Raw genomic sequence first — 57,671 nt, 5'->3', positions numbered from 1 at the left:
AACGAGGGGTTAGAACTAGAACTGACCGCAGATATTCTCCGGGAAACAGCTGTAAAATGGCGGATGAAATTGAATGTAAGCAAAAACTGGAACCGTTTCGAGAAAAGCAATAACGGACGCGACTTTCTGGGAAACATCATCGGGAAATCTTTGTACAATATCCGCACCTATAAGACAGACGGTTTTTACAATTCGATGGACGAACTCCAATATTATCCACAACCTCATGGTTTCCCCACACCACTTCGGACAACGATAGGCAGTATATTTTATCCCGGAACAAGGAAACTGGTTGACATGAATAATGACGGGGTGATCATGAAGAGCCTTGCAGACCAATATTACGCAGCCAGTCCTCTCCCTTTGGCACATGGCGGTTTTATCAACGAGATCAGGTGGAAACAGTTCGATTTGAACATTTTTTTCACGTATTCACTGGGAAGACATATACTCAAAGTGTACGATGACCTGTCTCTTCAACCAAACTCGGCAGGGGATGTAATCACCGCCGATGTCCGGAACGTTAACACGTGGATCGGTCCCGACAGTAAAAACGTGGATTATCCGCGTCCCATGATGTATCGTGTGGGAGAACAATACAGCGGCTACTATGATTGCGACATCGAGAAGGTAAACATGATTCGCCTGAAACAACTCACGCTGGGCTACAACCTGCACGAGAGAATTGTCAAGAAACTGGGGCTGACATCCGCACGCCTCTTCCTCACGGGAGAAAACTTGTTGCTGCTCACGAACTACTCCGGACTAGATCCGGAAATAGTAGACATCACCTCGGGAATAGACCAGTTACAATCTTACCCGTTACCGCGCAAATTCACCGTTGGACTGACCATTAATTTCTAAAGTCTATGATCATGAAAAAAATAATATTTATCATCCTATTCTTTCCCCTGTTTTCTTGCAACGATTGGCTGGAGGTTGAATCGGAGGTGTCCGTTACCTATCGCAACTATTTTCAAAACGAACAGGACATCGAGCAAATTTTTGCCACAATGTGCGGTGCAGAAAAGAAAATCTACTCTAACTGGGATACAGAACCCATGGCTTGGACTTCTTTATATTGTGATAATATTCCGGCTTCCATCGAAGGGTATCAAACCTTGAATCCCTCTCTATACGAAACGACTAAAATTAGTTGGAGTTCATATTATAATATCATTTATCTTGCCAATATGCTGGAGGAAAATCGGTACCGGTTTGAAAATGTGACCAAGGAACGGGCTGATTTCTGGATCGCACAAGCAAATTTCCTGAAAGGATTGATGTACTTCGAAATCGCCCGCCGCTGGGGAGAAGCACCGATAGCACCCGGCTCGGAGGATGCTAAAGAACTGGCCAAAAGCCCAGTAGACTCGGTACTGGCACAGGCCATCCGGGCAGCAGAGGCTGCCTTAATTCTGCCGACACATGACAAGCTAAAGGATGCAAAGGGAAACACAGTCAATAGCAGGCAATACGCCAGCCTCGGATCGGTACACACGTTACTCGCCAATATCTACGCATGGATGGGCGGTTTGTACGGAGACAACAAATACTGGGAAAAGGCAGAGCAGGAAGCGTCGTTCGTACTCGACGGCAAAGCGGGATCCTACGATCTGGTCAGTCTGAGCGATCTCGTGACGAAAACATTCGGCTCCCCACGCAACACTACCGAGGTAATTCATGCCATAGAGATAAACTCTCAGGATGAAGACAGATTTATGCAAGGTAAATTCACACATAACTACCCGGGGATGGCATTTATCACTTATCCGTATGCCTCAACAGATTACAAACTTGTCACATCACCAGATGGGACAGAAATGACACGTATCAAAGTTGAAACGATAATGGAATTGTATTCAGAACCGGAAGATCTACGCCTCAAAGAATTTTGGTATCGTCTCGGACAAAAAATCATCGTAAAAGAAGACGATCCGAGTACCCCCGAAGACGAATCTATATATGATGAACCTTCGGAATACGGTTTTATAAACAAATGGCGTGAAACGATCTTCTCCGTGAACCCGGACGTGAACGAAGGAGGCAGAAAACTTCTGGCCATGGACGGTAACATCATATATTGGCGATTGGCAGATTTGATCTTGTTACGGGCAGAATGTCGTGCCCATCTGGATATGGCAAATGCCGTGCAAGACCTTAACCGGGTACGTCAACGTGCCGGACTCGGAGGATACAAAGGAGCATTGGATAAAAAAACGCTATTGAGAGAGATTTTCAATGAACGTGACCGGGAATTATTCGGGGAAATCTGCCGCTATTTCGACGTGGTGAGAAACGGATATTTCCAAGAAATATTCAAGGGAAATTTCAAAACCTTAACCGACGAAGACATCAAGGACGGAGCCCTCTACCTTCCGGTCGGTGGTAATGCATATAGAAATAACACATTAATGAAACAAAATACCTATTGGTCATGGCATCTAGTACAATAATAAACACGCTCAAGGGAGTTGCCCTGTTACTCCTGATAAACTTGTGCTCTTGCACAGATTACAATTACATTGACGGGGGATTGGCAAAAGGGATTCACGATTGCACCATGTGGGAATATTTTGAACGTCAGACTGTAGATTGGGATTCCACCAGACTCATGATCGAACAAGCCGGAATGAAATCTTACTTCGACGGCAGTAGGCAGAATGAACAAATCACCTTTTTCGGGATCACCGACCTCGTGATCGTGCGATACATGCTAGGACATAACCGTCAGCTAGACGAAAACAAGGAGAAAGGATTACCGGTAGAAGAAAGTGATTACTGGCATAAAGTCAAGGATATTCCGGCAAGCACGTGCAAATCTATTCTGGAAAAAATGATTATTCCCCAACGTTTCATGTTGAAGGACGTACCCGCAGGTACCCGCCTGAAAACAAGTGACGGTTCTTTATATATCGAAGATAGAGGCACGGTACACCCGGCTTTGGAAGGGGAATTATTCGTGTGGATGGAGGCAGGAGACTACGGTGGAGTTCAGGATGCGGGAGAAAAAGGATTATATATCGCCCGTCGCCTGAATACATCCGGCAATTGGAGAATTGCTTCCACCGATATTCAAACAAATACAGGAGTGGTACACTCGATGGGTTATGATTTCAGCATTGAAAATTTTTAAAACAGAGAAACAATGAAAAATTTAATCTATATAATAGCCTTAGGCATTACATGGCTGTTCTCTGCCTGCCAGGATGTCACGGTTGGCTACTTGATCATGGACGAAAGTGCCGGGTACGCCAAAGACACGATGTATATCGTGACAAAAGCAGAGAACGAGTTGCAAAGATTGAAGAACATTAAAATCGTGGTCGGTCAAGAAGTCGAGAATGAACAAGACGAGCTACGGGCACAAATAGATGATATATACAATAGTGACGAATTTTGGGATGCAAGTGATGAGGCATACGCCGAAGCCGAAGCGAATAATCCTAATTTTTGGGATGATACAAAATATGCGGAACAAGTAGAGAAAGAATTAGCCGATCGTTTCGGGATCACTCCTCTCCAAGAAGCACTAGATAATGCAGAGGCTTTATTGAATAAAAATGCCATCGAAATGGGATACACCTCTTGGGCCATACTAGAAAAACAAGTCGAAGAGTATCAAAACAGAGTAGATTTCCAGTTGGTGTGGGCAACTTCCAACATCGAAGGAATTCAAGGAACAGAACCTCTAGTATACACGGTTATCAGCGTGAAAAGCGAAAAACCGGAGAACGCCGCCAAATTCATGAAATGTGTTCAAGCCGTGGGTAAAGGAATCATGTACGTTGACTATAACCCGGATGTCCCGGTTGGAACCTACACGGTAACCCTGCAAGTCGAAAACGAGGGTAGAACCAGAATTTTGAAAGACGTGTTCACGTTTGTACTAAAGGATGTTCCCACCGAAGACCCTCTACCGGAAATCCCGGAAGAACCGGAATGGCCGGATGAATATTAACCAGAAAAAACATTAGTCAAAGGATATAAAGTCAAAAGGATATCAGACAAAAGCACGAAGAGGCGTTGACTTTATATCCTTTGACTTCAAGGGAAGAATTTACGGACAAGTTTCAATTCCCCCTTCAATACATTAATTTTTATAACATGAGAAAAACATTTTACTTGATGGTATTCCTGACTTTAGGAATACTGGGAAACCTTTCGGCTCAAATGCAACTATTTAAGGGTACGTTTGACGAGGCAATGAATAAAGCAAGACAAGAGAAAAAAGATTTATTCGTGGACTTTTATGCGAACTGGTGCGGACCTTGCAAGGCAATGGCCAGCGAGGTATTCCCGAATGCGAAAGTCGGGGAGTATTTTAACGCTCATTTCGTGTGCGTGCAAGTGGACGTAGAAGCCAAAGAGAACAAGGAACTGGCAAAAAAATACAACGTGACGGCATTACCGACGATGGCTTTCATTGGCCGTGACGGGAAAGAACTGCGCCGGGTGCAAGGAGCCGTTCCTCCCGATGCGTTAATCAAAGAGGCTCGAATCGCCACGGGCGAAGAGTTGAGTTTCGAACAACTGTACGAGCAATACAAAAAGAAAAAGAACAATTTTGATATTCAACAACAATTATTGTTGGAAGGACCGATGTTTATCGCCACGCAAGAAGGGTACGACCGTCAGAAATGGGGAACCCGCATGGACGGACTTTTCCCGGATTACGTGAAAAACAAGAAAATAGAGAATATGGCAAATGGAGGGGATTTCATGATCCTGACCATGTACCACCGCTCGACTTCCAAAGAGGACCCCATCTTTGATTATATCGCCAACAATTTCGATAAATTCGCGAAAGGTGTCGGGAAAGACGTGAATAGCGACGGGAAGGCCGAGGTGGCACACTACTTAATCTCCATGAACAACAGTTATATCATCCAGCTCTGCAAAAAAGGAGACATCAACTATAAAAAACGGTTAGCCCGGGTAAACGGAGACTTGAAAGACGCCTATGCGGGAATTTCCTTCGGATCGCTACCCGTGCTGGATGCTATCACGTTATTGGCCGATGCCACATATAGCCTATATCGACACGACGAGAATACATTCTTTGATAAAATGAATGCTTACTTTATTGGCAAAGGGGATTCCACCACGTTCAGTGATTACGCTCAACCGCTGGAAGACATCGCCGTTGTATCGGAAGGTAAAATGTCGGAAAACGCTTACAGTAAATGTATCCCGTGGATCACAAAAGCATTAACGTTCAAAATGCCGGTAGAAACCCGTGCCCGGTTGTTGATGATGATGGGCGATTGTTTGAAGAACACGGGCAACACCGCAAAAGCAAAACAATCCTATAACCAAGCCTTCATCGTGAGTGCTGAGATCGAGAACAAAATGATGATGAAACAATTACAACAAGTTATACAACAATCGTTACAAGGTTTATGAAAAACATACTACTCCTTATTATTATAAGTATCCAAATACCGAGGCTCCTGCACGCACAGGACTCCCCTTCAATTTTCCGACACGGAAAACTGGAAAATGGGTTAACCTATTACGTTCGCCATACAAACCTTCAACCGGGAAAAGCTGATTTCTACCTTGTACAGAACGTGGGAGCCCTCATGGAGGACGATAACCAAAACGGACTGGCTCATTTCTTGGAACACATGGCCTTCAACGGTAGCGAGAGCTTCAAAGAAGGGATTCCTAATTTCCTGAAACGTCACGGTGTCACCCAGTTTAACGCCCACACGGGACAAGACGAAACAGTGTATTACATGACAAACGTGCCGACAAACAACAAGGAACTCGTGGATTCCTGCATTATCGTGATGAAAGATTGGTCGGGTTTCCTATTACTCAAACCGGACGAAATCGACAAGGAACGGGGTGTCATTCAGGAAGAACGTCGGATGCGTAGAAACTTGGGAACCCGCCTGAAAGAACAGACGGACGCCCACGTGTACAATCACAGCAAGTACGCCACGCACGATATTATCGGTAGCGAAGAAATCCTGAAGAACTTCACGCCCGAAGAGTTACGGGCCTATTACAACGATTTCTATCGCCCGGATTTACAAGCCGTAATCGTGGTCGGAGACGTGGATGCCGCCAAGATAGAAGCGGAAATTCAGCGTCTTTTCAACCCGATCCCGAAGCGAGTAAACCCGAAGCCCCGGTTAGTGTACGAAATTCAAGACAACGCATTCCCCCTCTACGCAAAAGCCTTCGACAAGGAGATGACCGAAGCGTCAATGACTTTACTCAAGCGAGTGAAACAAAATCCCCCGGCATCCCTGAAAGAGATGATGAAACAAAACCTGATCAACCGGTTCTATAACCAGATCATGGAGAAATACCTGAGGAAGTATGTTGAAACTCAAAATCCATCATTTCTAGAGACGATGGTCGGCTTCGGCGGATTAGTGCGGAATTACGACCGATGGAACATTTACATACAAGCCTATCCTCACAAGGAACGACAGGCTTTAAAAGAACTGATGGAAGAGATTGAACGCATCCACCAATACGCCATCAACGACAAAGAGGTCAAAGAGCAGGTGAATGCTTATCTTTCCGGGCTGGACGAAACGGAAAAAAACAAAGACAAGTTCCCTAACGAGGTCTACGTGCAAATGTACCAGAACAATTTTCTGGAAGGGAAACCCCTCACGAGTATAGAAGAAGATATTGCCCTCTCTCGAGAAATATTATCCGGGCTCACGACAAAAGATGTTCAGGATTGGATCGCGTCATGGAATAGCGATTCCAAAAACTGGGTGTTCATCATGCAAGGGAATGACCCGGACTACGATTTCCCGACACAAGAGGAAATCTTAAATATCATACAAGAAGCCCGGCATAAAAAACTTTCCAGTCATGCAGAGGAAGTCAAAGCAGTACCTCTAATCGATTTCGAGATTAAAAGCGGTAGCATTGTGAAAACCAAGAAAATCAAGATGCTGGATGCAGAGGAGTGGACACTCTCTAACGGCTGTAAAGTGTACTACAAATTCAGTGACCAAGACGGGATGAAAGTAAGCTTACTGGGAGAAAGTGCCGGAGGCCAGTCACTACTCCCCGTCGAAGACCTGCCTTCAGCCACGGCATTATCAACACTGATAATGTATTCCGGACTATACAAGCATAACACGGAAATGATGCAGGCCATCCTGAAAGGTCACCATATTATGCCCAATATCACGTTAGGAGAAACCTTTGAAGGCGTAAGCGGGGTATGTGATAATAACGAGACAGAAATGCTATTCCAAATCATTTACCTGTTCTTCGAGCATCCCCGATTCGACCGGAATGATTTCGACAAATACGTGTACATGAATAAGCTACAAGTTGAAAACACGCCCCGCACGGTAAACGACACCATCAGCGAACAGATGCAGCAACTCCGCGTGAAAGAGTCTCCCCGGTTATGGAAAGCGGACAGCAAATTCTACGATGCCATGAATTACGACAAGATGGTCGCTATTTACAAGGATCGTTTTCAAGATGCTTCCGATTTCACATTCTACCTAACCGGAAATATCCAACGGGAAGAAGCTCAAGCTCTCGTGGCAAAATATCTGGGTGCCATCCCCTCTACTTACCGGAAAGAGAAAGCCGTACATTATGACCTGCAAAAAAAGGGTTCCATAACAGAAACCATTGTAGCAAATATTCCGGACAACAAATACATGACGAATATAGAATACAGAAATTCGCTGAAGCTAAAGCCTGTCGAGAATCTGGCCATTGACGTGATTCGTTTCGCACTTTCCAACCGTTACCACGAAATTATCCGGGAAGATGAAGGCGGAGCCTACGGTGTAAACGTCGGGGCAGCCTACGAGAATGCCCCGAAACCGGCACAAATGATTTCCGTTAACTTTCAGAGCAACACGGAGAAAGGTGACCAGATGCGAGCCATCGTGCATGAACAGATCGACAAGCTCATTGCCGAAGGTGTGAGCGAGGACGACGTGAACGACATGATACTGATGATGAAAAAAGGACGTGCCGGGGTACTGGAAAACCGGGGCAACGCCCATTGGCAGGAAGCATTACGGTATTACGTGCAAACAGGAAAGGACCTTGACTCTCCCGACTTGTTCGAAAAACCACTGGAAAAACTAAACCCGAAAATAGTACAAGAAGTCGCCCGGAAATTCTTCGCAACAGCTGAATGTATCGACATCGTAGTGAGATCCAAATAAGGTGCAATTTTAATTTTCTCAACAGAGGGGCCTACAAAAGCTCCTCTGTTTTCTTTTTCCCTCGGGCATTAAGCCGAAAACTCATCACGGTCAAATCATCCGATTGTTCCGCATTCCCGACAAAACGTTTCACATCCCCGACCACTTTATCCACCATTTGCCGTGGCGCAAGTCTGGGATGACCTGCCACCAAGTTAAATAACCGATCTATCTTATAAAATTTAGATCGTTCATTTTGAGCTTCCGATACCCCATCTGTGTACAAAAGCAACTGAGAACCCGGAGCAAAATAGCACTCCTGTTCCTCGTAATCATAATCAGAAGTAACACCCAAAGGTAAATTATCCGCAGTCTTGAAGAAAGACACGGTTCCATCCGGGGCAATCAATAACGGGTAAGGATGTCCCGCATTACAAAATCTCAGACGATTCGTGTTCAGATTCAACACCCCGGCAAAAAAAGTAATAAACATACTCGTGTTCCCGGTCCGAATCAAGCTTTGGTTCATCAAATTCATGATATAATTCAAAGAAGTATCCCGCAGGGCCAAAGATCGCATCTGGCTGATCGTGGTTGCCATAAACAAGGAGGCAGGAACTCCTTTCCCCGAAACGTCCCCAATAGCGAAACCAAACTCATCCTCGTTCAGCATCAAATAATCATATAAATCCCCTCCTACCTGACGAGCCGGATGCAACACGGCATGAATATCAATACATTCGGCTCCAAAGGTGGGGACAAATTGTTTCGGAACCATTCCCAATTGAATATCATGGGCAATACGCAACTCACTCTCGATCTTTTCATTCGCTGTCGTCGTCTGGCGCAACTGGTCCACGTACTCCGTCAATTGTTGTTGCATGAAAAGAAACGATTCGTACAACTCACCTAATTCATCCTTAGACCGAATACGTGGCAACGGAGTGTTAAAGTTTCCTCGGGCCACATCTCGGGCTGAAGCAGCAAATATCGTCAGTGGTTTTGTGATTCGTCGTACAGCCACAAAACAAATAAAATAAACAAATAACAACAACAGGACAAAGCCAATCAGCAGATACATATTAAATTTGCTCAACTTACCAAACACCTGATCGTATGGACAAATTACCGCCATGTACCAATCAGTTGCCACTACCGGCGTGTAATACACATAGGACAGAACTCCCCCATCGTCCACGATGATACTACCACTTTTCCCGGCTGCCATCTCGTTTACCAGAATAGTAACATTCGTATCCCGTGCCTCTTTTGCCGTTTCGAACATATTTTGACCAATCATCACCTCCCCTTCCCTACGCAAGATATAACGTCCCTGTTTGTCAATAACCACGGTATAACTACCCTTGTAAGGCTTGATCGAATCGACCAGATCGCGCAACCATCGATTGGTTAAATCCACGGATAAAATACCAATTAGTTCATTCTTTTCCCCATGAACCGGGACCGCGTAAGACGTCGTGATCACATCCGGATCTCCCGCATCCCGATAGGGCTTACTCCAGTATCGGTGTTCCCTCGCACCTTTGTACCAGCCTTTCTCAAAATAATTGTAATCTTCACTCCCTACTTGAATGGTCTTCACGGAATCTCCGACCATATAAGAATAAGGTGCAAAATAATGTCCCTTTTCCGGAAAATAGTAAGGTTCAAAAGCGATCGCGCAACCAAAAATCTCCGGGTTATCTTTTACAATCCGCCGAGTGATACCAAACAAAGAATCCGGCTCCTTTACATATTCAACGATCATCCATCCCAGATTTTCAGGAATCTTTTCCACCTTACTCAACAACGCACTCACGCGCAAATTCGCCTGATCAGCCATACTTTCAATCTTATCCTCGGCCTCCTGCGACAACGTTTCCGTTGAGTAATGATAAAATACGCCCACTAAAACAAAAGAAAGAATTGTAATGAACGAAATCACATACAAACTCAATTTAGCAGGAAAAGATTTTTTATATCGATCAAACATAACAATTAACAATTGATGAGAAGTTCCTTTTTATACCCGTCATAATAAACCACGAATATACAAAAAAACTATAAAACAAGTACAAAAAGTAATTATTCGAATCTCTTTTTTCCAAGTGATTCCAGCTAACAAGCTCCATTAGTAGAGAATAGGAAAAATAAACCCGAAAAAGAATTTATAAACACGCAGACTTCTCATTCGAAATATTTGCTCTTATTAAATATTAATATTAATTTAGTCGCGAATTACAAACGAAAACGTTTTAAATATTTAGTAGATGTACAAGCCATCAGAATATTATTTCGTTTTAGCCTACATCGTGGGCGTACTTAAATTGTTCGGGGGACTATGAAAATTCCGCCGGAATAATTTCAGGCATCTTTTGGCAACACATCACGTTGCTCTCTTTTAAGCAAAACAAACAACTTAAATCAATAATCTTTTAATTATGCAAAAACAACTATTATTAGGTGTTGAAGCTATTGCACAAGGTGCTATAGACGGAGGTATATCCGGCGTGTTCGCGTACCCGGGAACCCCTTCAACAGAGATCACGGAATACATTCAGGAATCGAAACAGGCTATCGCCCGTAACGTTCACCGGATGTGGTCTGCAAACGAAAAAACTGCCATGGAAACCGCATTGGGAATGTCCTATGCGGGAAAAAGAGCCTTGGTATGTATGAAACACGTGGGAATGAACGTGGCTGCAGACTGTTTCATGAACGCTGCAATTACCGGGGCCAACGGAGGTATGGTTGTTATCGCTGCCGATGACCCATCCATGCACTCTTCTCAGAACGAGCAGGATTCACGCGTGTACGGTAAATTTGCCTTAATTCCGATCATGGAACCCTCTAACCAACAAGAGGCATACGACATGACCCGCTACGCATTCGACCTGTCAGAGCAAATGGGAACTCCCGTGTTATTAAGAATCACGACTCGTCTGGCACACTCTCGTTCCGGTGTTGAACCAAGAGAGGCTAAAGCCGAAAATGAAATGCGTTTACCGGAAGACAAACGTCAATTCGTGTTACTTCCCGCTATCGCTAAAAAAAGATATAAATTATTACTAGAGAAACAAACCGCTTTCGAAGAGGCATCTGATAACTCTTCTTTCAACCAATACATTGACGGGGCTGACAAATCAATGGGTATCGTCGCTTGCGGTATCGGTTACAACTACCTGATGGAAGTGTTCGGTGGAAACTGTCCTTACCCGGTAGTCAAAGTAAGCCAATATCCTCTTCCGAGAAAGATGATCACCAAGTTGGCAGAAAGCACTGAAAAATTGCTCGTTTTAGAAGAAGGCTACCCGATCATTGAAGAAGCATTGAAAGGTTACCTTGAAAAAGAATGTGTACTCGGACGTTTGGACGGCACGCTCCCCAGAGACGGAGAGTTGAATCCGGATCACGTGGCGAAAGCATTCGGATTACCTTCTATCGAAGGATCGCCTGTACCGGAAATCGTGGCACCTCGTCCACCAGCCCTTTGCGTGGGATGTAGCCACAGAGACGTGTACACCGCATTGAATGCTGTTGTTGCCGAATACCCGAATGCACGTGTATTCTCTGACATCGGTTGTTATACTTTAGGAGCCCTTCCTCCATTCCAAGCGATCAACTCTTGCGTGGACATGGGAGCATCCATCACCATGGCAAAAGGTGCTGCTGACGCTGGATTATACCCGGCTGTATCCGTTATCGGAGACTCCACGTTCACTCACTCCGGCATGACCGGGTTACTGGATGCTGTAAACGAAAAAGCCAATATCACGATTATCATTTCCGACAATGAATCCATCTCCATGACCGGAGGTCAGGAATCTTCAGCATTAGGACACTTGGAATCTATCTGTCGCGGTATTGGTGTTGAACCGGAACATATCCGTGTTCTACTTCCCGTACCGAAAAATCACGATGAATTATGCAAGATCATCCGTGACGAGATCGAATACAAGGGTGTATCCGTGATCATCCCGAGAAGAGTTTGTATCCAGAAAGCTGCAAGAGACGCTAAGAAAAAGAAAAAATAAATTGATTCAATGATCAATTTAAAATCTAAAACTTAAAATTTAAAATTATGAAGACAGATATTATATTAGCGGGTGTAGGTGGACAGGGAATCCTTTCTATCGCAGCAGCATTGGGGTCTGCCGCCCTCAACAATAACCTGTACATGAAACAAGCCGAGACTCACGGAATGAGTCAACGCGGGGGGGATGTGCAGTCTTTCATGAGAATCTCCGACAAACCGATTTTCTCTGACCTGATCGCCAAAGGAACAGCCGATATTATCCTTTCAGTTGAACCGATGGAAGCATTACGTTACCTTCCCTACTTGAAACAAGGAGGTTACGTGGTAACCAACGCCACTCCGTTCATTAATATTCCGAACTATCCGGAAGTAGAAACCTTGATGGCCACGTTGAAAGCCCTTCCTCATCAAGTAATCATTGACGCTGACAGCATCGCTAAAGAGGCTGCAGGCAACGTACGTGCCAGCAACTTCGTGATGATGGGTGCCGGTTCTCCTTTCATCGAAATTCCTTTTGAATACTTAGAAAAAGGCATCATGGCTATTTTCGAACGTAAAGGTGCCGATGTGGTAGAAATGAACTTGAAGGCATTACGTGCCGGACGTGAATTCGCACAAAATTACATTAAATAATCGGATCTGGGGGAGTCTCCTTTATTAAGGAGTTCCCCTATTTTTCTTCTCATACTTTCCTCGCAATATTAATTCTCGGATATTTTATCCAAAATAATCCATAAAATGCAAACAAAAAAGAAGCTTTAAGCGTTTAATTTATAATTAAACTTTTAAAATTAAGGCTATGACCGAGGATTATGAATTAAAAGATGACGTACATCGGCAACAATACGAATTTCGTATCGGGAACTATACACCGAAAATCGAATATATAAAATCAATCAACGGAGAGATATACCTTACCCACACAGAAGTTCCACGAGAACTGGAAGGGAAAGGGATAGGCAGTCAACTAGTTGAAAAAACACTACAAGACATCGAACGTCAAGGACTTCGACTCGTTCCGCTTTGTCCTTTCGTGGCAGCTTATATCAAGAAACACCCCGAATGGAGACGCATCGTGATGAAAGGCATTAATATAAAATAACCACACATGGATAAGAAAATTGAATATACAAACGGAGAGCTAACCATTATCTGGCAACCGGGTTTATGCCAACACGCCGGAGTATGCGTGAAAATGTTACCCAAGGTATACAATCCTAAAGAAAGACCTTGGGTCAAAATCGAGAACGCCACAACGGCAGAATTAATCGAACAAATTAACAAATGTCCCTCTAGAGCATTGAGTTACAGAATGAATAAGTAGTGAAAGTCGCCGAATTCGGCGACTTTTATTTTTTCCTTTTCCACAAATAGCAAACAATAAATATCAACAAGAAACAAAGCACGATAGTTGCCCCCGAAGGTAATTTCAGTGCTGCCGAAGTAAACAAGCCGATAACCGAACCGGCACAACTGATAATCGTTGCCCACACGAGCTGTTTCGTGAAATTCTTATGAAACATCCCGGCAATAGCCTGTGGCATGGTGAGGTACGAAATCACGAGAATGATTCCCGCTAGTTTCATACACAACACGATACACAAAGCGATCAATGCCGTAATTCCGATTTCCAGACCATTCAACGCGACGAAATGTGTCCGGCTGTATTCTTTATCAAAAGCGATATAAAATAAAGGACGATAAAATTTAGCAAAGAACACGATGATCACCAAACACAACAAAAGCGAGAGAATAACCTGTTCCCCCGTCACCGTGAGGATATTACCAAACAGGTAAGATAACAAATTAGGAGCATACCCCGGTGTCAGATAAATAAACAACACCCCGATGGCCATACCCGCAGACCAGAATATCCCGATCAGGGAATCTTCCTTAAATCGCTTGTTATCCGAAAGATATAGAATACAAAAAGCGGCAGCCAAAGCAAATACAGCCGCCCCAAAAAGAGGCGATAGTCCTAGGAAATAGGCTAATCCCAATCCCCCGAAAGAAGCGTGTGTAATTCCCCCACTAATAAAGACCATCCGTTTCGCCACGATATAAGTCCCAATCAATCCACAACTCACACCTATCAGAATCGTACACAACAGTGCATTCTGGAAAAAAGTATATTCTAATAATTCAAACACCTTATTAATTTTAGATTTAATGATTTTAGATTGAAAAAACAATCAATCTAGTGCTTCACTTTCAATTTTCAATTCTCCATTTTCAATTGTACGATCGTGTTTCAACAACACCCGATGAGGTACCGTACCGTGAGAGATCAATTCAATCGGACAATTATACAATTTCAATTGTTCCGGCGTGATCAGATTTGATTCATGGTAATGCAAGCCACCATTCACGCAGGCTATCGTCTTCACATAAGAGCAGATCGTTCCCAAATCATGAGAAACCATCACGATACTCATCGTCTTATTCAACTCGCCCAGCACGGAATAAAACTCATTCTCGAAATTCGCATCCACGTAAGTCGAAGGTTCATCCAAAATCAGAATCTTCGGGGAAGAAATAATAGCCCGACACAAGAACACCCGTTGCATCTGTCCCCCGGAAAGCTCTCCTATCGGACGATTCCCGAATCCTCCCATCCCGTATGTTTCTAAAAGCTCATCCACCTTTTCCCGATCAGCCTTCGTGTAGTCCTTAAAAATCCCCTTCTCCGACATCAAACCGGACAAGACGACCTCTTTTACACTAATCGGAAATCTCGCATCAAAACGACTGTTCTGAGGCAAATAACCAAACAAAGATTGTTTGGAAACATGATAAACAATTTCACCAGAGAAAGGTTTCAGCAATCCCAAAATCACCTTCAATAAAGTTGTTTTCCCTCCCCCGTTCGGTCCAATGATCCCGATAAAATCATGTTCCCGAATGGAAAGATTCACATCCCGCAACACGACCGTATGCTCGTATCCGGCCGTAATCCCTTTTAACTCCAGAAGTTCATTCATCCTTCTATTTCATTTTCTGTTCAATGATCTTCAATAAAGAACACATTTCGGCTTTCCAATCCGAACTCAGCGGGTCTATGGCAATCACCTCACCATCTATCTCCTTGGCAATAGCCTTAGCATTAGCCACGTCAAATTGATTCTGAATGAAAACAATCTTTATTCCTTTAGCCCGACAAGTATCAATCACCGCTTTCAAATGAGAAGGATTCGGTTCCTTTCCCTCATCTTCAATAGAGATTTGTTCCATCCCGTAATCCTTGGCAAAATAAGTCAGCGCCGGATGATAAATCAAAAAAGTTTTATTCTCTTTTTCCGGGATAATCCGACGGGCAGCCTGATCAATACTGTCTATCTCTACACGAAACTGGCGATAGTTCTTTTCAAACGTCTCCCGCTGATCGGGGAACTTAGCCGCCAACACATCCAATATCGTGCGAGCCATCATCTCTGCATACCGGGGAGACATCCACACGTGAGGATCAAAATTCCCTTCATGCGAACCATGATCGTGCTGATGCCCATGTCCATGGTCATGATTACAAGCTCCTTGTTCCAAATCCATCCCGACAGATTGCTTCACGAGCAACATATTTTTCTGCGTTTCCAGAAAAGGATACAGATTACTCAACTCGAAAGGCAGATATCCCACCGCAAAATAAATGGAACTATTGTGCAAAGCCTTCAATTGCTCCGTACTCAAATCACTCACCGCAGGATTCGCCCCCGGTGGGATCATCACGTTCACCTTCACGTAATCCCCCGCAATTCTCTCCACGAAATAACGCTGTGGCAAAATACTCACGCTAATCGTTCTCTCCTTGTCTTTATTCTCCCCACAAGCCGTTAACAAGGCCATCAAAACAACTATAATTCCTATTTTCATTATATTGGATATATCAAATTCTTCTCCTCGATCACGTCTAACACTTCGGAAAGATATTTTGCAGCCTCGTATTTTGCCATGGGTAAATTGTGCAACAAATAATTACCGCAATCTTTAGCGGCAACACCGGGGACTTCTCCCTCGAAATCCCGGATAAAACGGAAGGTTTCCCGCATTAGCTCCACGATGTCACGGGACTCCAAGTCGCCTTTCATCAAAAAGTAATTTCCCGTACAGCATCCCATTGGTCCCCAAAACACGATCTTGTCACCCCACTCCTTATGATTGCGCAAATAAGTCGCTGCCAGATGCTCTATCGTATGTAACTCCCCCTGTCCCAACACGGGTTCCCGGTTCGGTTCCTTCATGCGTACATCAAACGTCGTGACCACCTGATCACCTAAATAGTCTTTACGGGAAACATAAATTCCCCTCAACAAACGCAGGTGATCAATCGTAAAACTCGGTATTTTTTCCATGCTTTAAATTTTATTCTTCTGATAAGGCTTTGATCAACACTTTAATCATTTCAAAAGAACGTTTAGGTGCCTCTTCCCAAAAATTCAAATATTGTTTGTAATGATCTTTTACCCCGGGAGTATCACTGATAATACGATAGCTCAAGAATGGAACCCCGCACATATAGCAAACCTGTGCAATGGCACACGATTCCATGTCTACCGCCATTCCTTCCGGAAAACGTTTTTTGATCTCCGTCAACTCCTCTTTATCGGTAATAAACTTATCCCCGCTACATATCATACCTCCGTAAACATTACCATCATGAGCAACAGATAATGCCAATTTACACAGCTCCTTATCCGAAACGAAACGAGCCGGCAAACCTTGCACCTGACCATATTCATTTCCATCCCCACACCACACGTCATGATAAACCATATTCTCGCCCACGACAATATCCATCACTTGGGTCAAAGGATCTATCCCTCCCGCAACTCCGGTATTGACAATAATATCCGGTGCATAACGCTGTATCATTTCCATCGTACCGACGGCTGCACACACCTTTCCAATGCCGCACTTAGCCAAAACAACTTCCACGTCTCCGATGTGTCCTTCCGTGAAAAGAAGCCCGCGAACAGGTTCTTCTTTTGTCTGTTCCAATAATGATTTCACCAGTCCATATTCGGATGTCATGGCCACAATTATTCCGATCCTTCTCATATAACTCTATTGAAAAAATGGATTCATTCTTTTTTCTTCCCCGATCGTCGAGAATCCTCCATGTCCGGGAATAACACGAACATCATCGGGTAATACAAACAATTTTTCCCGGATACCATTCAACAACTGATTCATATCCCCGCCCGGCAAATCAGCCCGGCCGATACTCCCCTGAAACAAAACATCCCCGGCAATCAGTAATCTATCCTTTTCACTATAAAAGCAAAGCCCTCCCGGAGAGTGTCCCGGTACATGTATCACCTTCAATTCCGAATGACCGAACTTCACGACATCCCCATCTTTCAGGTATTCCCCCAAAGCCGGTGGCGGGGTAATTCCTTTCACACCTAACATAGCCGCATACCTTTCGGCATCCTCTACCCAAAACGAATCCGCCTCATGCGCCCGGGCTGATAGCCCAAACTCATCCAGCATGAAATTATTCCCGAAAATATGATCGATATGCAAATGTGTATTTAACAATGCTACCGGTGTCAACTGATTCTCCGCTAAAAAACTCTTCAAACGTTGTCCTTCTTCTTTCGAAAAACAACCGCAATCAATCACCACGGCTTCCCCTGTCTCGTCATACAACACGATCGTGTTCTCCTGCCATGGATTATTTGTAAATACTTTAATTTTCATCTGATATGAATTTTAACCCCACAAATATACTAAAAAAAGAAGTGGATCAAAAAGGCTTTTGATCCACTTCTTTTTTATAAAGTTTGTAAACAAATCGTCAGATTTTCAGCGTATCGAATCCCCGACCATAAACCCCCATAACAGTGTTCATCGTCAAGAACGCATCCGGATCTGCCATCTTCGTTACACGCATAATATTTTGCATCTCGCTCTTACGGGCAACCACGATCAACATCTTACGCGCCTCTCCCGTATACCATCCCTGACAATCCACCACGGTAACACCGCGTCGTAAATCCCGGATAATGGAATTCGCCACATCCTCGTATTTTTGAGAAAATATAAGGAATTGTACCGATTGCATCTGTCCAGTAAATACCAAATCAATCGTGTAGGAGTTAACCCCCATCACCACGTAACCATAGATAATAGTGGCTATTTTTGCCGTGGGATCTATCGCCGTATCCTCCCCGATAAAATAACTACACCCGATGATAAACACATCGATGTACATGATAATTTTACCCGGACTGATATTACGGTACTTATTGATAATCATGGCAACAATGTCCGTACCGGCCGTACTTCCCCCGTTTACCAGAGAAATACCGATACCCGCACCACACATGATACCGGAAATCACAGCACACATGAATTTATCTTCCAGCAGAGGTTCGTGTATCAGGTTCTGAAACACACTCAACAGGAAAGAACTCATGAAAATAGCATAAATCGTCTTAAACCCGAAACGAGGTCCCAGAATCTTGATAGCAATTGCCACCAACAAAAAGTTGATCACGAAATAACTATACCCGATCGGGATCACCTCTCCGGAAAGGAAATAAATAATTGTTGAAATACCGGTCACTCCACCACCGACCATACGATGCGGAGCCAAAAATGCCGTCACGGCAAACGTGTATATCAACAAACCGAACGTGATCAACAGATACGCCCGGATTTCACTCATCAACTTCTCCTTTGTAACTTTCATCACATTAATTATTTTGTTTTGCCCACGTATCCTTCAAACCAACAGTCCGGTTAAACACCAGCGCTCCCGGCTTGGAATCTTTATCCACGCAGAAATATCCCAAACGTTGGAACTGGAAACGGTCACCTTCTTTCGCCTCCTTCAAACTCGGCTCCAACTTACATCCCGTCAAAACTTTCAATGAGTTTTCATTCAAAAATTCCTTGAAATCAATATCTTTATGTCCGGCAGGATCCGGATCTTTAAACAATCGATCATACAAACGCACTTCCGCCTCGATAGCATCCGGAGCTGACACCCAATGCAAAGTACCTTTCACCTTCCGGTTACTTGCCGATCCGGTACCGCTACGGGTATCCGCATCATACGTACAATGAATTGTCGTGATATTTCCCTCCGCATCCTTCTCCACGCTCTCACACTTCACGATATAAGCCCCTTTCAAGCGCACCTCGTTACCCAAAGTCATCCGGAAGAATTTCTTCGGAGCATCCTCCATGAAATCATCCCGTTCGATATATAGTTCACGAGAGAAAGGAACCATTCTCGTTCCGGCCGTTTCGTCTTCCGGATTGTTCTCGATCTCCACGGTCTCCGTTTGTCCTTCCGGGTAATTATCAATCACCACCCGAACCGGGTCCAACACGGCCATCACGCGGGGAGCGATCTTATTCAAATGCTCCCGAACACAGAATTCCAATAAAGCCATATCCACCACGATCTCCCGACGGGCAACACCCACCTTTTCTGCGAAATTACGGATAGATTCAGGAGTATATCCGGCACGTCTCAACCCGGTAATCGTCGGCATACGGGGATCATCCCAACCGGCCACGATTCCTTTTTGCACGAGCTCCAGCAAACGACGTTTACTCATCACCGTGTAACTCAAATTACGACGGGCAAATTCAATCTGACGGGGACGATACTCCGTGTCAATCAACTGATCCAAGAACCAGTTGTACAAAGGACGGTGAACTTCAAATTCCAACGTACAGATAGAATGCGTAATACCTTCCAGATAATCGCTCTGACCATGCGTGAAATCATACATCGGGTAAATACACCATTTATCCCCGGTTCTGTGATGAGCCACGTGCATAATACGGTACATGATCGGGTCACGCATCAACATATTAGAAGATGCCATATCTATTTTTGCCCGCAGAACTTTCTCTCCGGCTTGGAACTCACCGTTTTTCATCCGGCGGAATAAATCCAAGTTCTCTTCCGGCGTCCGATCCCGGTAAGGGCTATTCACTCCGGGTTCCGTGGGAGTCATACGTTGAGCGCTGATCACCTCTGCCGGCTGATCGTCCACGTAAGCCTTCCCCTCCAGAATCAATTTTTCAGCCCAATCATATAACTGTTGAAAATAATCAGATGCGAAATGCGGTTCTCCTTCCCATTGGAAACCTAACCACTGAATATCTTGTTGTATGGAATCAATATATTCGACATCCTCTTTCGAGGGATTAGTGTCATCAAAACGCAGGTTACATTTTCCATGGTATTCGGTTGCCAATCCGAAGTTCAAGCATATAGAAGTTGCATGCCCGATATGCAGGTACCCGTTCGGTTCCGGCGGAAAGCGAGTATGTACCCGACCGCCATTCTTTCCCTCGGCCAACTCCTCTTCAATAATCTGTTCGATGAAGTTTAATGATTTACCTTCACCTTCTTCTTCCACGAGATGATTTTTATCCATACTAAAATTATTATAACATATTCGACGCGAAGGTAATTAATTTATGAGAGTTTTAAAAGTTTCTGTATATTTGCAGGCCATGAAAAATATATTTTATACCATAATATGCTGTCTGATTTCACTCACGTCATTAGCCCAGAGTGATTTTGGCTACGGGAATCCGGATGGAATGGATCCCCAAGACGAAGGAATGCAACGCGATTCCACGAAAGAACAACGTTACGTTCCGCATTATCGGCTAACTTGGAAATGGGTACATGACGGGGTATATCAGAAATTTTACCAGCTTGACACGCTTCAAGACGGTTTACAAAACACGAACTTGATATTCAAGCACAGTGTTTCCAATACATATTTGGGAAACTTCCCGGCTCCTTATGTATCAGACATCTATATCCTGCGTCCGCAAGGGGAAGACTTCCTGCCGCAAGACCGGTTAAGAGATTATTTCTTCAAACCGGAAGATGCATTGGAATATAACACCACGACCCCTTTCACCCAATTAAGCTATTTCAACGGTGGCGGCCGGGGAAAAACGGAAGACTGGCTGGATGTATGGCACGTCCAGAATATCCGCCCCTATTGGAATGCCGGATTCCGGTATAACCTCATTTCATCGGACGGAGCCTATTCTTACCAGAAATCAAAAACATACAATTTCTCATTCTTCAGTTCGTACGAAAAAGACCGCATGGCCGTATCCATGTTTATCAACCAGAATATGGCACATATCACCGAAAATGGTGGTATCGAAAACCTAGCGGATATTCGGGACACCTCGCTTGACCCCAAAGTTGTCGGTACACGCCTTGCCATGGAGCCAAAAAACAACCTCATGAATTTCAATTTCAAAACTCTGGCACAATACAACATCGGTAATCCCAAAGAGATCATCACGCAAAAAGACTCGGTGACACTCGATACCACGATCACCTATCCCATGAAATTCGCTTTAGCCTTTAAAGTTGAAGATAACCGTTATTCGTTCAAAGAGGAAAGCGTTGAGCAAGGATTTTTCTCTGACACGACCTATATCAGCACCCAATCAAACTCCGACTTGATCAAAAATCGGAAATACGAGGTGGATGCCAAATTTATTTTGAACGAACACCCCAAATATAAATATCTGCCGGGAGTATATGCCGGGCTAAAATTCAAGTACCTGAGTTACGATCAACGTGTTTCGCTGGACACGGTTAACAACATGGGAACTAGCAAATATACCGGGACTTACTTGACAGCCGGGACCTTCAATATGGATAGTACCACCATGTTTAATTTCGACATTTGGGGAAGTTTCTGTCTCGCCGGCGAGTACTCTGCCGACTATTCGCTAGAGGGGGAGATTATCCAATATTTGAACAAAGGGAGGAACTCTTCTGTCACCGTCCATGCCTTATTGGAAACCAAAACCCCGAATCGCTACTACCTCCAGTACCAAGGAAATCACAACCAATGGGAGAATAGTTTTGACAAGATACACGCCTATAATTTACGAGGCCATTATACGAACAAACGTCTTCGGACAGAAATCGGGGTAGCCCTCAACAACACGAAAAACTACATCTATTTTGACACCACCGCCATGCCCCGTCAATACAATAGTAATATTATGGTATTCACGGCATGGGCAAAACAGATATTCCGGTTAGGGCATTTCTATTTCGACCAAAAAGTATATTACCAAGTGACCAACAAGGAGGAAATATTACCATTACCCCAAGTGGCACTTTACTCGCACAATTACTATCAGAACCGCTTTTTCAAAAAAGCTTTGGGTTTCCAGATCGGTATAGATTTGTTCTACAACACCTCGTTCTACGCTAATGCGTACGACCCGGCAATCATGCAATTCTATAACCAAGAGATCGAGAAAACCGGTAACTACCCGAAAATGGATGTATTCGTCACGCTGAATATTAAACGAGCCGACCTGTTCGTTAAATATGAACACTTCAACGAGTTCTTCGGAAGTCGAGATTATTTCTCGGCATATACCTATCCCATCAACCCGGCAAAGGTGAAATTCGGTATCCGATGGAACTTCTTTGACTAGCGTGGAAAAACGGACAAATCCTTTTGTCAATAACACCCGTAGAATCCATAAACTTTATGGACCTTATGGACTTTATAAACTTCACTAATTTGGTAGTTTACAACATTTTCCGTATTTTTGCGGTATGTATATAATAAAAACTATTACGTACACGCTGTTGTTCTTATCCTGTTTCGCCTCGTGCAAAACAAAGCAAGAAGAACTACCACTAGTCATACCAGAACCCGGAACGCTGGAAAAAATAGAGCAACGCGGGGTATTAAATGTATGTAGCTATTACAACACGACAGACTACTACGTGTATAAAGGTATTCCCAAAGGATTTCACTACGAATTGGTAAAAGATTTCGCCGATTATCTGGGAGTAAAGCTAAATATCGAAATAAACACGAATATTGACGAAAGCATTCAAAAACTGAATGAAGGCCAATATGACTTGATCGCCATGAGCCTCTCTGTCACGGATTCCCGAAAAGAAGACGTGCAATTCAGCCTTCCCCTGTTTACGACCAGTCAAGTACTCGTTCAACACACGTCGGACACGCTTCTCCAATCGGTAGATGACCTCAAGGGTAAAGAAATATTTTTACAGGAAGGCACCTCTTTCACCCGATTCCTGCAACATTTAAACGATTCCTTACAATTAAATCTGAAAATCACCGAACTGGAAGATGTCACGTTCGAAGACATTCTACTAAAAATAGAAAACGGGGAAATTCCCTACACGGTCATCGATAAAAATATTGCCCAGATTGCCTCCCAGTACATGAAGCATATTGATTACTCTCTTCAGCTATCCTCCGAGAACCCCGTGGCTTGGGCCGTCACGAAGAAGGCTACTCTATTGGATGAAGAAATCAATGCTTGGCTGGGCGCCATTAAAAAGAGCGGGAAACTAAACGTCCTGTATAACCGTTATTACAAAAACAGTTACATCACGTCACTGCACAACTCCAAATACTACAAACTGAAAAATGGAGTTATCTCCAGTTTTGACCCGATCATTAAAAAAGAGGCTCGGGCAATCGGTTGGGACTGGCGCCTGTTGGCAGCCGTTATCTACCAAGAATCCGGTTTCGACCCGGAAGCCACTTCCCACCTTGGGGCTGTCGGCCTGATGCAAGTTATGCCGGAGACCTCCCTGCAACTCGGATTCGAGGAATACGAAGAACCCAAAGACAACATTCACGTCGGGGCGTACTATCTAAAATATCTAGAAAACAAATTCAACAAATTCGACCTCGACACGCTGGAACAAATCAAGTTCACTCTGGCTGCTTATAATGCAGGTCTGGGACACGTACTCGATGCCATCCGGTTAGCCGAATCATACGGGAAAAACCCAAAAGTATGGGACAACAACGTGGATTATTTCATCCTCCACAAATCCCAACCGGAGATATACCGGGATTCTGTCGTCCGCTTCGGCTATTGTGACGGGAAACAAACATTCAACTTCGTCAACAATATTATGGAAAACTATACTCATTATAAAAACACAATCAAAAAATAATCTTAAATTTTAAATCGAAAAATTCAGAATGAATAGAATCACAGAATCTAAAATCATGAAATGACCGAATCCCTCAATTTAAAATTTAAAATCATGCAATTTAAAATTCGGAAGGCGAATATTGATTTACATTAATATTTTTCATACCTTCGCATCAGAGTTTTGATCATTATTTAACTAATTGCTAAGGATATGCCTTACAGAAGATTACCGAATACAGACGCAGCAAGGATAAGGGCATTAGAAACAGCCTTGAATAACGAAGAGTTTTCTAATATCAACAACTTACCGTTTTCATTAAATCTTAGGCAAAAGATTGAATTCTTTTTACCAAGATTCAAAACGGCAATAACGAATTCTCAGTGCGCCAGAGATAAACAAAACGTGAACAGTAGGAAATATGCAGAATATACCCGAAAAGCAAAATTATACATTTCCCATTTCCTGCAAGTACTGAACTTCACGATCGCCCGGGGAGAATTAAAACCCGTGGCAAGAACATTCTATGGAATTGATGAAAACGACACAAAACTCCCTTCACTAGTTTCTGATCAGGATTTACTGGAATGGGGAGCAAAAGTCATTGCCGGAGAACAGGAACGCACCCGCAATGGTGGCGGTAGCCCCGTGTACAGTCCTTCCATCGCCTTGGTGAAAGTAAACTACGAAAACTTTAAACAAGCCTACGCCTCCCAGAAGCAATTCCAACAAAACTCTGCCCGTTGCAGCGCAGAAGTCGCTCAATACCGGGGTGAGGCTGACGAATACATTCTAACCTTATGGAACGAAATCGAGGCTCATTACGCAGACCTCGAAGACGAAGAAATACGCCGCCAGAAATGCGAACATTTCGGCCTAGTCTACGTCTTCCGCAAAGGTGAAAAAGAAGAAATAAAAAGAAAAAAGGAAGCTGAACGCATCACGCTCAAACTCCCCTTTTAATATTTTAGATTTATGATTTTAGATCCTATCGATTAAGTGATTTAATGATTTTCGATTAAGTGATTTTAATCACCCAATCATCGAATCGACAATCACGGAATCTTTTTCATTCTAAACTCTAAATTACATATACAGATCCCTCTCCCCTCTTGCGATTCTATCATAATAGGAACGGAACGTGGGGAGTAACTTTTTGTCTGTAAAGAATGGCATATTTTCAATTTCCTGCAACTCTTGTGCGATCAGTTTCTCACCGATCTCACGAGTCTCCGGAGAAGCGTAGTCATTCAGATACTCCCGGAACGTTAACACGGCATTCAGTTTACAGAATTTACCTTCCACACCTTTCTCCAACAAATTCATGATCTTATCCCCCGTACGACCGCAGCGATACCCTGCCGTACAGAAAGAAGTAATCATCCCGTCATGGGCCAGCTCACGGATCACCTCGTCCAAAGAACGCTGGTCACCCAACATAAACTGCACCTTATCCGGATTCTCCTCCTGTTTCAACTTCTTGGCGTATGCCCCGATTCCCAACTTGGAAGAAGCATCCGTCTGCGTACACCCGTAATGATTGATCAGATCGCGTTTCAGCTCCGGATTCTCACGTGCCGTCACGATCAACCCGCTATACGGAATTGCCAGACGCAACACGGAAACCACCCGTTTCATGGCTTCGTCACTCACAATATAAGGAGAATGTTCACTCAAGAATGAACCGGGAGCCGGTTGCATACGCGGGAATGACACGGTATGCGGTCCGATACCGAAATGTTTCTCCAAGTCCCAAGCATGGTGAACCAGCCCCATCACGTCGAACTTCCAATCGTACAAACCAAATAAAGCCCCGATAGCCACGTCGTCCACCCCGGCCTCCATAGCTCGATGCATGGCATAAAGCCTCCAGCGATAATTTCCTTTCACCGTGTTTGCCGGATGCAATTCGGCATATCTTCCCCGATGGTAAGTTTCTTGAAACACTTGGAACGTACCGATTCCCGCGCGCCACAATTTCTTCATGTCAGCGATCTCCATCGGAGCCGCATTCACGTTTACCCGCCGGATATTATTGAAACCATTCCCCGTAGGCGTCGTGCGTTTCACGGAATAAATCGTGGAAATAGAATCCGCGATATAGTCGGCTCCATTTTTAGGATGCTCGCCATACACGGCAATCATTCGCTTATGCCCCTCGTCAATCACGGCAGCCACCTCATCCCGCACCTCATCCATCGTCAGCACGTGGCGAACCTCATCTTTATTCTCCGCACGGAACCCGCAATATTTACAGCTGTTCACGCAAAGATTCGACAAATACAAGGGAGCAAAGAAAACGATACGATTATCATATACTTTTTTCTTCACTTCCAACGCCGCCTCCTGCATTTCATGTAATAATTCCGGGTCCTCCACGTTCAACAATGTAGCCGTTTCTGCCGGAGTCAAAATCTTTATATCCAAAGATTTTTGTAAAATATCCCGAACTTGTTGCTTATCGGGATTTTTATACTTTTCAATATCTGCAAATATCTGTTCCTCGTCAATAAAATCCTTTCCCCCATCCAGATACTTATCGATCTCTGCCTGTTTGATCACGCTGGCAGTCCAATCTTTTACACTACTCATTTTTTACTCGATTACAAGTTCATAAAAGTCCTAAAATCTACAAAACTCACCCGACACGTTTGCTTCCCTACCTCCCGTCGCGTGAATATCTTTACATATATACAAAGGTCGTTAATTATTTCATCAATCCCCTCTATTTCCAATATCTATTTTCAATCAGCCGATAAAGAAAATCAATAACCTAATCGTAAACCCGGTAGACCTTTCTTTTAGATCCCTATGAACCTTAGCTTAATAATTCTTTTACAATGGTGGAAATCGTCTTACCGTCAGCCACCCCGGCCAGTTCCTTGGAAGCAACACCCATCACTTTCCCCATCTCCTTAGCGGAAGTCGCTCCCACCTTCTCGATGATCGCTTTCAACGCGGCCCTCAGTTCCTCCTCGCTCAACTGTTTTGGCAAGAACTCGCTCAACACTTCCACCTGAGCCATCTCGTGAGCATACAAATCCTCACGTCCTTGATTTTTATATATTTCAGCCGACTCGCGTCCTTGTTTGGCTAACTTCTGGATAATCTTCACGCTTTCACTATCAGCAATTTGCTCCGGAGCCCCGGCAACAGATTTTGCCTCGATAAAAACCTTCTTTATATTTCTTAAAACTTCCAAACGAATGGTATCTTTAGCCTTCATGGCAGCCATGATGCCTTTGCTAACCTGTTCTTCTATTGTCATTGTTTCTGAATTTAAAATTTAAACTCACGAAGTTACTATTTATTCCTCAAATTTCCACTAACCATTTTTAATTTTCGAAATACCGACGTAATTTTGTATCATAAAAACACCTGCATGAAAACAATCATCACGAACAAAACCATCTGGAACATAGCTTACCCGATCATCTTGGGTAGTTTGGCACAAACCCTGATCACCCTCACCGACACGGCATTCTTGGGACGGGTCAGTGAAGTTGCCTTGGGAGCCTCCGCCATGGCCGGAATTTACTATTATGTCTTTTCCACTTTGGCTTGGGGGTTCTCTATCGGGATACAAATCATCGTGGCGAGAAGATTGGGAGAAGGTAAATTAAACCGGATCGGTGTCGTTTTCGAACACGGACTATGTTTCGTGTTCCTTTTGTCCATGAGTCTTTTCCTCATTCAACGATATTATAGTGATGTATTGCTCGGAGCCTCTATCCAGTCCCCGAACATCTACGCGGCAGCCATGGAATATATGTCCTACCGCCATTACGGGATTATATTCGTGTGTTTCAACTTCCTGTTCCGGGCTCTTTACATCGGCCTCTCCAACACGAAGATCATCGGCTACTCAACGGCTGCCATGGCCACCATTAATGTAATTTTCAACTACCTACTCATTTTCGGAAAATTCGGTTTTCCGGAATTGGGAGTCGGTGGTGCGGCACTAGCCTCCGTGATGGCAGAGATTTCCGCTTGTCTTATTTTCATTTTCTATACTATATTAAAACTCCCGATCAAACAATATGCACTTTTCTCGTTCCACAAATTGGAAGGTTGGCTCATGCTCACCGTGCTGAAAACAGCCTTCCCGACCATGTTGCAAAAGCTATTGTCATTCGGGACATGGTACATATTTTTCATGCTCATCGAACACATGGGAGAGCGTCCCATCGCGATAACCATTATCGTACGTAGTGTCTATATGCTTATCCTCATCCCGGTATTTGGTTACGGTGCGACTGCAAACACGCTGACCAGCCGCTTGATCGGGGAACAAAGACAACCGGAAATCATGAGTACCTTACGCCGGATCGTGAAGCTCTCCATGCTAAGCGTCCTTCCCGTTCTACTTATATGCTACATATTCCCACATTACGTGCTATCCATCTACTCCAATAGTAGCGAACTGATCGCGGCATCCATTCCGTCTCTTTACGTGGTCGGTCTGGCAGCCCTCAGTTTTTGTTTCGGGATCACGTTCTTCGAGGCCATCTCCGGGACAGGAAACACCACGCATGCACTCATCCTTGAGAGTTTTGTCCTTATTTTTTACACGTTCCAAACGTGGCTGTTCACCACGGTCGTTCGTTCCGATGTGGCATTCGTGTGGACTGTAGAAATCACTTATGGCATATTAATCGGTGTCGTTTCGTTACTCTACCTCAAGTACACGAAATGGCAACAAAAGAAAGTTTGAAGATGATGCTCTATCTATAAGGAAACGATTGCCTCCCCTAACCACTCATTGCACAGGAGGGACAACCGATTGATAATCTGCTCCCTCCCCGTGCAAGAGAGAACAGGAGGGAGTAGTCCGAAAATACTAAACAGTAGCTTAAAGGCAACTTTATTGATAGTGCATCAGCAACTCATCAATACCGTAAGTAATATTTTCTATATATTGTATATATACTTTATGAACCTTATTTTATATAAGGTTCATATAATGTACCTATAAGGCATCTATAAGGTTCATGACGGTATTGACATACTATTCATCCATTAATCACCACGAAATAAGAGGTGACCTCCGATACAAAATAGGCTCACTTTTTACCATTCTTCAGTTTCCCTCAGATCAAATAAAATCAAACAGATTCGGAATATATATTGGAAAGACTTAATCGCTTTTCTTGATATCACAAATATCAATTAACGATCGTTTAAAAACATCGCAATATACAAACATTTTTACTAATTGAAAAATTTTTGTTTATTAATTATTATTTCTCGTAAACAGAGAGTTAGACACAAAACAGATAAGAAGTCCTAAAGCTCAATTCCACTCGTTTTTAAACGATCCTTTTTTGATCGAATAAAAAACACACTAGATAGGAACAATTTTATTTAAGCGTGGAACTAAAATTTAAATATTACTTGAACACAAAAAGATTTATTTTCATTCTGTGTATCATTCTGTTGCCGGCTGTCAGTTATGCTCAATCCGTGAGATCAACAAGCACAACGGCAATGGATTCTATTCGCAGGCAATTCGAAAAAGAAGCGACACAAACAATCGCTGATTTCGAAGCATACAGCAAGAAAGCACGGGAAGAATACGAAAAATACGAGGCACAAGCCCGTGCGGACTATTCTCGTTACACTCGCTCGATCAAACAAACATGGGGCGGTGACAGTATCGTGGATAATACACCGACACAATGGGTAGAATACAGTAATGATTATCAAAATCGTTCGATCGTTAATTTTGATAAAGGAAAAATTCTCGTGGAAGTCGCACTTGAGGATGGCAACACGATGGATTCCGCCACGATAAATGCCTGTCTGGCTGTTGCCATTGAACGCATGTTGAATAGTCAGGGATCAACCTGTCCCTATCCATCCTCTGTTGATGTATCAAAGCCGCTGACCAACAACCCCGTACTGGATGGATTGGTTGATTTTTCCATGTACAAACCTGATAAATCACTAGAATTGACGGGACAAAATCCGACACTTACCCGTACAGCACCTCCCACGCCAACGGTCAAAGGGAAAAAACTAACTCTCAATAACAATCAAAAGGAAGATTCATCCGGGGATTCCACCACAACCGGGATTACCATGGCCCGCCGCGTACAGGAAGAAGGAAACAGAGGTTCCAATAATCCTCTCGCGAACAAACGGGAAGATGCCCACAGACGAGCAGAACAAAAAGCACAGGCATGGCAGAATGAATCGGAAAAGGCCATTATGATAAAAACGATCGCCGCACAAAGCAAGAAAAAGATCACGAAAATAAAAGGGAATGACGGGAAAGTACGTCAAGTAGTACAAATAGAGATGAACCTCGTTTCCGACAATCTCTCGAAAAACGCGGCTCTTTACAAAGACCTCGTGGCAGAATTCTCACAAATTTTCCAGATCGAACAACCGCTTATCTTTGCCGTGATGGAACAAGAATCCCGTTTCAATCCGGAGGCCACGAGTTGGGTTCCCGCTTACGGGCTGATGCAATTGGTTCCCACCTCCGGAGGGTTGGATGCCTATAATTACGTGTACAAGAACTGTTGGGTCCCGACACGGAGCTATCTTTTCATACCACGTAATAATATAGAACTGGGCACAGCCTATCTCCGTGTCCTCATGAATCAATTCTCATCGGTTACCGACCCGCATTGCCGCAGGCTTTGCGTCATTGCCGGATATAACACCGGGGCCGGAAACGTGAGCAGGGCTTTCACCGGAGCCACCAATCTAAATAAGGCAATCCCGCTAATTAATAAATACAATTATGAACAATTGTACCACCATCTCACGAATCGTTTAAGCACGAGCGAAGCCCGAAACTATGTTTCAGGAGTGAGCAAGCGACGGGAAAAATATCTTAAACCATAAAAAGGAATAACAATGTTTTGTCCAGAATGTGGCCATCGTATAGAAGATCAGAATATACATTTTTGTCCGGAATGCGGAACAAAAATAGAATGGCTTTGTCATACCGAGAAGAAAGCACCGAATACGCCCCACCCCCAAAACATGGGCATGCACGGGTTGATTTTCACGAACTTGCACCTACTGGCCGGAAAGCTGGAAGTGGACGAGCAAATCTTGATCACCATTTTTGATGAATTTATCCAACAGAAACGGGAATACGGGATCTCGTACAAACTTATCGATGCCGGTAATTATTCGTACCAGAAAAGTGGTTTTTGGGGAAACACGAAGAAAGCACATTTAAAAGCCAACAGCCCGTTGTGGGATTACATGGACATACTGATGGATGTCCACAACGGGGAACAAGCGGGAGGAGATGAAATATCGCAATACCTATTTATTATAGGTAGCAATGACATTATTCCCATGCCGTGCATCCGGCACTACATCTCCGACGATGCCAACGATGACAGTATCGACACGGACATTCTCTACGCTTATCCCTATGGCAAAGAGATGCTTGCATTGCTCGAAAACCAAGAAGCGTTTACGTACGATCAACTCTTTTTCGTGGGGAGGTTGCCACTCGGAGAAGATGCTTCATTTGAAGATTTACGCGATTACTTGGAACGTGACGTTAATTATTCCCTTGGTTTCCCGATGAACGAGGCTTACGGCCAATGTGACCCCCACTGGAAAAAGGTGTCCAGTCGCGTGGCAAATGACCTTTTGCAAGGAAATTATTTGCGCGACTTAGGTAATTACCTGTCAGCCGACTACTATTATAACCGATTGATTCTCTCCCCCATGATCGTGGAAGGAAATCTTCATCAGGTTTTTCACACGAATGCCTCGCTATATTATTTCAATCTCCACGGCGGGGAAGGACGGGAATCTCGCGGTTACGCAGGAGTTATGCTTAACAAGGAAGAATACGGGGCTTTACCGGCCATAGAACCGGAACACATGATGACCTGCGAGGAACCTAATATCGTGATCAGCGAGGCTTGTTATGGAGGACGTTTTATCGGTCTGGATAAACGCCACAGCATGATGCTGGCTTCACTCTTTACCAACACGTTAGCATTCGTCGGATCATCACGCGTGGCTTGGGGAGCCGTTGATGATCTATCCTCGTCCCAATCCCGGGTATCGGTTAGCTACGCGGACATCATAGCCGGTTATTTCATCAACGCGATCTTACAAGGATACACGGTAGCCGAAGCATTATTTATTGCCCGCGGTGCCGTGTTACAAGAAACCGTCCCGGGAGACCCGCATACCGCGTTGACAGTCGTGGAATTCAATCTTTTCGGCGACCCGATGATCACGATGAACGCTCTTACAAGCTTGAAGTCCGGAAATAAAATGACCCGAAAAACGGCTCTAGCTGAACAAGATACCCAAATAGGATGTACAATCGAGAAGGTGGGACATGGAACGGGAAAAGGTTCTATCCTAGAACAGGTACGAGGAGCCGTGGACGCTAATATTCAACAGATTCATGCCACGATTGGCCAGTACCTGTACACAAATTACGGGATAAAACCGCGGCCAGTAGAAGAGATTTTAAAGATTAAATATAATAACGGACAGGAAGAGTTGAAATTCAATTATGACCTGACTTCCGAAAGGAAAATACCGACCCGTTGGGTTGTCACGACAAGCACGGACGGGAAAATCAAGAGAGTTTACTCTACCAAATAAACAGCTTAAAGTGAAACAATAAACGATACAAGTATGAATTGCCCTAAATGTAACGCCATTCTTCGTCCGGGAGTAAAGTTTTGTACTTCTTGCGGACAAAAAATAGAGACATCGGCCACGTGTACTCAATGCGGAGCCCCGTTAAAATCAGGAGCCAAATTTTGCATCAAATGCGGACAGCGGGTCACTCTTGCAGAAAAGACATCCGCCCCGTCACAAGAAACGACATCGGACATTAATTCTGTCAAGGGACGCATCTACTGGAACATACAACCGGGGCAAGTGGCTCGCATCATTAACGAAACGGAATTTGACTCTTATAACAATATTCAAGGTATTATTATCCCGGAAGGAACAACCGCCTATATTCGTGCCAACGGACGCACGATTGCTTCTATCAGCGGGGGAACCTATAATTTCACAGGCTCTTCGAGTGATTCTTCCAACCATTTGACAGGTTCACTGCGGAAAGGATGGGAATTTATCGTCAACTTATTCAAAAACAAGAAAAAGGAAGAGAAACCGACAACGGAAACTCTCTACCTACAACAGCAAAATCTGATTCTGGAAAACGCCAAGAAAGGAGCCGCTTTCTCTGTTGTTATCTTACTGGATAAGTCTTTCCCGCTTCTTTTCGGTTCCAAGCAAGGAACGCTTGATGCTTACAAGGATTTCGTCCCGATGAACATACAAACCCGGTATCTGGATATGGCGTTAGGCGTAAACGCGTATTTCAAAATCTCGGATCCGGAACGATTTATCATTCATTACCTGACCGAACGCCAGATGTTGAACACAACGGTCATCGTGGATGAACTCACGGATACCATCCGGAACATTTTGCAGGAAACGTTATACGACACGGAACTCTCGTCCAATCGCATACCCCAAGAACTCCACGCCTTACTGAAAGAAAAGATTAATGCCATCGCCGCAGAAGCCTTTTTCGGCATTTCCATCGTGCGTATTGTCGAAATTTCAGCGACCAGCGAGGATTTAGAGCGCTTCAGGGTATTGAGCCGCGAACTCTACCTCTCGGACAAAGAACTGGATTATCTCCGACGCACCAATGATTTCAAAAACCGGATGGCGGATACCGTAAATTCGCAACGACTGCATGAGGCCGCGACGGATCTTGAATTGGACAAACAACTGGAGACTATAAATCACGATCGGCTGTTGCATGAAGACGAGGTGGAGAAGTTTAAATATTTCTTGAGGAACGAGCGCATCGTACGGGAGGCTCAAAACGACGATGAACGAAATGCCGCTCTTCTGGAAATTGCCAAAACAGGATTCATCCGGGAAGATGAAGCACGGGCCCTTCAAGATCAATTGAAAACGAACGATTACCAACGGGGGATGATGTTCCAAATGATGCAACTCCGTGACGGTATCGAGTTCGAACGTACCCGCATGGAGGGCGAAGCTGAAAAAGCGACCCTGATTGTCAGAAAAGAGCTTGAATTACAAGAACTACAAGATGATTACGCGGATGGCCGTTTCTATAAAGAAGTCGAAAAACAACGCACGGTTGCCGAAACCAATCTCGATCTGGATCAACGCCAGCGGGATATGGATTACAATGATGCCAAACGGATGCACGACATGGAACGGGAAGATGATGACACGCAGTTCCAACAATTCATGGCGATCCAAAACGCGGAAGAACAAGCAAGAGAAAATCAACGCAAGCATGAGGCGGAAGTAGAACAAAACCGTTTAAAGACGGCCGAGGAGATGGAACGTTTAAAATGGGAAAACGCGAAAGAACTTTCCGATGAAAAAGTGTGGGCTCTAAACGGCGGGGATGCCGCCGTGGCGTACGCGGAAAACAAGTACAGCTCGGAGGCCGAACGCGAGGCAAGCGAACGGTTGGAAGCACAACGACGGGAAATGGAAGCCCGGTTGGAAGCAGAACGGGCCTCCCGTGATAGCGAACACCGGGAAAATCAATCCCAAATGTTCCAGATGATGCGGGATATGATGACCATGACCGGGGGCATCCAAGCCCAAAAGGTAGATGAAAAAGAACGTCAATTGCGCGAACGTGATGAACGTATTCTCCGTCAGGAGGGACGGATGGACACGGCTTATGACCGGGCATTGGATTACACGACCCATAATAATATGCCACCGCAAATGCCACAACAAGCGGTTCCCGCACAACCCGAACCACAAGCCCCACGACCACAGCAAACGCAAGAGCCACAATCACCCGCGGCCAAAACAGCCACACCGGCAACCTGCCCGGAATGTGGAGCGCCATTGGAACCCGGAACAAAATTCTGTGCTGATTGCGGTGCCGGAATCATGTAAAAACGATTTTTCAATTCAATGTATAAAGATATGACTATCATTCATGGAATTCTGGAATGTCCCTTATTGAACCTCGGGTCTAAATCCGAAGGCCGGAGAGCTATCTTGACAGATGATGAGGGTAAAAAATATAAACTTTACCGGGCCGGGATATTACCCGCCGGTGACCCGTTTTTTATCCCTTACGATGGAATGCATATCGGAGTTTCCGGGAACGCAGAGGAAGAAACAGGGAGTTTTCTAGTTACATCCATTTTATTGGATGATGGCACGGAAGTCTTTCCTCAGCCGACAGAAATACCTGTCGGGGATCCCATCGAACTTCCCTTACCACATAAATCAAAAAAATCACTGAAAAAGAAAAATAAATAAACTTACAAGATTATGAGCAAAGAGAGATTTTGTCCGGAATGTGGTCAGCCCGTGAATGCAGACGAACGTTTCTGCCCGGATTGCGGGGCTGAAGTCCCGTTTGAACCCACCAACAACACGGGCATCCCGGAAGGCCCACTAAATAAAGTGAAACCTTCAGAGACAAGCGAACCGATTATAGGCGCAGGAGCACGTGCAAATATTACCGGAGGAATTAATAAAACCTCCACCACCCATGCTAATATTAATACATCCAGTGTCGATAACTCTTCCACGGTCCATAACAACACGACGATTGTCATGGAGAAAGAAGAAGCCGAGTATTGTGAGGTATGTGGAAATCCTTTTGACGAAAGGCATGCCAGATGCCCCAAATGCGGGAAAGAGATTTGCTTTGACTGCAAAGTAAAAGGAAAAAATCGTTGCGTGGAATGCGAAAAAAAATCTATTAACGAGTATCGCCTTGCTTTCCAACAGCTACTTCTGACGACCAACAGCAATATCGGTATCGCCGGCCGACAGATGATGGATCAAAAAGCCAGAGAATTGGACGTGGAAGACGTGAAAGCCGACATTGAAAAAGAGATGATAGAATTGTATAAACCGGCAAGTAAAGCCACTCAACCGGCCGTGGTTTCTCCCCCTTCCTCGGATCGCCCAGCTCAATCACAGGAAGCCAACCAGAAAGGTATAGGAGCCTTAACCGGGACTCACCAACATCCCATTTCACGGCCGGGATCGGGAAGAAACAAATGGATTTCCCTGAGTGTCATCATACTCGTTGTACTTGCCGGTTATTTTATCTTATCGAAGAAAGAACATCTGATCAAGGAAACTCCCGTGCCATCCCCGACAGAACAGAAGCAGACAGCTACGAAACAAAAGGCTGTTCCCCCGGTTCAAACCAAAACTACTCCCCCTGCAATCACTCCCGATAAAAAAGAGATACAAACGGGAAAGGTGCAGACGCAACCCGCCGTGGAAAAGAAAGATGCCGATTATGACGCAGGAATGGAAGCTTACGAGAAAGGGAAAGGACTGGATGCCATTCGTCTTTTCAAAAAATCCGGAAGTGCAAAATCATATTACATGCTGGGATTGATTTATGAAAACGGCTGCGGCACAGTGGGAAGTAACGGGATGATGGCCCGGAAGAATTTCAAAAAAGCCGCAGAGATGGGACACGAAGAAGCAAAATCGAAATTATAATATCATATTTCTATTAACCTTTAATTTAAATTCATTATTATGCTAAAGAGAATTATTACAATTATGGCGTTACTCTGTGTTGCTGTTATCGCAGTTAAAGCACAAGAGGTGAAGAAACCGAGGATGTATGTTGAATACTTCACGGAAGCAGATGGAGTTGAGGAAGCAAATAGCGACAAAGTTCGCCAAGCGGTCATGGCTGCCCTCAACAAAACGAAACGATTTGAACTGGTAGATCAAGATGCCGAGTATTCCATGAAAAAAGAAGAAGAACGGCGCACGGATGAAAAAGCAATGAGTGACGAGAAATCACGCACACAAACCATCACCGCTGCCGGACATGATTACATTTTAGGAGGAAACGTACTGGCCTGCTCCGTAAAATCCGAACAGAAAGACGGGAAAACGATGTATTCCTGCGTATTGAATTATTCAGTAACCGTGACAGAAGTAGCCACTTCAACAACGGTTGCAAGTGCCACATTTGATCACTCCCCCTCCGGGATTGGTGGTACGGTAGGTAAACTTTTGGATTTATCGGATTCAAAAGACAAAGCCATCGCAAGTGCAGTCAACATGATCGCAAGTGACATTGAAAACTTCCTGATCAAAGAATTTCCATTGGAAAGCACGATTGTTCCTATGGATTATGAAGTGAAAAAAGACAAATTGGTGAAATGTTATATCAACCTAGGCTCTGATCATGGAGTGAAAAAAGGAGATTATTTCTCCGTATTAGCTCCTAGCGTAAGAGCGGGTCGTACGACATACAGCGAGATCGGTAAAATGAAAGTGGAAGAAGTAGTAGATGGAACCATGTCACAATGTAAAGTAGTACAAGGCGACAAGAAAATATTCACTGCCATGGAAGCTTTCCAAGCTCTTGACGAGGCTGCCCAAAAGCAACAACCTCTAAAAGTGAAAGCAACGATAGCACCTTTATTCTCATTGTAATCGGTTATTTATGAAGAAAGTAGTGAACATATTTGGCATGCTGTTACTCCTCTTTTCAACTTCTGTCAAAGCCCAAGAGTACCTTCAGATCGTTTCTCTAGAAGCCGACAAAGGAGCAAACGCCGTTTTCTCCTCGGCTGGAATCGCAGATAACAAGAAAGGGATCGAAACAGATGCCATCAAATCACTTATCTACACCCTGTTTTTTCAGGGTGTAGAAGGTGTTAATGACGGGAAACCTTTAGTCAGCAAACCCAATGAGGCTTACACGAATACCTTCTTTAATAACTTGGCTCGTTACACTCCTTACGTGGTTAGCGCAGAAGAAGCCGTAAAAGCCACGAAAGTAGGCGGACGTTTCCAAGGTACGATGCGAATTACCTTGCGTCTTCGTCAATTGATTAATGATGTACGGAAAAATACACATTATGACGAAATGTTGGCTGAAACTCCCAAACCGAAATTACCCAAACCAACCATTATCGTTGTTCCAATCAAGAAAAAGGGGGAAAGTTATGAATCAATTCTGGAAAACGACAATGATTACCGTATCGCCGTGAGTGCCGTACAACAAGGCTTTGAGGCTTGTGACATAACAACTCAGAATGTATTGAAACAAATTGAAGCTATGAAATTGAGCGGAGAGTACGAAGAAAACGCAGGAGCTACAGAATCTAATGATAAACAACTTTTGTTAAGATCAGGCGCAGACGTTTATGTCACGGTGGATTTAATGAGAGACAATACAGGACAAGAAATTAGCTTATCATTAATCCTGCAAGCTTACGAAGTAACTAGTGGCGCTATCTGGGCCACGGCAGATGGTAGCACAAACCGTTTCCGTTCAACGGATACCAAACGTTTATGCTCTTACGCAGTCAAAGACCTCCTCCCGTCTTTCATGGAAAAGATCGTTAAACAGTATTCCCTCCCGTCTCGTGTCGCTTTACACGTATCTATCATTGTTGACGAAAACGACATGACGGGAATTTCTTTAAAAAATGCACGTTGCAAGAATGGAGAAAAGATCACAAGTTTCATTCAAAGTTGGCTGGATGACAATGCTTATGAAGGGGACTATCACCTACAAGGTATCGTGGATGTATCCGCCAAATTTGACTACGTGATGATCCCTAGAGAAGACAAGAAGGGAGCCAAAATGAACGCAGCAAAGTTTGCAGAAAAATTAGAGGCGGCTTTATACGCTCAAGGAATCGAATGCTCCAATAGCGTTGGAGGAAACACAATCTACTTGACACTAAACTTGTAACTATTAATAATAAAATTATGCGAAAGATTATTCTAGGCCTGTTACTCTCGATATGCAGTGTTTTCCATGCCGAGGCACAAGCACCCGACTGGGTAACCCAACGCCCGACTTCGTCTGACGCTTACATCGGTATTGGCGTCGCATCGTTATCGGAAACCGATTACATGAAAAAAGCGACCCAGAACGCCTTGTTGGACATCGTTTCACAGATCGCTGTAAAACTTGAAAACAATTCTTTTTTGCACCGGGTAGACGTGGATGGCAAAACACGTGAAATGCTGGAAGACAAAATTCACAGTTCAATGGTAGCTTGGCTGGAAGGACAAGAACTGAAAGGCAGTTACCAGTCGGAACAAAAATATTACGTGTATTACGCCTTGGATAAAAAAGTATATGCCCGAAAAGCCGAAGAACGCAGACAACAAGCGATCAGGACAGGCATGGATTACCTGCAAAAAGGACGTGGAGAGGAAAGCGCCATGAATCTTTCGCAAGCTGCCCAGCTCTACGGCAAAGGACTGGAAGCCGTGGAGCCTTGGGCATTTATGGATTTGACTACAAATGCCGGAGGTTCATCCGTGAATGTTCCCATAGAACTCTATAACGCTTACGTGAATGTGTTCAGCGGAATGGCCATCACGACCAACGTCATGATGGTAGAAGGCGAGGCCTTTAAAGCAATTGCCGAACCTATCGCCGGATGTCTTTCCAAAAACGGGGTTGTCGTTCCGAATGTTAAATTAAAGGCTTCATTCGCATCCGGTAATGGCACAGTATCCCCCGCCATACAGACAGACTACACGGGTACAGCGGAATTTTACGTAACGAATATTACCTCGAAAGAAGAGGTGCAGGAATTGCGCATCACCATTGACGACTCGTTCATGAATAGTCTACCCGAGGCATATCGTCAATTGTTGCAAAATCAAACTTGGCCCTCGGCTAAAGTCACGATTTCATTGAAGAGCGCACCGATCACGGCCTACCTCTACGTAAACGAGGATAACGAGCTGGAAGGTATCGAACGCCAGATCAGTAGCCTACTGACCAACAATTATTTCACATTATCGGAAGACCCCGATGCCGCCACGTGCTTCGTGGATTTATCCACTAAATTGGAAATGGGAGAAGTCGTTACCGGGGGAACGTATGACTTAAATACATGTTACTGTTCCCTAGTTCTAAAGATTTACAATAACAAAACACAGCAAATGCTCTTAAACTATTCGGTAAACCAAGTTAAAGTTCTAGTACCCGTAAACAAATCGGCAACCGCATCACTCTCGATGTGTATCCGGGAAGTGATAAAACGAGTGAACCGGGAATTGCCGGCCCAGATTAAAAAATTAAAAATCAATTAAAAGGTAGTATTATGAAACACTATGTCTTATGGGGATTGATTGTAGCTGCATTCTTTTTATTAAGCAGTTGCGGTTCGTCAAAGAAAATCCAAGAAAAAAGCCCCGTCGCCACGTTTATCATGCCGGGAGCAGACCTTGTCAGCGGCAACGGTGTACTTCGGGGCTGGGGTTCAGGCAGGTCCGACAGCGAAGCCTCTGCCCGGAAAAAAGCCCAAATGGCCGCTTCAGCAGAATTAGCCGCTATTTTGGCTAAAACGGTGGAATCTACAACCGAAGAGTACTCGACGATCCTGTCAGAAGGTATGTCTTCCGAATCCAAGTCTTTACTTACGGATAAAACGAAAATAACCGTGAATCAAACCTTGGCGGGAGCCACGATCGTATTCGACCGCTGGGACAAAGACGAAAAGACCGGACAATTTATTAATTATATCGTTCTGGAACTCAAAGGAGACGATTACTTGAAAAATTTGTATAAGGAACTTGAAAAGAATGATGCGGTTACCGTAGATCGGGATTTGCTGCAACGCCTTTTCTTGAAACACATTGACAAGAATTCGAAAAAGTAACTAATAAAGGGGCTGTACAAAAAGTCCGGCTTGTATTTGCCAACTACCCCCTCCAGCTCCCCCTGTGTAAGGGGGAGTCAGTGGGGGTAGTTGTTTAAAATTGACTTTTTGTACAGCTCCTTTATTTTAACATCGTATCTCTCATCCTCAATCATATACCCTCAACTTCCCTCCCACAACCATCCCCCTCCCGCTTAAAATGAACAATTCTTAGCGATTCTACACACATCTTTTCTCTCCACTTTGCTGTAAAAATCAAGAAAAAGATGTATTTTCGAAAAAATAAAATCATTGGTTGTGAAAAGGAACATTTTACTTACATTTCTGACAATTCTTGTCTTATTAAATAGTGCGGCGATCGGATATTACGTTTATCATGATCAGAAGGAACATGAAGAAAACGAGGAACCACCATTCCACCTCATGAAATCATCAGACGTGGATTTCCCGACAACATTCAGCTTGGCAGGAGAACCGGTTCCCCTAGAAAGAATTGACGTGGCGGAAGCCTTCAAAAAAGAACTCATCGTGAATACCTACTTGCATTCACACACGATCCAAGTTTTGAAAAATGCTCCCCGCTATTTTCATATCATCGAACCTATCCTAAAAGCGGAAGGAGTTCCCAACGACTTCAAATACCTAGCCGTCATCGAGAGTAGCTTGAACCCGTTGGCCGTATCTTACGCTGGAGCCACGGGAATATGGCAACTCATGAGTGCAACGGCCAAAGAACTTGGGCTAGAGGTGACGAATGACGTGGACGAACGCTACCATGTGGAAAAAGCTACCCGTGCCGCTTGTACCTATTTGAAAAAAGCCTATCAAAAATTCGGTTCATGGACATTAGCCGCAGCCTCTTATAACGGAGGCATGAATATGCTCACCAGACAAATGGACCGACAAAAGGAAAAAAACTTTTACGATCTTTTGCTTGGTGAAGAAACCGGAAGATACGTGTACCGTATGCTGGCATTAAAGCAAATCATGGAAGAACCCCACCTATACGATTTTTACGTGGACCATTTGTATCCCGTGGAACCAACCACACAAGTGAAAGTGACTAAAAACATAAAAAACCTAGCGGATTTTGCCCAAGAACACGGAATATCCTATAAAACGCTGAAACGCTTTAACCCTTGGTTGCGACAGACCTCGTTAAAAGTTGGAAAGCATAAAACGTACTATATTGCTATTCCGGAAAACAAGCAGGCATACAAGTAAAAATATTCGGCACGCTATTTGTACCACCCTGCCTATATTGGATGTAAAAAACCTCCCAACATGGAAAAGAATAAAATAACCGTCTTTTGTGAAAACAATGGACAAGAATACCAGATACCCACGGGATCTAGTTTAAAAGAATTCAAAAAAATCGTGTTCCCCATGAATCACCAAAACATTCTGGGAGCACTAGTAAATAACGAGGTACAGGACCTGCATTACGAGATATACAACCCGAAATACGTGAACTTTGTTGACGTAACCACACTGGACGGGTATAGCGTGTACTTGCGTTCTCTTATTTTCGTACTTTACAAGGCGATACATAATCTCTACCCGAAAAAAACGCTTGTCGTGGAATATCACCTTTCTAACGGGATATTCTGCCGTCTGGCAAATAAAGAATTTATTCTCACGGGGGAGAGGATCACCGAGATAAAAAAAGAGATGCAACGCATCATCGACCACGATTACGAGATCATGCGCACGGAGACCCCCACGGAAGAAGCCATCAAGCTTTTTAACCGACAGGGTCTAAAGGATAAAGAATTATTACTTTCCACACGAGGAAAGATGTTTACCTCCGTTTATTCCATTGACGGCACTTGTGACTATTTCTACGGGACGCTGGCCCCTTCCACCGGATGCTTGAAAGTGTTCGACCTGATGGATTACAAGGATGGGATGTTATTAATGCCACCCGAACGCACGAACCCGACACAAATAGTCCCGTTCGTACCCCAAGAAAAACTGTTCAGCACGTTCAGCGAGTTCAAACGCTGGGGAAAGATCTCCGAGGTTATGCAAATTGGGCATTTAAACCAAGCCATCGAACATAAACACGCCGGGGATATGATCAAGGTAAGCGAAGCCCTGCACGAGAAAAAGATCTCACAGATCGCTGACCAAATCAAGAAACAGAAAAAGGTAAAAGTCGTGCTTATCGCCGGTCCTTCCTCTTCGGGCAAGACCACGTTCGGAAAGCGATTAGCCATCCAGCTATTAGTGAACGGCATCAAACCCGTCAATCTATCCTTGGACAATTATTTCGTGAACCGGGAAGATACTCCTCGGGATGAAAAAGGGGAATACGACTTCGAGACGATTGACGCCTTGGACATCAATACCTTCAACGAAAACATCATGAGCCTACTAAGAGGTGAAGAAGTGGAGATACCCAAATTCTCGTTCGAAACAGGCCAACGTTTCTATGACGGAGAGAAATTAAAAATGACCCGCAACAACGTGATTATCGTGGAAGGCATTCACGGGCTGAATCCCAAATTAACCGAATGCCTGCCTCATGAAAGCCTGTTCAAAATATTCATCTCGGCACTTACGGTAATTTCCATTGATAACCATAACATTATCAACCCATCGGACAATCGTTTGATTCGCCGTATGGTCCGGGATCACAAATACCGGGGCTACTCGGCTCTCGACACCTTGAAAAGATGGGAAAGCGTGCTTTCCGGTGAACAAAAACACATCACACCTTACCAAGAAGAGGCCGATGTCATGTTTAACTCGGCTCTCGTGTATGAGTTGGGAGCCTTGAAACAACAAGCTGTTCCATTGCTGGAAGAAGTACTGGTGAAATACCCGGAACACTCCAAAGCGAAACGTTTGTTGAAATTCTTCTCGTACGTCCAGGCCGTACCAACTCGGGAAATACCACCGACTTCCATCCTCCGGGAGTTTTTGGGAGGAAGTTCGTTTAAATATTGAAACAAAAGACCGACTGAAAATAAATCAGTCGGTCTTTCCATATTTACACACCTCAGCACCTACGACTTCGCATTGAGTGCATCTAATTTCTGTTTTACATGAGCCTGTAATTGTGGATTCCCAGACTGCATGGATAACATATAAGCTTGTGTATAAGCCTCTTTCGCTTTTAGATCATCAGCCAATACAGCATAACAATCGCCACTTGTCAAATAATACCAAAACAAATCCTGCGGCTGAAGTTGTCCTCCATCCTTCGTACCCTTAACTAAATAGGCATTTAGCCATACAATTGCCTGATTTGCTGCCTCTTCTGTCAAATGCCCTTTCGTAGCCGTGAATAAATCAGTAACAAAACTCTTATATTCGGGCAACATAACCTTATCTCCGGTAGCTTCCAAGTAATCACTACATAAACGTACATAAGTAGCCTGATCTTTATGTCCGTAAAGAGCATTATTAGCATCCGCCAAGATCGTCAAAAATTCTATCGGAGTATACTTATCATGCTTTAAAGAATCAAATACAATTTTTTGATCTCCGGCAACACGAGCCAATTCCTTTTTATAATCAGGATCATTCTCTCTTGCCAGCTTATTAATCAACTCCATGGTATAGCTAAAAATCGGATTAGCGACCCTACGGAATGGCATGATTTTCAGATAATCCGGTAAATGACTAATCACAAACTCCACGTATTCATTATTTTTCTGCATCTCTGCATATCCCATGATAATTGTGAAGTCTGTAGCATTTACCATCTCAGAACGAGGTTTCGTTTCCATGTACGTTTGAAAAACTTTCTTTATACGAGACTCCCAACCTTGTCCCCGACGTTCCTGTATGATATATGGAGCTTCATGTAAAATCTCCTGCATAATACCCACGTCCTTCTTGTTCTTCTTGAGTGATGCCCATAATTCATCAAAAGTCGGGAGTTCCCCAGTTGCTTCCTTCGCTTTTTTCAACAAACGGTTCGCTGAAGCCGCACCAGTCACTCTCACGATGTCTTTCCCTTCTGCACTCATAAAAACCAATGTCGGCATTGCTCGAATCTGATACTTACGAGCCAGCTCTTTCTCTTTATCAACATCAACTTGTACACACACGAAATGGGCATTAAAATAATCTCCGATTTCTTTTTCCGGGAAAACTTTTGTAGCAAGTGCTTTACACGGACCACACCAAGTAGCCATAAAATCCACGAAGACCAATTTATTCTCACTCTTAGCTTTCTTCAAGGCATCTTGCAAGCTTCCTTGAAAAAACTCGATTCCTTCTGCCTGAGAACATATACTTCCAAGGCAAAATAGTACCAATACAAAATACTTTTTCAATAACATGATTCCTTTTCTATTTCTATTCAACTACAATAACTGTCATTGCATTTTCCACAACCTGGCTATACCCAGGGTTTGTCAACCGAACGGAAACCACATAAGCTCCCGGTTTAGCATTATTCTCCAAAGGATAAATCAAAGCTCCCCCTCCTCGAATTTCCAATTCATTCTTAAATGTAGCCGCAGCCTCATCACCTAACGGGGAAGTCACGGACTCTACCGTAAAATAAATCGGTTCCGTCCCCTCAAATCCTTGCATGGCAATACTCACCCAAGGTGCGTTATTTTGAATCCGTAACGCATCGGTTACCGGGTTCGGAGTCTTATAAACATACATTGTATCCGGAGCATAAGCTGCATTCTCCGTGATCAAATATCCTTCTGTTGTCTCGTGGCAGGCAACCAAAGTCACCAACAATACTCCCACAAATAAAATTATCGTTTTCATTATTCAATCTATTAAAAACAATTACTCTTCTTCTCCCAGCGTGAATCTGTAATCCAACGCATGAACCAAACAATCATCCGGCTCAATATCCCCGGAAATCACCTGATACAAATTACCTGATTTCAAGAAGTTGATATAAATAGGACGAGCTGCATTTTGAACGACCCCGTCTTTTTCTTCAACAAAAACATACACCCACACCTCCGTACCGGCAAGCGTATTATAGATTTCACCGCCTGTTCCGACAGAGCCATAGTCTGCCGATTTTCCGGCAGGAATAGCTTTACGATAAAGTTTGCCATCAACAATATGTTGCAAAAGGATAGAACGACACCAATCTGCATCAAGCTCAGTAACTTTTTCCAGCCCATTCTCTAACAAATAACGACGGATAGAATGATTGGTTATTCCGAAGAAGGTAATCTCTTTGTGATTTTCATCGTTCCCCTCGAATAACTTCACCATATCTTCTCCCGCATGGCGAATCATCGCAGCAGTTAAATTCCAATCATAAGGATGGGCATCCATATATTCCAGCATATTCCCGTCAAAACGAGCCTTACTTATACCTGAATAAGCAAAATTATCTTTTGTACAAGAGCTCATCCCCAACAACAGGCAAACCCACACAGACAATACATATATTCTTTTCATATCTATCTTGTATATTATTGTTTACTTCTATTCCAATACAAATTCTGTCGCATCAAATTATTGTTCGTGAAGAAAATAGATTCGACCTCTGCATATAATGCACCATCCTCAATATCCCGATCTGTCAACAAAGCGAAGGCTGGTGGTAATTCTTTCCGCACATAATCATAAGTGTCCTTACCATTAAAGAAACAATAACCATTTCTCACGACATCATAATACCGGTGATTCTCTTGTAACAACTCCTTCTCTCTCTCCCGGAATATTGCCAAACAGATATTATTAGCTAACCCTTTCTCAACATCGGCTGCATTGGGGAAGTCGTGTTCCGTGTTTCCAAAAGCCCTGCGTCGAATCACGTTCAAATCATCCACGGCATTATCCTTCCCTTGACGTGCACGACACTCAGCCCTTAATAGATAAATTTCCCCTAAACGCCAAACGACCTCACTCTGATCTAATCCTCGATATTGAGGTGTGGGATTATTTAGGGTAATCTTATAATACGGATATCTGAATTTATAAATAAACGCTCTCTTAATCTTCGTGTTATCATATCCACCGGGAGGAAGAATTGAATCACCCGGATTACATTCGGTAACAGGAATTACGTTTCCATTATCATATTTCAAGTAAATAACATCCGCATCCAACGCAAAGAAATAAGCCTCTCTCCGTTTATCACCTTCCTCATACATCTTGTTTACCGTAGATTTATAAACCGTACTTGCATAGTAACCTGATTCTGGAGTAAAACCGGAAGTAATCACCGGAAATCCAATAAATGTATTCTGCATGAATCTTTCCTCTTGAGCAGAATTAGCAATTTCCCATATACTTTCTTTGCTATCACGATACATGACATCCGTAACCACAGCCTCCGGATCAGCAGCCAACTCATAGTTCCCCACTTTTTGCTCAATAATCATAGAACAGTACTCCTCGGCTTTTTCCCAATACTCATCCTTCCCTTCCACACTTGCCCGCCAAGCATAAAGATGAGCTAACAAAGCTGCCGCAGCTCCCTTACTACCATAGTTTTTAATAATCGGACCATCCAACCCACTCAACTCCTCATATTTAGGTAAGTCCATCGCCAACAAGGCCCACTTTTCAGCCTCATCAAGCATTTCCGTCACGGAACTTTTCGCCCGAGGACCAAAATCTGTAGTGGATTTTGAAATCACCATTTCTCCACAATCTCTTGCCAATCTCCAGTATCCCAATGCATTCGCAAAATAAGCCTGTAATAAATAAGGCTTCAGTTCTTCCTCTGATATTTTAAAACGGTGTGCATTCTCTAGGATCAAATTTGCCTGATAAGTAAGCCTATACACGGAAGCCGCATCACCAGTACCGCTCTGCATCGTACGAAGTGATGTATATCGACTATCCTCATCCAGAATATACCCCAACCCTTTTCGGGCAGATTCTCCGTTACGCATACGCAGTAACAATTCGGTCAATAAACTTTCCGCATCTTGCCGTGTCTGGAAATAATTTGTATATGTAGTTGAATTCTCCGGTTGTACATCAATCAATCCTGTACACCCGGTTAATCCCGCAATCAATCCCATTGACAAGATAAAATAATATATTTTTCTTTTCATAACCAGTTAGAAATTAAGAGTTAAACCCAATGTCCATTTTCTCGGAAGAGGATAAGATTTCCCGTCGTCAATTCCCGTGTACACGTCAATTGTTTCCGGATTCCCGTATGAATAATTACTCAAATAGAACAAGTTCTCCACCGTCATGAAGAAACGTGCCCCGGAAAGTCCAACTCGCTTAATCCATCTGTCCTCGATATTATATCCCAAAGTCAATTGTCGCAAACTAAGAGAATTTACTGTCTCGATATTACTATCAAGTAAAGGCATAATCGTCTTACCATATTTAGGAAAATCAGCTTTATCTCCAGGTGCACTCCAGAAAGTTACATCTCGATAATCAAAGAATAACTGCGGGATAGAAGCGAACATCTGTTCTCCTGCCGTACGAATAACTTTCCGTCCTAAAGAAAAACTAAACAACATATTCAAATCAAAATTTTTCCATTTCAATTCGTTCACCCAACCACCATGAGCGATCGGTAGAGGAGACCCGGCATTATACTTATCCGGATAGGAATCATTATTAAAGTCTTTCAATTTATAATCACCTACTTTACCACTTATTTCTCCCCGAACAGAAACTCCTCCGATATAAGTTGCATCACCGTTTACACGATAATAGATTGGCACTTCATCCTCCGATTCATAAAAACCATCATGAGCATACACTCTCAACCCGAACATCGGACGTCCGATAACAAATTGATCCTGTTGATTACCTCGCAAAATCGTAATATCCTTATCATTATATGACTCTTCGAAACGGTTCCAAACCCGTGCGATATTAAATTTCGTACGCCAACTAACAGCTCGATCCCTCAATATATCCGCTTGTAATTCCAATTCAATACCTTCATTCGAAACAGCCATTGCATTTTCCATTCTAGCCGTAAATGGAAGGATTCCTCCGGGTAGTCCCACCTTATTGATCAATGCACTCGTATATTTATAATAATAGTCAAGTTTTAAATTGATCCGGTAATCGAACATATCCATATCCAACCCTAAATCATATTGTTCGGTCTTTTCCCAAGTCAAATCCGGAGAGATTGGTGCAGAAGTCGATACTCCCGAATGAAATTGAAAAGTTGTCATACCGGAGGTCATCAGACCGTGAGCAAGATAAGCATCTGAAAAAATCTGACCGGAAGTACCGTAACTTCCTCTGATTTTTCCCCAATTCAACCAACCGCTTGTCCAACGCTTGATGAAAGGTTCCTCCGAGAAACTCCAACCTACTGCCACAGAGGGGAAATTAGCCCATTGATTCCCTTCCCCAAAAGTAGAAGAACCATCCCGACGGAACGTAAACTCTAAAAGATAACGCTGTTTGAAGTTATACCCGATACGACCAAAATAACTTACCATTATTTTTTCCTGGAAATCAGACTCGTAGCTTGTCGTTGAGCGCCAATCGGGACTAGCCTCTGTACCATAGTTAAAAATCGGTGTATTAATCGAAGGATCATAGTAATTTACGTTATCGCTTGATCCCCGTTTCCCATAACCACCAACATAAAAATCCTGCGATTTATTCACGTTAAATCCAAACAGAATGTCAAAATTATGAATCTCATTAATACTTTTATTATAACGAAGTAATTCTTCCGTCGAGATCATAATATTCCGCATAATAGCTCCTTCAGATTTACTTTCATGATAAGACTCATCCAAATTACTTGGAGTGAATTTGTTCATATTTCCTTGTGAATAATCCACACTACCAGAAGCGGAAAGACTGAAACCATCCAAAAATTTATATTCTAAGAATAAACTCGCCATACCCCGGTAATCATCGGTTCGGTCTTTTATCCCTTTTGTGGCAGATAACCACTCATCGACGATCTCATCACTCGCTGCACAATAGGTCTTCATTTTCTCCGGAACTACACTCATCTTTTCGTAACGACTACTTCCATCTCCAGATTTATTCATCGTTCGATCAATGTAAGCTAGATAAATACGAGAATCTAACCGTAGTTTATTTGTGAGTTGAGCAGTTAAATTCGAGATCAAATTTGCCCGAGTATAACCACTATTTACCATGATTCCTTTCTCATCGTAAATCCCGGCACCAATCATGTATTGGAATTTATCCGTACCTCCAGAAGCCTGCACGTTGGCGTTCAAAACTTTACCTGTACGGAAAGCATATTTCCACCAGTTCGTACAATTATTATAATAGGGGTCCAAACTATCCTGCAAATTAGCTTCGATCTTCACATTATCAGTTTTACCATTCTGCCAAAACGCATCGTACACGCCATATTTTCCCCAAACATCCTCGTAAGACTGCGGCCAAAATTGAGCATGTGCTGCAAAATCATAATAAGCCATTTGCTGATTTCTTCTAGACAACAGTTGTAACCAACGATCCATCCGACCTCCCGTTTGCACCGGATATTCCATTACTTTGGACATCGTGTAGGAAACATTAGCCGCAAATTTAGCCTGACCAGCTTTTCCTTTTTTCGTCGTGATCAAAATAACACCATTCCCGGCACGAGAACCATAGATAGAAGCGGCAGCCGCATCTTTCAAAACCTCCACAGACTCAATCATACTCGGGTCCAAATCTGCCAACGTATTAGTACCTGTCACTGGAGAAACGAAAGAATGCATTGGAATACCATCCACCACCCAAAGCGGTTGACCATCACTTGCACCACTTACTAACAAAGAGTTAAAACCGCGAACTGCAATCACAGAAGCACTACCGGGAGCTCCCGATTGCTGAATAATATTCACCCCGGCCAAACGCCCTTGCAACATATTCGTGATACTTGCCGAAGGAAGTTCTTTCATCTCTTCAGCTTTCACAGAAGAAATAGCAGAAATCATCTCTCTCTTGTTCTGAGATCCATAAGCCCGAACAACTACCTCGTCCAAATCGGCCATATCCTCTTTCATAATCACACGTAAAGTATCCGTGTGTTCCGTGAACTCTACAATCTCCTTTTTGTAACCTACAAAAGAAAATTCCAAAGCTCCTTTCGTCATGGGTAAAGTAATCGCAAACCAACCTTTTGCATTTGTTGCCGTACCAATATTCACTCCTTCAACTTTTACCGTCACTCCCGGCATTGGTTGCTTTTGCGCATCCATTACCCATCCTTTTAACGTCAATGAGGTCGTTTTCTCATCTTTCACTTGTTCTCGAATAACCACTACATTACCGTCAAAAGAATACGTCAACCCCAATTCAGGTAATACCCTGTCAAGAACTTTAGCTAATTCTTCGTTCTCCGCCTGGATATTTATTTCTCCTTTGGTTTTTATCAAAGCGTAATTGTAAAAGAAATCACACTGGGATTGTTTACTCAACTCCTCTAGCACAGTGGTCAACAAAACATGTTTCATATCAAGTGTGACCCTTGCATCCTGTGATAAAACCTTGGCGTGCAATGACATACACATACCAAACAACAATACACTCAAAAATTTCATAAACATTAACATTTTGCGCCATGACATCCAATAGCATGACCAAGCGCCGTTTCGCTTTTTTTTCATAGATTTGTGATAATAATTATACATGATATACTTTTCTTTCGGTGCTAATGAGATGAAAAGTATATTTTAATCTAGCAGATTGGAGAGTGATCAGATCTTCAATCTGTTTTTCGTTTTATAGTAATCGTATTTTCGTTAATTATAAATTTCACATCCTGTGTCTCTTCCATCTTTTCCAGCAGGTAAGTAATATTTTCATACCGTTTCAAGCGTCCCCCGAACTCCATTCCCTTCAATTCCGGATTCTGGAAAAACACTTTCAGATCATACCATCGGGCCAGTACATCCATTATTTTTTCTAAAGACTCTTGCTTAAAATAATAATAACCGTCTTTCCATGAAGTATATACTTCCGTGTCGACAACACGTGCATCCGTTTTCCCACTCGCACGGTCAAAAACAAGTTGCATACCGGGATCTAACACTTGTTCTTTCTCTTCATGTTCAACCCGCACTTTTCCCTCGACTAGAGTCGTCTCTATCGTTCCATTATCCGGATAAGCATTCACGTTAAAAGATGTCCCTAACACTCTTACATCAATCTCCCCTGCATTCACTACAAAAGGGTGATCAGCATCCTTCATAACCTCAAAATACCCCTCTCCTGTTAAAAACACTTCCCGAATCTCTCCTGTAAATTTAACTGGATAGCGTAAAGAAGAGCCTGCATTCAAATACACTCGCGTGTTATCCGATAATTGGAGATTAAATTCTGCCCCGAAAGGTACTCGTATCGTATGAAACTCAACAATTTCCGAATCTATTCCTACCGCATACACCAAAGTATTTTTTGCGCTTGACGCTTTTACTTGATCCCCAGAAAAAAGAATATCCCTAGAAGAAGAATCTAATTGAATAACTTGTCCCCGTGGTAACACGAGCTCAGCTTTGGAAGTTCCTACTTTAACATTATTCGCCAATCGCAAAGTCTCCACTTCTCGTTCCCCACTTGAAAGCATAAAATAAGAAGCAAAACCCAACAAAAGTACAATCCCAGCTGCCACAACGCTCCAACGAACCAACAAAAACTTTTCTCGTTGTTTTTTTACTATTTTTTCAATCTGTTCAAAAACGCCACGATTATCTCTGCGACCTTTTAGGCCCATACTGAATTCTTTCAGGTCCTGTAATTCCTCCTCAAATCGCTCATTCCGCCCATTTTCCCGTTTCCACTCTTCCAACACATGACGATCCTCCTCGGAAATATTTTCTCCTGCAAAAAGTTCTGCCAGTATTCTATCGATTTCGTTTTCTTTCATCGTAATACATTTAATCTTTTATCTATATATCACTACACTTTTCATTTAGGGTGAAAAGAAAAAAGATTTTTTTTGAAAAAACGATTAATTTCCTGTTGAAATAAAAAGCAGAATAGAAGAAAAGGCATCCTGTGTCAGATGTTCCCGTAAAAATCGCAATGCAATTTTCATTTGGGTCTTTACCGTGTTTATGCTAATACTCAAAGCATCAGCAATCTCTCGATATTTCATATCCTCCAAACAGGCCATCAAAAATATCTTGCGACACTCGTCAGGGAGACTACTGATCGTACGATACAATAATTCAATTTCTTTGCCAGATTCCTCTTCCAAAAAGAATACCGGGGAATCATGTTCTTCTCCGGAAGCATTATTATATAATTGATCACGACGATATTTATCTCGAACATAATTGATCGCCCTGAACTTTACAGCCTGAAACATGAATCGATCCAATTCCCCTTCAAAATTTTCCAAACGTCGGGAACGCCATATATGTACAAAACATTCCTGTACAATATCTTCCGCACTCTCCGGCTCTCGAATCAAACGATAACAATAAAGCAAAAGAGGCTCATAATAAACAGTAAAAAGCTTTTGTAATGCCGCCCTTTCATCTTGTTTATACAATAATAATATATCACCCGAATTTGCCATTTTCACACGCATTTGGCACAAAAATAATATATATTTTCGAGTAAACAAGAAAAACAGGATTCACTAACGAACCCACCTCGTAATTTCGCAAGGCTCGTCGGCAATGTATTGGGCTCCATTAGCCAACAATTCTTTCCGATCCCGGAATCCCCAAGTCACCCCAACTGAAGTTACTCCGCTATTCACCGCCGTTTGCATATCTACGCCGGAATCTCCCACATAGAGGACCTCCTCTTTTGTCACTCCTGCCTCTTTCATTATATCAAAAACAATGGTAGGATTCGGTTTCACGGGTATTCCTTCCCTTTGCCCGTAAACAAAATCAAAAAGCCCCTCTCCGAAATACTCTGGAATCAGCTCCCGAGTGGCCTCATGATATTTATTGGAAGCCACGGCTAGCAATAAATGATGACGCTTTAACGCTTTCAGCAAATCATAAATCCCATCATAAGGAGTCGTAAAATCCGCCTTGTGTACAGCATAATAGGCCATAAAATCCTCCCGGATTTTCAGCATATTCTCATGTGTCCGCTCTTTCTCCGGCAAGGCTCGTTCAAGCAATTTGTTAATCCCATTCCCCACAAAATAACGAAAAGCGGGCAATTCATGTGTCGGGTATCCATGTCGCCGTAAAGCATAATTCGTACTTGCGGCCAAATCCTGCAAGGAGTTCAGCAATGTCCCATCTAGATCAAAAATCACCAACTTTGTCATAATTCATTCCTATATTTCTTTTTACATCACAAAAGTATACATACATGGGAAATAAAAAAGAGGCTGCAATAACAACCTCTTTTCGGCACGGGAGGAGAGGTTCGAACTCCCGACCCTCGGTTTTGGAGACCGATGCTCTACCAACTGAGCCACTCCCGTATTTCGTGCTGCAAATTAAGGTAATTTAAACGAGAAAAACAAGTCCCACCCGGAAGTACTCGTAAAAATATTACCTTAAAAATGCTTGCTATCCCACAAGTATCAGGAGTTCAAGCAACAAATTCATCCAACAAAATACAAAACCCTATGACAATTCTAAAATTAAACCGTATTTTTGTCCCCCGACTTCAATAAAAAAGGACATGGAAAAAGTTGTAGTTGGTCTCAGCGGAGGCGTGGATAGTTTTGTTACGGCACTCCTGTTACAACAACAGGGTTTTGAAGTTATTGGTGTCCACCTGCAATTATGGGCATCACGGGCCAGCTCCTCGCAAGAACCGGAAGTCGAGGAATTGTGTAAACAAACGGGCATCAAGCTCTACCGGTTAAATGGCAGGCAACTTTTCCAAAAACAAGTGGTCCAACCCTTCATCCAAGGCTACCTTTCAGGAATTACCCCCAACCCGTGCGCCACGTGTAACAGCTTTATCAAATGGAATCTACTTCGAGACTTGGCAAACGAACTAAAAGTACACCATGTCGCCACGGGACACTACATTCGGATTCACCCTTTCGCGAACCATTATTACGTCCATAAAGGAGTTGACCCGAATAAAGACCAATCGTACTTCTTATGGGGCGTTCCGGAAGAGATCCTATGCCGGGCCATCACCCCATTAGGACATTACACGAAAACACAGGTAAAGGAAATGGCCAAAGAACACGGGTTTATCCGTCTGGCTGAAAAGCAAGAAAGCATGAGTATCTGTTTTCTTGAAAAAGGAGACTACCGGGCTTTCATCGCCAGCCAGCCGGGAACAGACTCTTGTTTCACACCCGGCCGGATCGTGGATGAATCCGGAAATCACGTGGGAGAACATACTGGAATCGTGAATTACACCGTGGGACAAAAGAGAGGAATCCCGTCCAAGGGACAATTCCCACAATATGTTTCACGCCTATCCCCGTCCACGAACCAAATCGTCGTGGGAGATAAGGCAAGCCTACACCGAACGACCTTTACTCTCGGGCAAATTCATTTAATTAATCCTGAAGAAATTCATTCACAAGACATAGAAGTTAAAGTACGGGGTATCGGGCTGAACCCGGAAGGATTCGCACAACTATCTTTCCAACCCAATCGGACATTACACGTACAACTTTCCTCTCCCGCATGGGCCATTGCCCCCGGACAACCGGCTGTCTTTTATCGGGAAGACCGGGTAATCGGTGGGGGGATCGTCCTATAACCTTTTAAAATATCATGACATGACATTTTCAGATATACTCCAACAACAATATAAACTATCCGAGGATAGTATCCACCTTCTCCTTAAAGATGTAACAACCATCTCTTTCAACAGAAAAGAACCCATCGTGCAGGAAGGGCAACGCAATGAGTATATTTATTTCGTGGAAAAAGGTTCTGTCCGAGGATTTATCGAACGGGAAGGTAAGGAGTTTACCCTATTGTTTGCATTCGAGGGAGATATGGCCGCCACCATGCCAAACCTGTCACAAACACCGACAGCTAAATTCACGCTAGAAACCCTCGAATCTTCCACGCTCGTGCAAATCTCCCGTTCTCACTTGGAATACCTCTTCCTTCATTCCCTAGAACTGGCAAACTGGGGACGCAAACTGATGGAAAAGACCATGCAGGAGTACGAGCATTATTTCATCGAGTACTACTGGGCCGACAAAGGCCACCAGTATCAAATACTGATAAAAGAATACCCGCAACTCTTACAACGAGTTTCGTTAAAAGAAATCGCCTCATACCTAAACATCACGCCTCAGTCATTAAGCCGGATCCGGGCACACTTGAAATAAATCTTACACGAGCATCACCGCTAAACAAAAAACAAAATCAGCATCTGTGCTGTCAGTACCCGCAAGAACATCGTGAGCGGGTACACCGTGGCATAACTCACGGCGGGAGCGTCATTTCCCACGATACCATTGGAATAAGCCAATGCTGGCGGGTCTGTCATACTTCCAGCCATTAACCCCATCAACGTAAAGTAATTCACTTTATATATGGAACGGGCAATAATCCCGATTATAATCAAAGGCACCACGGTAATAATAAAACCATAACCTACCCAAGCATACCCTCCGCCATCAATAATGGTCGACACGAAACCTTCTCCGGCCCCCAACCCGACACTTGCCAAGAAAAGGGATATACCTACTTCCCGCAACATCAGGTTAGCACTCATTGTCGTGTAAGTCACCAAACCGTATTGGGGACCGAAACGACTGATCAAAATAGAAATAATCAATGGACCTCCCGCTAATCCCAGCTTTACCGGCTGAGGAATACCGGGGAAAGTAAACGGAATACTTCCCAGTAAAATACCCAAGAATATACCTAAAAATATGGCTACCAAGTTAGGCTCCCGCAAACGACGCAAAGAGTTACCCAACACTTTCGCCACGTTCGTAACGGCAGCTTCCGGCCCAACAACCGTCAAGCGATCTCCAATCTGTAACTGCAAATTCGGTTTAGCTACCAAATCCACCCCGGCACGGTTTACCCGAGTCACGTTAACCCCGAAACAATTCCGCAACCGCATCTCTCCTAACATCTTCCCGTTCACCTCCCCCTTCGTAATTGCGATCCGACGAGATACCAGTTGTTTATCCAATTGTTCCCAAGCAACGTTGACACGTTCCCCAAGAAAAGCTGCAATCGCATCAATGTCCTGTAAAGCAGCCACGACAAGCAATTTATCTCCTTCACGTAGACAAGTCTCGGAAGAACCGATTTCGATACGGTCATCCTCGTGGCAAACCCGTGAAAACACGAACTTTCGATTTATCAAACGGGTAATTTCCATCAAATCCTTACCAAACAAAGCCGGATTTGTTACTCGCACGGAAAACTGTTGAGCCCCGTTCGCACGCTCCCCATCCTGTCGCTCCAAATCCTCGTTCTCCTTCTCGAACTTCACCCGGAAGATCACCCGCATCAGCAGAATCGACCCAATAATACCGATCACTCCCAAGGGGTAAGCCACCGCATATCCTAAAGCAATCGTGGGGTCATTTACCCCTGCCATATCCGAATAAGCTTGTTGAGCAGCACCCAATCCCGGCGTATTCGTCACTGCTCCGGAAAGGATACCGACCATCGTTGTAATCGGTAATCCGGTCACAACATGAATAATATATGTGGTCACCACGCCCAAGAACACGATGCCCGCGGCCAGCATATTCAAGGTTAAGCCTCCTTTTCTGAAAGAAGAGAAAAAACCGGGTCCTACCTGTAATCCCACAGAGTACACGAATAGAATCAATCCGAATTCCTTCATAAAATGTAAGGTATGACCGTCCACCCGCATTCCCAAATGGCTACAAATAATCCCCACAAAAAGAATCCAGGTTATCCCCAAAGAAATCCCCCAAACCTTTACCTTTCCAAGCACAATCCCCAGAGCGATAACGATTGCGAACATTAACACTGAATGAGCAATTCCCTGTCCAAAAAACAGTTCACTTAACCAAGACATACTTATTTTAAATTCTGAACGGTTTCGTCTAACCGTTTGATGAATAAACATTTAAC

47 protein-coding genes and 1 tRNA gene (1 of these 48 running past the window's edge) are annotated in these 57,671 nt (G+C 43.6%); 27 read left to right on the top strand and 21 right to left on the bottom strand.

Going from position 1 to position 57,671, the window contains the following annotated elements; translation table 11 throughout:
- From QVC79_RS12800 to QVC79_RS12775, 6 genes are all read left to right on the top strand, one after another.
- Positions 1-864, top strand: the end of a protein-coding gene (locus tag QVC79_RS12800; RefSeq protein WP_270592712.1) for a SusC/RagA family TonB-linked outer membrane protein. 2,718 nt of this gene lie to the left of the window's left edge; 864 of the gene's 3,582 nt are visible here — the last part of the coding sequence; its start codon lies beyond the left edge, outside the window; it ends in the stop codon at positions 862-864.
- Between the two features lie 11 nt (positions 865-875).
- Entirely contained in the window at positions 876-2,456 is a 1,581-nt protein-coding gene (locus QVC79_RS12795) for a RagB/SusD family nutrient uptake outer membrane protein (protein ID WP_270592710.1), read from the top strand.
- Positions 2,438-3,136 (top strand): hypothetical protein, encoded by a 699-nt coding sequence (locus QVC79_RS12790; protein WP_270592709.1) that lies wholly within the window; start codon positions 2,438-2,440, stop codon positions 3,134-3,136. The genes QVC79_RS12795 and QVC79_RS12790 overlap by 19 nt, the downstream gene beginning before the upstream one ends.
- Before the next feature lie 12 nt (positions 3,137-3,148).
- A complete protein-coding gene (locus QVC79_RS12785) occupies positions 3,149-3,961 on the top strand; it encodes a hypothetical protein (RefSeq protein ID WP_270592707.1) in 813 nt (270 codons plus the stop codon).
- A 146-nt stretch (positions 3,962-4,107) separates the two neighbouring features.
- Positions 4,108-5,406 carry a thioredoxin family protein gene (locus QVC79_RS12780; protein WP_270592706.1) on the top strand — a complete coding sequence of 433 codons (1,299 nt, stop codon included), beginning with the start codon at positions 4,108-4,110 and terminating at the stop codon, positions 5,404-5,406.
- Complete coding sequence (locus tag QVC79_RS12775; RefSeq protein WP_270592705.1) at positions 5,403-8,174, top strand: M16 family metallopeptidase; 2,772 nt, start codon at positions 5,403-5,405, stop codon at positions 8,172-8,174. Before QVC79_RS12780 ends, QVC79_RS12775 begins: the two co-directional genes overlap by 4 nt.
- A gap of 31 nt (positions 8,175-8,205) precedes the next feature.
- On the opposite strand, the gene QVC79_RS12770 is transcribed toward QVC79_RS12775, so the two are convergent.
- The gene (locus QVC79_RS12770) at positions 8,206-10,146 is read right to left on the bottom strand and encodes a SpoIIE family protein phosphatase (RefSeq protein WP_270592704.1); all 1,941 of its coding nucleotides are present in this window, start codon (positions 10,144-10,146) and stop codon (positions 8,206-8,208) included.
- A 448-nt stretch (positions 10,147-10,594) separates the two neighbouring features.
- On the opposite strand from QVC79_RS12770, the gene QVC79_RS12765 reads away from it, so the two are divergent.
- The 4 genes from QVC79_RS12765 (at position 10,595) to QVC79_RS12750 (ending at position 13,513) form a co-directional block, all read left to right on the top strand.
- Positions 10,595-12,187 (top strand): thiamine pyrophosphate-dependent enzyme, encoded by a 1,593-nt coding sequence (locus QVC79_RS12765; protein WP_124315629.1) that lies wholly within the window; start codon positions 10,595-10,597, stop codon positions 12,185-12,187.
- Between the two features lie 47 nt (positions 12,188-12,234).
- A complete protein-coding gene (locus QVC79_RS12760; RefSeq protein WP_270429540.1) occupies positions 12,235-12,822 on the top strand; it encodes an indolepyruvate oxidoreductase subunit beta in 588 nt (195 codons plus the stop codon).
- 166 nt (positions 12,823-12,988) lie between these two features.
- Positions 12,989-13,291, top strand: coding sequence for a GNAT family N-acetyltransferase (locus QVC79_RS12755; RefSeq protein ID WP_027202300.1), 303 nt, complete (start codon positions 12,989-12,991; stop codon positions 13,289-13,291).
- 6 nt (positions 13,292-13,297) lie between these two features.
- The gene (locus QVC79_RS12750; RefSeq protein ID WP_124315631.1) at positions 13,298-13,513 is read left to right on the top strand and encodes a (4Fe-4S)-binding protein; all 216 of its coding nucleotides are present in this window, start codon (positions 13,298-13,300) and stop codon (positions 13,511-13,513) included.
- A gap of 25 nt (positions 13,514-13,538) precedes the next feature.
- Here QVC79_RS12750 and QVC79_RS12745 read toward each other — a convergent pair whose 3' ends face one another.
- The 8 genes from QVC79_RS12745 to QVC79_RS12710 all read right to left on the bottom strand — a co-directional run bounded on the left by QVC79_RS12745 (position 13,539) and on the right by QVC79_RS12710 (position 20,588).
- A complete protein-coding gene (locus QVC79_RS12745) occupies positions 13,539-14,339 on the bottom strand; it encodes a metal ABC transporter permease (RefSeq protein ID WP_087421153.1) in 801 nt (266 codons plus the stop codon).
- Between the two features lie 42 nt (positions 14,340-14,381).
- Positions 14,382-15,170: a metal ABC transporter ATP-binding protein gene (locus tag QVC79_RS12740; protein WP_124315632.1), complete on the bottom strand. Its 789-nt coding sequence runs from the start codon at positions 15,168-15,170 to the stop codon at positions 14,382-14,384.
- Between the two features lie 4 nt (positions 15,171-15,174).
- Positions 15,175-16,056, bottom strand: coding sequence for a metal ABC transporter solute-binding protein, Zn/Mn family (locus QVC79_RS12735; protein WP_270592703.1), 882 nt, complete (start codon positions 16,054-16,056; stop codon positions 15,175-15,177).
- Entirely contained in the window at positions 16,056-16,535 is a 480-nt protein-coding gene (locus QVC79_RS12730; protein WP_270592702.1) for an S-ribosylhomocysteine lyase, read from the bottom strand. Before QVC79_RS12730 ends, QVC79_RS12735 begins: the two co-directional genes overlap by 1 nt.
- Before the next feature lie 10 nt (positions 16,536-16,545).
- Positions 16,546-17,241 carry a 5'-methylthioadenosine/adenosylhomocysteine nucleosidase gene (locus tag QVC79_RS12725; protein WP_124315634.1) on the bottom strand — a complete coding sequence of 232 codons (696 nt, stop codon included), beginning with the start codon at positions 17,239-17,241 and terminating at the stop codon, positions 16,546-16,548.
- 6 nt (positions 17,242-17,247) lie between these two features.
- Positions 17,248-17,886, bottom strand: coding sequence for an MBL fold metallo-hydrolase (locus QVC79_RS12720; protein ID WP_124315635.1), 639 nt, complete (start codon positions 17,884-17,886; stop codon positions 17,248-17,250).
- Positions 17,887-17,983: 97 nt separating this feature from the next.
- A complete protein-coding gene (locus tag QVC79_RS12715) occupies positions 17,984-18,880 on the bottom strand; it encodes a YitT family protein (RefSeq protein WP_270592700.1) in 897 nt (298 codons plus the stop codon).
- 4 nt (positions 18,881-18,884) lie between these two features.
- A complete protein-coding gene (locus tag QVC79_RS12710) occupies positions 18,885-20,588 on the bottom strand; it encodes a glutamine--tRNA ligase/YqeY domain fusion protein (protein ID WP_270592699.1) in 1,704 nt (567 codons plus the stop codon).
- A gap of 79 nt (positions 20,589-20,667) precedes the next feature.
- Here QVC79_RS12710 and QVC79_RS12705 point away from each other — a divergent pair, with 79 nt between their 5' ends.
- The 3 genes from QVC79_RS12705 to QVC79_RS12695 all read left to right on the top strand — a co-directional run bounded on the left by QVC79_RS12705 (position 20,668) and on the right by QVC79_RS12695 (position 25,099).
- Complete coding sequence (locus QVC79_RS12705; protein ID WP_270592697.1) at positions 20,668-22,644, top strand: putative porin; 1,977 nt, start codon at positions 20,668-20,670, stop codon at positions 22,642-22,644.
- Between the two features lie 124 nt (positions 22,645-22,768).
- Positions 22,769-24,157 (top strand): MltF family protein, encoded by a 1,389-nt coding sequence (locus QVC79_RS12700; protein WP_124315639.1) that lies wholly within the window; start codon positions 22,769-22,771, stop codon positions 24,155-24,157.
- Positions 24,158-24,349: 192 nt separating this feature from the next.
- Positions 24,350-25,099: a hypothetical protein gene (locus tag QVC79_RS12695; RefSeq protein WP_124315640.1), complete on the top strand. Its 750-nt coding sequence runs from the start codon at positions 24,350-24,352 to the stop codon at positions 25,097-25,099.
- Positions 25,100-25,222: 123 nt separating this feature from the next.
- On the opposite strand, the gene hydG is transcribed toward QVC79_RS12695, so the two are convergent.
- Positions 25,223-26,728 (bottom strand): [FeFe] hydrogenase H-cluster radical SAM maturase HydG, encoded by a 1,506-nt coding sequence (hydG, locus tag QVC79_RS12690; protein WP_124315641.1) that lies wholly within the window; start codon positions 26,726-26,728, stop codon positions 25,223-25,225.
- 226 nt (positions 26,729-26,954) lie between these two features.
- Complete coding sequence (locus tag QVC79_RS12685; RefSeq protein WP_270592694.1) at positions 26,955-27,404, bottom strand: GatB/YqeY domain-containing protein; 450 nt, start codon at positions 27,402-27,404, stop codon at positions 26,955-26,957.
- Positions 27,405-27,518: 114 nt separating this feature from the next.
- Here QVC79_RS12685 and QVC79_RS12680 point away from each other — a divergent pair, with 114 nt between their 5' ends.
- From QVC79_RS12680 to QVC79_RS12625, 12 genes are all read left to right on the top strand, one after another.
- Positions 27,519-28,850 carry an MATE family efflux transporter gene (locus QVC79_RS12680; RefSeq protein ID WP_270592692.1) on the top strand — a complete coding sequence of 444 codons (1,332 nt, stop codon included), beginning with the start codon at positions 27,519-27,521 and terminating at the stop codon, positions 28,848-28,850.
- A 680-nt stretch (positions 28,851-29,530) separates the two neighbouring features.
- The gene (locus tag QVC79_RS12675; RefSeq protein ID WP_164719856.1) at positions 29,531-30,991 is read left to right on the top strand and encodes a murein transglycosylase domain-containing protein; all 1,461 of its coding nucleotides are present in this window, start codon (positions 29,531-29,533) and stop codon (positions 30,989-30,991) included.
- A 12-nt stretch (positions 30,992-31,003) separates the two neighbouring features.
- A complete protein-coding gene (locus QVC79_RS12670) occupies positions 31,004-32,737 on the top strand; it encodes a zinc ribbon domain-containing protein (RefSeq protein ID WP_270592690.1) in 1,734 nt (577 codons plus the stop codon).
- A gap of 33 nt (positions 32,738-32,770) precedes the next feature.
- Positions 32,771-35,056, top strand: a complete 2,286-nt coding sequence (locus tag QVC79_RS12665; protein ID WP_270592688.1) for a zinc-ribbon domain-containing protein — start codon at positions 32,771-32,773, stop codon at positions 35,054-35,056.
- A 30-nt stretch (positions 35,057-35,086) separates the two neighbouring features.
- The gene (locus QVC79_RS12660; protein WP_124318371.1) at positions 35,087-35,428 is read left to right on the top strand and encodes a hypothetical protein; all 342 of its coding nucleotides are present in this window, start codon (positions 35,087-35,089) and stop codon (positions 35,426-35,428) included.
- A 12-nt stretch (positions 35,429-35,440) separates the two neighbouring features.
- On the top strand, positions 35,441-36,637 hold the full coding sequence (locus QVC79_RS12655; RefSeq protein WP_270592686.1) for a tetratricopeptide repeat protein: 1,197 nt from the start codon (positions 35,441-35,443) through the stop codon (positions 36,635-36,637).
- 39 nt (positions 36,638-36,676) lie between these two features.
- Positions 36,677-37,591, top strand: coding sequence for an LpoB-related protein (locus QVC79_RS12650; RefSeq protein ID WP_151412093.1), 915 nt, complete (start codon positions 36,677-36,679; stop codon positions 37,589-37,591).
- 10 nt (positions 37,592-37,601) lie between these two features.
- On the top strand, positions 37,602-38,861 hold the full coding sequence (locus QVC79_RS12645; protein WP_270592684.1) for a DUF6175 family protein: 1,260 nt from the start codon (positions 37,602-37,604) through the stop codon (positions 38,859-38,861).
- A gap of 17 nt (positions 38,862-38,878) precedes the next feature.
- Positions 38,879-40,222, top strand: a complete 1,344-nt coding sequence (locus tag QVC79_RS12640) for an LPP20 family lipoprotein (protein ID WP_124317657.1) — start codon at positions 38,879-38,881, stop codon at positions 40,220-40,222.
- Positions 40,223-40,233: 11 nt separating this feature from the next.
- Positions 40,234-40,791 carry a hypothetical protein gene (locus QVC79_RS12635; protein WP_270592681.1) on the top strand — a complete coding sequence of 186 codons (558 nt, stop codon included), beginning with the start codon at positions 40,234-40,236 and terminating at the stop codon, positions 40,789-40,791.
- 297 nt (positions 40,792-41,088) lie between these two features.
- Complete coding sequence (locus QVC79_RS12630; protein WP_124317659.1) at positions 41,089-42,015, top strand: lytic transglycosylase domain-containing protein; 927 nt, start codon at positions 41,089-41,091, stop codon at positions 42,013-42,015.
- Between the two features lie 60 nt (positions 42,016-42,075).
- Positions 42,076-43,743, top strand: a complete 1,668-nt coding sequence (locus QVC79_RS12625; RefSeq protein WP_124317660.1) for a nucleoside kinase — start codon at positions 42,076-42,078, stop codon at positions 43,741-43,743.
- Between the two features lie 59 nt (positions 43,744-43,802).
- Here the strand turns inward: QVC79_RS12625 and QVC79_RS12620 are convergent, their stop codons facing one another.
- From QVC79_RS12620 to QVC79_RS12580, 9 genes are all read right to left on the bottom strand, one after another.
- On the bottom strand, positions 43,803-45,110 hold the full coding sequence (locus tag QVC79_RS12620; RefSeq protein ID WP_287642495.1) for a thioredoxin family protein: 1,308 nt from the start codon (positions 45,108-45,110) through the stop codon (positions 43,803-43,805).
- Positions 45,103-45,531, bottom strand: coding sequence for a hypothetical protein (locus QVC79_RS12615; RefSeq protein ID WP_270592675.1), 429 nt, complete (start codon positions 45,529-45,531; stop codon positions 45,103-45,105). The genes QVC79_RS12620 and QVC79_RS12615 overlap by 8 nt, the downstream gene beginning before the upstream one ends.
- Positions 45,532-45,552: 21 nt before the next feature.
- The gene (locus QVC79_RS12610) at positions 45,553-46,185 is read right to left on the bottom strand and encodes a fasciclin domain-containing protein (RefSeq protein ID WP_270592674.1); all 633 of its coding nucleotides are present in this window, start codon (positions 46,183-46,185) and stop codon (positions 45,553-45,555) included.
- Positions 46,186-46,199: 14 nt separating this feature from the next.
- Positions 46,200-47,795 (bottom strand): RagB/SusD family nutrient uptake outer membrane protein, encoded by a 1,596-nt coding sequence (locus QVC79_RS12605; protein ID WP_270592672.1) that lies wholly within the window; start codon positions 47,793-47,795, stop codon positions 46,200-46,202.
- Between the two features lie 6 nt (positions 47,796-47,801).
- The gene (locus tag QVC79_RS12600) at positions 47,802-51,245 is read right to left on the bottom strand and encodes a SusC/RagA family TonB-linked outer membrane protein (RefSeq protein ID WP_270592670.1); all 3,444 of its coding nucleotides are present in this window, start codon (positions 51,243-51,245) and stop codon (positions 47,802-47,804) included.
- Between the two features lie 164 nt (positions 51,246-51,409).
- The gene (locus tag QVC79_RS12595; protein WP_270592669.1) at positions 51,410-52,570 is read right to left on the bottom strand and encodes a FecR family protein; all 1,161 of its coding nucleotides are present in this window, start codon (positions 52,568-52,570) and stop codon (positions 51,410-51,412) included.
- 84 nt (positions 52,571-52,654) lie between these two features.
- Positions 52,655-53,227, bottom strand: coding sequence for an RNA polymerase sigma factor (locus QVC79_RS12590; protein ID WP_270592667.1), 573 nt, complete (start codon positions 53,225-53,227; stop codon positions 52,655-52,657).
- 63 nt (positions 53,228-53,290) lie between these two features.
- The gene (locus QVC79_RS12585) at positions 53,291-53,941 is read right to left on the bottom strand and encodes an HAD family hydrolase (RefSeq protein ID WP_270592665.1); all 651 of its coding nucleotides are present in this window, start codon (positions 53,939-53,941) and stop codon (positions 53,291-53,293) included.
- A gap of 86 nt (positions 53,942-54,027) precedes the next feature.
- Positions 54,028-54,100, bottom strand: a tRNA-Trp gene (locus tag QVC79_RS12580).
- 203 nt (positions 54,101-54,303) lie between these two features.
- Here QVC79_RS12580 and mnmA point away from each other — a divergent pair.
- Entirely contained in the window at positions 54,304-55,350 is a 1,047-nt protein-coding gene (gene mnmA / locus QVC79_RS12575; protein WP_124317276.1) for a tRNA 2-thiouridine(34) synthase MnmA, read from the top strand.
- A 19-nt stretch (positions 55,351-55,369) separates the two neighbouring features.
- Positions 55,370-55,933 carry a Crp/Fnr family transcriptional regulator gene (locus QVC79_RS12570; protein WP_124317275.1) on the top strand — a complete coding sequence of 188 codons (564 nt, stop codon included), beginning with the start codon at positions 55,370-55,372 and terminating at the stop codon, positions 55,931-55,933.
- A 20-nt stretch (positions 55,934-55,953) separates the two neighbouring features.
- Here the strand turns inward: QVC79_RS12570 and QVC79_RS12565 are convergent, their stop codons facing one another.
- Complete coding sequence (locus QVC79_RS12565; protein WP_124317274.1) at positions 55,954-57,615, bottom strand: putative transporter; 1,662 nt, start codon at positions 57,613-57,615, stop codon at positions 55,954-55,956.
- Positions 57,616-57,671 lie beyond the last annotated feature (56 nt).

The sequence above is a fragment of the Butyricimonas sp. genome (assembly GCF_019423355.1).
Lineage (GTDB): Bacteria > Bacteroidota > Bacteroidia > Bacteroidales > Marinifilaceae > Butyricimonas > Butyricimonas faecihominis.
This window is presented reverse-complemented; position numbering and strand designations above follow the sequence as displayed.

What these genes read in the sequence shown, in the direction of transcription:
- QVC79_RS12795 (WP_270592710.1), top strand. Translation starts at nt 876, where the DNA reads ATGAAAAAAATAATATTTATCATCCTATTCTTTCCCCTGTTTTCTTGC.
- QVC79_RS12790 (WP_270592709.1), top strand. Translation starts at nt 2,438, where the DNA reads ATGGCATCTAGTACAATAATAAACACGCTCAAGGGAGTTGCCCTGTTA.
- QVC79_RS12785 (WP_270592707.1), top strand. Translation starts at nt 3,149, where the DNA reads ATGAAAAATTTAATCTATATAATAGCCTTAGGCATTACATGGCTGTTC.
- QVC79_RS12780 (WP_270592706.1), top strand. Translation starts at nt 4,108, where the DNA reads ATGAGAAAAACATTTTACTTGATGGTATTCCTGACTTTAGGAATACTG.
- QVC79_RS12775 (WP_270592705.1), top strand. Translation starts at nt 5,403, where the DNA reads ATGAAAAACATACTACTCCTTATTATTATAAGTATCCAAATACCGAGG.
- QVC79_RS12770 (WP_270592704.1), bottom strand. Translation starts at nt 10,146, where the DNA reads ATGTTTGATCGATATAAAAAATCTTTTCCTGCTAAATTGAGTTTGTAT.
- QVC79_RS12765 (WP_124315629.1), top strand. Translation starts at nt 10,595, where the DNA reads ATGCAAAAACAACTATTATTAGGTGTTGAAGCTATTGCACAAGGTGCT.
- QVC79_RS12760 (WP_270429540.1), top strand. Translation starts at nt 12,235, where the DNA reads ATGAAGACAGATATTATATTAGCGGGTGTAGGTGGACAGGGAATCCTT.
- QVC79_RS12755 (WP_027202300.1), top strand. Translation starts at nt 12,989, where the DNA reads ATGACCGAGGATTATGAATTAAAAGATGACGTACATCGGCAACAATAC.
- QVC79_RS12750 (WP_124315631.1), top strand. Translation starts at nt 13,298, where the DNA reads ATGGATAAGAAAATTGAATATACAAACGGAGAGCTAACCATTATCTGG.
- QVC79_RS12740 (WP_124315632.1), bottom strand. Translation starts at nt 15,170, where the DNA reads ATGAATGAACTTCTGGAGTTAAAAGGGATTACGGCCGGATACGAGCAT.
- QVC79_RS12735 (WP_270592703.1), bottom strand. Translation starts at nt 16,056, where the DNA reads ATGAAAATAGGAATTATAGTTGTTTTGATGGCCTTGTTAACGGCTTGT.
- QVC79_RS12730 (WP_270592702.1), bottom strand. Translation starts at nt 16,535, where the DNA reads ATGGAAAAAATACCGAGTTTTACGATTGATCACCTGCGTTTGTTGAGG.
- QVC79_RS12725 (WP_124315634.1), bottom strand. Translation starts at nt 17,241, where the DNA reads ATGAGAAGGATCGGAATAATTGTGGCCATGACATCCGAATATGGACTG.
- QVC79_RS12720 (WP_124315635.1), bottom strand. Translation starts at nt 17,886, where the DNA reads ATGAAAATTAAAGTATTTACAAATAATCCATGGCAGGAGAACACGATC.
- QVC79_RS12715 (WP_270592700.1), bottom strand. Translation starts at nt 18,880, where the DNA reads ATGAAAGTTACAAAGGAGAAGTTGATGAGTGAAATCCGGGCGTATCTG.
- QVC79_RS12710 (WP_270592699.1), bottom strand. Translation starts at nt 20,588, where the DNA reads ATGGATAAAAATCATCTCGTGGAAGAAGAAGGTGAAGGTAAATCATTA.
- QVC79_RS12705 (WP_270592697.1), top strand. Translation starts at nt 20,668, where the DNA reads ATGAAAAATATATTTTATACCATAATATGCTGTCTGATTTCACTCACG.
- QVC79_RS12700 (WP_124315639.1), top strand. Translation starts at nt 22,769, where the DNA reads ATGTATATAATAAAAACTATTACGTACACGCTGTTGTTCTTATCCTGT.
- QVC79_RS12695 (WP_124315640.1), top strand. Translation starts at nt 24,350, where the DNA reads ATGCCTTACAGAAGATTACCGAATACAGACGCAGCAAGGATAAGGGCA.
- hydG (WP_124315641.1), bottom strand. Translation starts at nt 26,728, where the DNA reads ATGAGTAGTGTAAAAGATTGGACTGCCAGCGTGATCAAACAGGCAGAG.
- QVC79_RS12685 (WP_270592694.1), bottom strand. Translation starts at nt 27,404, where the DNA reads ATGACAATAGAAGAACAGGTTAGCAAAGGCATCATGGCTGCCATGAAG.
- QVC79_RS12680 (WP_270592692.1), top strand. Translation starts at nt 27,519, where the DNA reads ATGAAAACAATCATCACGAACAAAACCATCTGGAACATAGCTTACCCG.
- QVC79_RS12670 (WP_270592690.1), top strand. Translation starts at nt 31,004, where the DNA reads ATGTTTTGTCCAGAATGTGGCCATCGTATAGAAGATCAGAATATACAT.
- QVC79_RS12665 (WP_270592688.1), top strand. Translation starts at nt 32,771, where the DNA reads ATGAATTGCCCTAAATGTAACGCCATTCTTCGTCCGGGAGTAAAGTTT.
- QVC79_RS12660 (WP_124318371.1), top strand. Translation starts at nt 35,087, where the DNA reads ATGACTATCATTCATGGAATTCTGGAATGTCCCTTATTGAACCTCGGG.
- QVC79_RS12655 (WP_270592686.1), top strand. Translation starts at nt 35,441, where the DNA reads ATGAGCAAAGAGAGATTTTGTCCGGAATGTGGTCAGCCCGTGAATGCA.
- QVC79_RS12650 (WP_151412093.1), top strand. Translation starts at nt 36,677, where the DNA reads ATGCTAAAGAGAATTATTACAATTATGGCGTTACTCTGTGTTGCTGTT.
- QVC79_RS12645 (WP_270592684.1), top strand. Translation starts at nt 37,602, where the DNA reads ATGAAGAAAGTAGTGAACATATTTGGCATGCTGTTACTCCTCTTTTCA.
- QVC79_RS12640 (WP_124317657.1), top strand. Translation starts at nt 38,879, where the DNA reads ATGCGAAAGATTATTCTAGGCCTGTTACTCTCGATATGCAGTGTTTTC.
- QVC79_RS12635 (WP_270592681.1), top strand. Translation starts at nt 40,234, where the DNA reads ATGAAACACTATGTCTTATGGGGATTGATTGTAGCTGCATTCTTTTTA.
- QVC79_RS12625 (WP_124317660.1), top strand. Translation starts at nt 42,076, where the DNA reads ATGGAAAAGAATAAAATAACCGTCTTTTGTGAAAACAATGGACAAGAA.
- QVC79_RS12615 (WP_270592675.1), bottom strand. Translation starts at nt 45,531, where the DNA reads ATGAAAACGATAATTTTATTTGTGGGAGTATTGTTGGTGACTTTGGTT.
- QVC79_RS12610 (WP_270592674.1), bottom strand. Translation starts at nt 46,185, where the DNA reads ATGAAAAGAATATATGTATTGTCTGTGTGGGTTTGCCTGTTGTTGGGG.
- QVC79_RS12605 (WP_270592672.1), bottom strand. Translation starts at nt 47,795, where the DNA reads ATGAAAAGAAAAATATATTATTTTATCTTGTCAATGGGATTGATTGCG.
- QVC79_RS12600 (WP_270592670.1), bottom strand. Translation starts at nt 51,245, where the DNA reads ATGAAATTTTTGAGTGTATTGTTGTTTGGTATGTGTATGTCATTGCAC.
- QVC79_RS12595 (WP_270592669.1), bottom strand. Translation starts at nt 52,570, where the DNA reads ATGAAAGAAAACGAAATCGATAGAATACTGGCAGAACTTTTTGCAGGA.
- QVC79_RS12590 (WP_270592667.1), bottom strand. Translation starts at nt 53,227, where the DNA reads ATGGCAAATTCGGGTGATATATTATTATTGTATAAACAAGATGAAAGG.
- QVC79_RS12585 (WP_270592665.1), bottom strand. Translation starts at nt 53,941, where the DNA reads ATGACAAAGTTGGTGATTTTTGATCTAGATGGGACATTGCTGAACTCC.
- mnmA (WP_124317276.1), top strand. Translation starts at nt 54,304, where the DNA reads ATGGAAAAAGTTGTAGTTGGTCTCAGCGGAGGCGTGGATAGTTTTGTT.
- QVC79_RS12570 (WP_124317275.1), top strand. Translation starts at nt 55,370, where the DNA reads ATGACATTTTCAGATATACTCCAACAACAATATAAACTATCCGAGGAT.
- QVC79_RS12565 (WP_124317274.1), bottom strand. Translation starts at nt 57,615, where the DNA reads ATGTCTTGGTTAAGTGAACTGTTTTTTGGACAGGGAATTGCTCATTCA.